This is a genomic window from Streptomyces sp. NPDC102360 (assembly GCF_044766085.1).
Classification (GTDB): domain Bacteria; phylum Actinomycetota; class Actinomycetes; order Streptomycetales; family Streptomycetaceae; genus Streptomyces.
In genome coordinates, this window is the sequence record NZ_JBIWLG010000014.1 from 57,672 (window position 1) to 98,901 (window position 41,230).

Genomic DNA, 41,230 nt, shown 5'->3' on the forward strand with positions numbered 1-41,230 from the left:
CGTCTACGGCGTCGTCCAGAACAACTACCTCGTCGACTCCGTGAAGCCGCTCGAGGACGCCATCGTCGTGACCCTCGCGAAGTCGACGTCCAAGGAGGCGACGGCCGTCGTACCGAAGTCCACGCGCGCCGTCCCGGCCGCCGAGAGGGACGGCGGCCTGGAGTGCTCGTGGCGCAAGCCGGCCGTGTGCTGACCGGCTGACGACAGATCCGTCAACGGCCGACGCGTACGTAGCCGTACAGCGCGAGCAGCAGCGCGCACGCCGCCGCCGTGACCGGCACCGTGTACGCCGCGGTGGGGCCCCAGTGCTCCACCGCGGCGCCGCCCGTCGCCGAGCCGCACGCGATGCCGCCGAGGATGGCCGTCACCGCGAGCGTCATGCCCTCGTTCAACTGGCCGTCGGGGGTGCGCTGTTGGACGAGCGTCATGCCCGTCACCATCGTCGGGGCCGTCGCCATGCCGGCGATCAGGAGCGCGCCCCCGAGGACGTACAGCGAGCCCGTGAGCGCCGCCGCGAGCAGGGGCAGCGTCATCAGCGCCGCCATCGCCGCGACGCATACCGGGTGGCGGCGGGCCGCAGGACCGGTCGGCTTCACGGCGCCGAAGACCAGGCCCGCCGCGCACGAACCCGCCGCCTGCAACGCCAGGATGCCGCCCGCCCACGCCTTGTGGCCCAGCTCGTCGGCGAAGGCCACCGTGACGACTTCGAGGGAGCCGAAGATCGCGCCCGTCGCGAGGAAGACGACAAGGAGGGACGGCATGCCACGCGCGCGTAGTGGCGTTTTCGTCGCCTTCGTAGGCACGTGGGCGGGCGGTTCCGTCGCGCGTTGAGCGGTGAACACCAGGATGCCCGTGACCATCAGGATCGTGCCGACGAGCGCGCCCGCCTCCGGGAACAGCGCGCTGCACAGGAACGCGGCGACCACCGGGCCGAGCATGTAGCAGAGCTCGTCCGCCGCCTGCTCGAAGGAGTTCGCGGTGTGCAGCGCTCCCGGATCGCCGTCGAGCAGGTGCGACCAGCGGGCCCGTGACATGCCGCCCGTGTTGGGCTGCGCCGACGTCGGCAGATACGCCGCGAAGAGCACCCAGTCGGGGACGTCGAGCCGTACGCACACCAGGAGTGCGAGTGCGCCGGTCGCCGCCACCAGTGTCGCGGGCACGGCGATCCTGGCCTGTCCGTACCGGTCCACCATGCGCGCGAGCCACGGCCCGATGAACGCGCTCGCGACCAGGGCCGACGCGGTGACCGCCCCGGCGAGCCCGTACGAGCCGCGGACGCCGGAGATCAGCATCACCGCGCTGATGCTGAACATCCCTTGCGGGAAGCGGGCGATGAGGTTGCCGAGGGTGAAGGCGCGGGCGCCGGGGATGGTGAAGAGGCGGGTGTAGGCGGCGACAGAGGTGGCTGTGGGCATGCGAAGAGAGTCGCCGCAGGTCACGTGCGCGGTCCAACACCTACTCGGCGCCAATTCACGCCCCTGTGTTGTTAATTTTCACGCGCCTGCGTTGTAAGTTCGCCCGATGCCCCCAGCGAACGTCGAACCCCGCCTGCTGCGCGCCTTCCTCGCCGTCGCCGACGAGCTGCACTTCACCCGCGCCGCCGCCCGGCTGTACGTCGCCCAGCAGGCGCTCAGCCGCGACATCCGGCGCCTGGAACGGGAGTTGGGCGTCGGCCTCTTCGGCCGCACCACCCGGCAGGTGACGCTCACCACGGACGGGGCCCGGCTGCTGCCGCACGCGCGGCGCGTGATCGCGGCGCAGGACGAACTGCTCGCGGCGTTCACCGGGCCCGCTGCCGCCGACCGGCCGCTGCTCGTCGACGTCAACAGCCCGGGTCTCGTGCACGAGCGGGTGCTCGCGCGGGCCCGCGAACTCGCCCCGGGCCACGAGCTGATGGCCCGCTACGAGAGCGGTCTGACCTGGGCCGCCGCCGAACTCCTCGCGGGGCGCCTCGACGTGTCCTTCGGCCGGTTCGGCGGACTCGACCCCGCCGTGCGCGCCCGGCTCTCCCAGCAGCCCGTGCGCTACGAGCCGATGGCGATCATGCTGCCCGAGGACCATCCGCTGGTGGCGCTCGACGCCGTGCCCCTGGGCCGGCTCGCCGGTGAGACGGTCTACGCGGGCGCCGGAAACCCCCGCACGCCCGAATGGACCGATCTCGCCCGGCTGTTGTTCGAGGGCCAGGGCATCCAGGTCGCGCCGCCCGCGCCGCTCGCCGTCGGCAAGGAGGAGTTCCGCCGGATCATGACGAAGTATCGGAATCCGGTCCTCACGGGCGTGGATTTTCCGGCCATGCCGGGGTCGGTGCTGCGACCGCTCGTCGATCCGGTGCCGCTGTCGCCCGTGTCACTCGTGTGGCGAAAGGGGCGTAGGCATCCGGGGATCGAGGCGCTGCGGTCCGCTGCAGAGACGATGGCGCGGGAGAGCCGGTGGCTGGAGCGCCCCGAACACGCGTGGCTGCCCGAGCCGGACGAGCGTGTCATGGCGGGTCGTGCCTGATGTGACGGCCCGCCCGATGCTCACAGCTTGTGCGCGCCTGTGAGTACCGCGATGGACCAGCGGACGTCATGGCCTGGTGAGCGAATGGAAAGGTATTGCTTCTCCTTGTCCGCGTAGACGCGGCCGACGGTCACCGGGCCGCCGCAGGTGATCTTCGTCTTCTCGGGATTTCCCCGGTACTTGATCGCGATCTCGTCTTGACCCGTGCACGTCACGTGCACCGTGTAGACGCCTCCCTCCGCCGTGAAGGGCTTCAGGGCCGAACTCTTCGTACCCGACGTGACCGGTAGGAGATACACGGCCTTCTTCGGCAGCTTGAGATCCAGCGGAGATGAAGTGACGGAGGGTGTCGCGGAAGCGGAGGACGTTGCGGAGGACCGGGCGCCGGTGTTCGTGCCGTGGTCCGGCTTGTCGGCAGCAGAGCACGCGGGGAGAAAGAGAGCGAGCAGCGAAATGACGACGATGCGTTTTCGCATGAGGCCTCCTTGAAGAGGGGCGCCCTGGATTCGATGAACGATCCAGGGCGCACGATCAGTGCCTTTTAACTGAGGCTGCCACTCAGCTGAGGACCCAGCCCTCCTTGTACGGAGCCCAGACAGTCATGTACCGCTTGTTCCCGACGGTGCAGTTGCTGTAGGCAGTGGCGGTGTAGCCGTACACCTTCTCTTTCTTGATCCCGTACTTTCCGTTCACCGTCGAGTGTGCCTTCACCTTGCCGCCGACCTCGACGCCCAGTTCAGATGTCCAGGAGCGCTGGGCCGATGCCGTGATGTCCGCCCTGACCTTGGCCAGCCACATGGCCTTGAACTCGGTGCCGATGGTGACCGAGGCGCCCAGGGTGGTGCTGCCGGACTTCTTGGACGTGAACTTGAAGTCCTTTGACGAGGACGTGTTGTTGGTGACGAAGGTGCGGTACTTCACGGACATCGTGTTCTTCTTGTTCTTGCTGATGTGTACGAAGTTGAACGGGGACCCGCAGTACTGACCGGTGGGCGAGGAAAGGTCGTCAGAGCCGGTGAAAACCGGGTCCGGGGCACCGTCCGTCTCCACCTCGCCGGGGATCTCGGCGTCCTCTTCCATGAACTCGTCGGCGACGTCGGTCCCTTCCAGCGCGCCGTCGACCGAGGGCGGTGTGTCGGTCACGGAACCGGGCTCGACCGCCGCTCCGTCGGCGACCACCGAGCCGTCCACCACCTGGGTGTCCGAGGTGCCGCTCGGCAGGTCGTCGGCGAGTGCCGGGGCGGCCGAGCCCAGCAGAATGATTCCGGCGGCGCCGGCGACGAATCTGGTACGTACGGACATGTGATCCCCCTGTTTTCTTTTTTCGCCGCGGTATCTCCATCGAATCCGCGTCACAGGAGAAGTGAACCATGGGTGTTTCCGCTCCGGACGGGAATCTGGTTTATTTGAGCTACTTCTGAGGCGGAATGCTTATCTCCGTCGCCCAGCCGCAAATAATCCCGGCCAACGGTCCGTCGGTCGGGATTATTCATGGAAATACCGGAAGGCATCAGAAAGTGAGAGCCCAACCGTCCAGGGTTCCGGTGCCGCCGGTGGACGTGTCCTCGACTTGGAGTTTCCAGGTTCCGTTGGCTGGGGATGCGGCGGCGTCGACGGTGTAGGTCTTGTTGAGGGTGCCGCCGGGGTCGGTGCCGTTCGTTGGCTTGAGGACGTAGGTGTTGCCGTTCGGGGCGGCCAGGACAAGCCGTACCTCGCCGAGCCAGTCGTGCGTCGCGTCCACGGACACCCGCAGCGCCTTCGAGGCATTGCCCGAGACGCCGGTCACGGTGATCGGCGACTGGACGGAACCAGCGTCGGGCACGGCGTAAGTAGTCTGGTTGTGGAGCGAGGGGAAGGTCATGGACCAGCTGTTCAGGGTTCCGGTGCCGCCGGTGGATTTGTCCTGGACTTGGAGTTTCCAGGTTCCGTTGGCTGGGGATGCGGCGGCGTCGACGGTGTAGGTCTTGTTGAGGGTGCCGCCGGGGTCGGTGCCGTTGGTGGCTTTGAGGGCGTAGGTGTTGCCGTTGGGGGCGACGAGGTCGATCTTCACCTCGCCGAGCCAGTCGTGCGTGACGTTCACGGACACCTGCAGTGTTCCGGACGCGTTGCCGCTCATTCCGTCCACGGCGATCGCGGAGCTCAGCGTTCCCGCGTCGGGAACGGCGGCGGCGCCACTCTTCACGAAGGGCGAGGGGAAGGTCATGGACCAGCTGTTCAGGGTTCCGGTGCCGCCGGTGGATTTGTCCTGGACTTGGAGTTTCCAGGTTCCGTTGGCTGGGGATGCGGCGGCGTCGACGGTGTAGGTCTTGTTGAGGGTGCCGCCGGGGTCGGTGCCGTTGGTGGCTTTGAGGGCGTAGGTGTTGCCGTTGGGGGCGACGAGGTCGATCTTCACCTCGCCGAGCCAGTCGTGCGTGACGTTCACGGACACCTGCAGCGCCTTCGGGGCGTTGCCAGGCGTCGAGGTCACTGTGATCGGCGACTGGACCGTCCCCGTGTCCGGAACGGCATGGTCAGTGTCGTTGATGATCTTGGTGGGGCGGGGCTTGTCAGCGGGGACCCGCACGGCATCGGCGATCGCGGCGCGCACGTCGACGCGGGCGGTGGTGGCCTCTTCGTAGGCGATGGGTTTTCCGGTGGCCTTGAGCAGGGATTCGAGAGAGTCGAGGCTCTTGGTGGGGTACGCCTGTCGGAGCACGGCGAGGGCGCCAGCTACGTGCGGGGCTGCCATGGAGGTGCCGTCCTTCGAGGCGTAGCCACCACCCGGGACGGAGGAGACGATGTCGGTGCCGGGGGCGAGGAGGTCGAGCATCGGCCCGCGGTTGGTGAAGTCGGACAGCTCGTCCTCGTCGGTGATGGAGCCCACTGCGATGGCCGAGGCGACGCAGGCGGGGGAGCTGACGCCTTCGAGGCCGTTGTTCCCGGCAGCGGCGACCGTGGCGACCCCGGCTCCCAACAGGCTGTCGATGACCGGCTTGCGCGCGTCCGTGTCGCAGGAGGCGGTGTGCGAGCCGCCGCCGAGGCTGAGGTTCGCCGCGACGATCGGGGTTCCGGCCTGCTTGAGGGCCCAGACTTTCTCCAGGCCCGCCACCTGCGCGCTGGTGAAGCTGAGCACGCACGGGGACGCGCCGGATCCGCAGTATGCGTCGTTGTCGAACCTGCTGAACACCTGGACGGCGACGAGGCTGGCGCCGGGGGCGACACCGGAAGCGGGGGCGCCCGCGACGCCCGTCCCGTCGCCCGCCGCGATGCCCGCGACATGCGTTCCGTGGTCGCAGCTGGTGAGGCTCGCGCACGGTCCGCTTTCGGAATCGGCCGCGCCGACGCCCACCTGCTCCTCGGCGCCGTTGGGGCACAGGCTTGTGGACCCGTAGTCGGGGTCGGTGGGGGAGAAACACGCCTCGGCCGTGACCCGGCCCTTCAGGAACGGGTGGTGAGTCGCGACGCCGGTGTCCAGGACAGCGATCGCGCTGCCCTTGCCGGTGAAGCCCGCCTTGATCGCCGCGTCGCCGCCGATCAGGGGCACGCTCTGGTCCAGGGATGGCGGGACGGGCTTGTCCTCCGTGACACTGACGACGCCCGCCTTCACGGTCAGCGCGTCCAGGCCGGCACGGTCGACTTTGAGGGTCACCATCGGCAGATGCGTGAAGGACTGCACCGTCTCACCGGACTTCGCCACACCGCTCAGCTCGGCGCGATTCTCGGTGATGACGTTGACGCGGACCTTGTCGCCGCCGGAGGTCGCTGCGTACAGCGACGGGGCGACCGGGCCGCTCGCCGCGGTCGTGGTGTCTTCCGGCGCTGTCGCATGGGCCTGGGCCGGCAGCGCGCCGAGAGCCGCGGTCGTCATCGCGATGACGACCGTCGTCCATATCGGTCTCTTCATATCGCTCTCGATAGAAAGCGGGCATGGCTCGGCCGGCCCGCGCACGGGTGGGGAAAGGAAGTTCCACGGCAGATCAACCGGCGGCATTGCCGTTCTCGAGGCGCCCGTAAAGAAACGGGAGGAATGAGAAAGAACGCGTGCCGCCGGGATTCGGGCGCTTCAGCGGACCAATGATGACGTTCGGTGATCCTGTGCGCAAGCCTCATATTCGGAACACACTGTTCCTGTAGGCCCGGCCTTCACCGCCGCCCTCCGGCTCGGGTGAGAGCGGAGTTTCCCAGTGGTCGCTTCCGGTCACGAACCGAAAATCTCGCCTCCCTGTCTCCGGGAACGTCAGTCGCGAACCGTGATGTGTGGGGGGGGGGGGGAGATGCCTGGCACGTCGGGTTCTCTATCTGGACCCTGTGGTCGGTGATGGACCCGTCCATGAGCCCCGAGTACGGGATCGACCCTGCGGAGAAGTTCTTCCTCGTGTCGATGGCGACGCTGTGCGCCCCGCTCGCCCTCACGGCCGTGATCGGCACGGGCCTGGTGGAGATCCCCGGCCGTACCGGCGAAGCCGTCACCGACTTCGCCGTGTACGGCAGTTGCTGGGTCCTCGGCTTCGCGCACCAGGAGGGCGTGCTGCAGAAGGTGCCGCGCTACGCCGCCGTGTCCTGCGCGGCGCTGCTCATGGGCTTCGGCCTGTGGTGGGCCTCGGGCCACCTCTCCGAGGAGGGCTGGGACCTCAACGAGATCCCCCTCGCCCAGGCGGCCTGGTCCCTCGGGTTCGTCGTCATCCTGCTCCAGTACGCGCCGTCCTGGCAGCAGTTGCCCGGCCGGCTCGCGCGCTGGGACCGTCTGGTGACGCTGGCCAACAACCGGGCCGTCACGATCTATCTGTGGCACAACCTGCTCATCATGGCGACGTTCCCGCTGATCGACCTGCTCTACCAACTGCCCTTCATGGACGACCGGTTGAGCTCCGCGCTGGACTCGACGTACATGCTCTGGGCCTTCGTCCTCGTCTGGCCGCTCATCGGCCTCGCGATCGTCTCCACCGGGTGGGTCGAGGACCTGGCGGCGAAGCGCGGGCCACGCCTGTGGCCGGACGGGTCGCGCAAGGGCCGGAAGAAGGCTCGGCACTCCTGACGGACTGTCTCCTGACGAGCCGTCTCCTGGCGGGCCATCGGGTCACGATGTGATGGCGATGTGGAGATTTGGCGTTCAAGTGGCGGACGGGCTCGATACCGTTGTCCGGCGGTGCTCGCGACGGATGAGCGTCGGTGGGGCGACCGGGGCGAAGGTGTGGCGTGCAGGCGACGGTTGACGGTTTCGGCTATGGGGCGGTGACCCCGGTGGCAGCGTTCTTAGTGGCCAGCCTGGGAGGCGGGATCGGGCTGCGCTGCACGGTGCGGGCGCGGCACCTCGACTCGGGGCGGCCCAAGTGGCTGGCGTACAGCGCGCTTTCGCTGGGCGTCGGCATCTGGTCCATGCACTTCATCGCGATGATGGGCTTTCAGGTGCACGGCGCGCACATCGACTACGACGCGCGGCTCACCTTCCTCAGCCTCGCCGTCGCGGTGCTCGTGGTCGGCGTGGGCGTCTTCGCCGCCGGTTACGGCGGGCAGCGCACGCCGGTCCTGCTCGGCGCGGGCCTCTTCATGGGGCTCGGCGTCGCGGCCATGCACTACCTGGGCATGGCCGCCATGGAGTTCTCCGGGACCCTGCACTACAGCGCGCCCATCGTGACCGCCTCGGTGGCCGTGGCCGTGGTGGCGGCCACCGCCGCCCTGTGGCTGATCATGAACGTACGCGGGATCCTCATCAGCCTCGGCGCCAGTCTGCTCATGGGCGTAGCCGTCTGCGCCATGCACTACCTGGGCATGGAGGCGCTCACCGTCGAGCTGATGGCGCCGGCCGGCGGCACGGGCTCCGCGGTGTTCACGGTCCTGGTCCCGTACCTCATCGGCCCGTTCCTCACGCTGTTCTTCGCCGGCGCCGTACTGCTCTTCGACCCGCAGACGCTGGAGGGCCCGGCGGCGCGCTCATGAAGCTCCGCCCGAGCCTCACCAACTGCCCACCGGTCAGGTGAGAGCAAAGTTCCCCGCCGGTCACTCCACGCCACAAACCGGAAATCAGGCCTCCCTACCTTCGGTCACATCAGCTGCGAACCGTGACCTGGAGGCGTGAGATGCCTGGCCCCAAGGAACAGACCCGGAGCCGGAACTGGATCGAGCGGTGGGATCCCGAGGACGAAGTGTTCTGGGAGGAGACGGGTGCCAAGGTCGCCCGGCGCAACCTCGTCTTCTCCATCCTCTCCGAGCACATCGGGTTCTCCATCTGGACCCTGTGGTCGGTGATGGTCCTGTTCATGGGGCCCGAGTACGGGATCGACCCGGCGGGGAAGTTCTTCCTCGTGTCGATGGCGACGCTGGTGGGGGCCTTCGCGCGCGTGCCCTACACGTTCGCCGTCGCGGTCTTCGGCGGCCGCAACTGGACGATCATCTCGGCGAGCATGCTGCTCGTGCCGTCCGTCGCCGCGTTCGCGGTCATGGAGCCGGGCACCTCGTACACCACCTTCATGTGGTGCGCGGCGCTCACCGGCGTCGGCGGCGGCAACTTCGCCTCCTCCATGACGAACATCAACTCGTTCTTCCCCCTTCGTAAGAAGGGGTGGGCGCTCGGCCTGAACGCGGGCGGCGGCAACATCGGCGTCCCCGTCATCCAGCTCGTCGCGCTCGCCGTGATCGGCGCGAGCGGCGGCCCGCGCGTGCTGCTCGGGATCTACATCCCGCTGATCGTCGTCGCGACCGTCTGCTCCGCGCTGTTCATGGACAACCTGGCGACCGTGAAGAACGACACCGGCGCCGCGAAGGACTCGGCGCGCGACCCCCACACCTGGATCATGTCGTTCCTCTACGTGGGCACGTTCGGCTCCTTCATCGGCTACTCCTTCGCCTTCGGCCTCGTCCTGCAGACCCAGTTCGGCCGTACGCCGCTCCAGGCGGCCGGCGTCACCTTCATCGGCCCGCTGCTCGGCTCGCTCATCCGGCCCGTCGGCGGCAAGCTCGCCGACACGTACGGCGGCGCGCGCATCACGCTGTGGAACTTCGTCGGCATGGCCCTCGCCACGGCCGTCGTGACCCTGGCCTCGGTCGAGAAGTCGCTCACCCTGTTCACCGTCGCGTTCATCGCCCTGTTCGTCCTGAGCGGGCTCGGCAACGGGTCGACGTACAAGATGATCCCCGGCATCTTCCAGACGAAGGCGCTGGCCAAGGGGCTCACGGGCGAGGAAGCGGCCGCGTACGGGCGGCGGCTCTCCGGCGCCTCCATGGGGCTGATCGGCGCCGTCGGCGCGCTCGGCGGGCTCGGCATCAACCTGGCGTTCCGGCAGTCCTTCCAGACGGCGGGCACCGGCACCGGCGCCTTCGTCGCCTTCCTCGCCTTCTACGCCGTGTGCTTCGCGGTGACCTGGGCCGTATACCTTCGCCGCTCGGCCTCGCGCACCGTCGCCGGCTCCACGGCGGAGGCGAAGCCGCAGCTCAGCTACGCCGAGGTGTGACATTGGCCCCCGTAACACGGACGCAATAACGTTGATCCGGGTCCGACACGGAGCGTTGACAGGCTCGGACGACGCATCGGTGGACCCGGTGCACGCACATACGTCGAGCGGGGCGAGAACCAGCATGGACGAGGAACAGCAGGCCACGAGGCCGGAGCAGGCCCACGGGCCGCTCGAGGGCTTCACCGTGGGCGTGACCGCGGCGCGCCGCGCCGACGAACTGGGCGCGCTGCTCCAGCGGCGCGGCGCCTCGGTGCTGCACGCGCCCGCCCTGCGGATCGTGCCGCTCGCGGACGACAGTGAACTCCTCGTCGCCACCAAGGAGTTGATCGACCACGCGCCGGACGTGGTGATCGCCACCACCGCCATCGGATTCCGCGGCTGGGTCGAGGCCGCCGACGGCTGGGGCCTGGGCGAGGACCTGATCGGGCGCCTGCGCGGCGTCGAGCTCCTCGCGCGCGGCCCGAAGGTGAAGGGCGCGGTGCGCGCCGCGGGTCTTACGGAGGAGTGGTCGCCCTCGTCCGAGTCCATGGCCGAGGTCCTGGAGCGGCTGCTCGACGAGGGAGTCCAGGGGCGGCGCGTCGCCGTGCAGCTGCACGGCGAGCCGCTCCCCGGCTTCGTCGAGGCGCTGCGCGAGGCGGGCGCCGAAGTGGTCGGCGTCCCCGTCTACCGCTGGCTCCCGCCGCAGGACATCGGCCCGGTCGACCGCCTCCTCGACGCCACGGTGTCGCGCGGCGTGGACGCGCTGACGTTCACCTCGGCCCCCGCCGCGACGGCGCTGCTGCGCCGGGCGGAGGAGCGGGGCCTCATGCCGGAGCTGCTCGCGGCCCTCCACCACGACGTGCTCGCGGTGTGCGTAGGACCGGTCACGGCGGTGCCGCTGCAGGCGCACGGAGTGGACACGGTGCAGCCGGAGCGCTTCCGACTCGGGCCCCTGGTGCAGCTGCTGTGCAAGGAACTGCCCGCACGCGCGCGTACGTTGCCGATCGCGGGCCACCAGATGCAGATCCGCGGGCAGGCCGTGGTGGTGGACGACGAGCTGCGCCCGGTGCCGCCCGCGGGCATGTCGCTGCTGCGGACGCTGGCGCGGCGCCCCGGGTGGGTGGTGTCCCGCGCGGACCTGCTGCGGGCGTTGCCGGGGGCGGGGCGTGACGAGCATGCGGTGGAGACGGCGATGGCGCGGCTCAGGTCGTCCCTGGGGGCGCCGAAGCTGATTCAGACCGTGGTCAAGCGGGGGTATCGGCTGGCGTTGGATCCGGCGGCGGACGCGAAGTACGCGGACGCGTGACCCCATTTAAGCCCCTGCGGCGGGTGAGCAGCGGGGTCCGGGGCGGAGCCCCGGGGTTCGGCCCGGGAAGCCGCCTGCTCAATCGCCGCAGGGGCTGGAAGTGGTTACCGTACGACGATGCTGATCAGTTCCGACATAGAACTTCGCCGCGCCGTCCCCCAGGACGCCCCCGCGCTCGCCGATGCCGTCGTCCGCAACCGGGAGTTCATGAAGACCTGGGAGCCGTACCGCTCCGAGGAGTACTACACGGCGCGGGGGCAGGCCGAGCGGATCGCAGAGCCCGGCGGGGCGACGTGGCTGCTGTTCGACCGGGCCGCCGGTGGGCGCGTGGTCGGCCGTGCGGCGCTCAGTGGCATCCACCTCGGCCCCCTGTGCAGCGCCAACCTCGGGTACTGGGTCGACGCCGACTACCGGGGCCGCGGCCTGGTCCCCGCCGCCGTCGAGGAGATCTGCCGCGCCGCCCGCGACGAACTGGGCCTGCACCGCGTCGAGGCGGGCACGCTCACGGACAACGAGGCGTCCCAGCGCGTGCTCGCCAAGTGCGGCTTCGTCCGGATCGGGCTCGCGCCCAAGTTCCTCCACATCAACGGAGATTGGCGCGACCACGTCCTCTTCCAGCGGATCCTGCACGACAACCCACCGGCGTACGGGCGCTCCTGACCCGTCAACCCCGTTCCGGCAGCAGGGGTTCCGGCCGCGCCCGCGGGCGGGCACTGTAGAGGGCATGGCAGCAGTACCCACAGGGCCCCACCCGCCTGCCCCCGCCCCCTACGAGTTGCGCTTCGACTCCGGGCGTCTCTGCCTGGACCTCCTCGCGACCGCGCACCCCGACGAACGCCTCACGAGCCCCGACCTGCTGCGCGCCTGGCTGGTCGGGGCGGGGCTCGTCCCGGCCGCCGTCGCACTGGCGGACCGCTCGCCCGCCTGGCTCGCCGCCTTCCGTGAACTGCGCGGTCACGTAGGCCAATTGGTGCGCGGGGAACTCTCCGGCCGCCCGTCCTCCGCCGCCCTGGAACGGGTCAACCTGCTCGCCCGCGCGGCCCCGCCCGCACCCCGCGCCGTACGCGCCGCCGACGGCACCCTCGTCCGCTCCCTGCACATCGAACCCGGCTGCCCGGCCCTGCTCGCGGCCGTCGCACGCGACGCCGTCGACCTCCTCACCGACCCGGCCGTACGCGGCGCCCTGCGCCAGTGCGAGGGCGACACCTGCCCCATCATCTACTTGGACATGTCCCGTGGCCGCAGGCGCCGTTGGTGCTCCAGCGAGGTGTGCGGCAACCGCGAGCGGGTGGCCCGGCACCGGCGTAGGGCGGCGGCGCTGGCGAGGGCTTGAGTGCTGGGAGCGCGGTCTGTCGTGGCTGCCCGGGGCCCGGTGTGGTGGCTTTTGCGGCTGGGGGTCCGGGGGTTACTCCCCGGGGGATGCAGCCTGGACATGTCCCGTGGCCGCAGGCGCCGTTGGTGCTCCAGCGAGGTGTGCGGCAACCGTGAGCGGGTGGCCCGGCACCGGCGTAGGGCGGCGGCGCTGGCGAGGGCTTGAGGTGTGTTCCGCAAGTCCCGTTGAACATCCGTGAGTTCGTCTGCGTATCCCTCCCGTGAGCCCAGCCGAGAGACATGGCCGAACAGGGGACACCGGAGGTAGGCGTGCGCAAGGATTCCGCCGTGGCCGATGAACGCCCGCCCCGGGCCCGACATCGCGCTCCCCGGCCCCCCGAGCCGGACGAGGAGCTGATGCGCGCGCTCTACGCCGAGCACGCACGGCCGCTTCTGGCCTATGTGCTCCGCTTGGTGGCGGGCGACCGGCAGCGCGCGGAGGATGTCGTACAGGAGACGCTCATCCGTGCCTGGAAGAACGCCGGCCAGCTCAACCGAGCGACCGGTTCGGTACGCCCCTGGCTGGTGACGGTCGCACGGCGCATCGTCATCGACGGCCACCGCAGTCGGCAGGCCCGGCCGCAGGAGGTCGATCCGTCGCCGCTGGAGGTCATCCCCGCGGAGGACGAGATCGACAAGGCGCTGTGGCTGATGACCCTTTCCGACGCCCTGGAGGACTTGACCCCGGCCCACCGGGAAGTACTCGTGGAGACGTACTTCAAAGGACGTACGGTCAGCGAGGCTGCCGAGACACTCGGCATCCCCAGCGGCACGGTGCGCTCGCGGGTCTTCTACGCGCTGCGTTCGATGAAGCTGGCGTTGGAGGAGCGGGGGGTGACGGCATGACGACGGGGCACGGAACGTACGGACCCTTCGGGCACGAGCCGGCGGGCGACGTGCACGAGACCGTCGGCGCCTACGCGCTGGGCATCCTCGACGACATCGAGGCGAGCGCGTTCGAGGCGCACCTGGCGACGTGCGAGCAGTGCGCGCGGAACCTGGAGGAGTTCGCGGGCATGGAGCCGATGCTCGCCGCCCTCGCCGACCTGCCGGCCGAGCGCGGCGCCCCGCGCGAGCCGACCCCGGGAATCGGCGACTCCCTCGCGGCCCGCCCGAGCCCCCACCTCGCGGAGTCCCTCGCCGACGAACTGGGGCGCCGCCGCAGGCACAAGCGCAAGCGCGGCCTCTTCCTGGTCGCGGCCGCCGCGGCACTGATCATCGGCGGCCCGCTGACGGTGCTGGCCGTGACGGACGGCGACGGCGGCAACGTCGCGCAGGCGCACCCCACCAGTCCCGCCAAGGACGCCTTCTTCAACCACATGCCCGACAAGGTGAAGGCCACCGACGCCACGACGAACGTCACCGCGACGATCGGCATGGAGAAGAAGGCCTGGGGCACCCACACCGTCCTGGAACTGAAGAACGTCAAGGGCCCGCTGAAGTGCTCCCTCGTCGCGGTCGGCAAGAACGGCGAGCGCGAGACCGTCACTACCTGGGCCGTCCCCAAATGGGGCTATGGCATCGACAACAGTACGAACACGGACGCGAAGGCCCCCCTGTACGTGCACGGGGGCGCGGCCTTCGACCGGGGCCAGATCGACCACTTCGAGGTCGAGACGCTCGACGGAAAACGGCTCGTGGAGGTGAACGCCTGACCGCGCGGGCGCGCACGTAGCCCTACGGGGCCCCTTTCGCGTACCTTTGACGGCTGCCCAGCACGTCAGAAGGGGGCCCGGTGGCCGCTCAGGCTCCGCACGATTCAGCGGTGAAATCGGATACGGACGCAGCGGAGGACGCGAACGCGGACTCGGTGCGCGACCGTGAGCTCGGCGTCGAACAGAATCATCTCGACGCCGTCTACCGACGCCTCGAAGAGAAGATCCACGAGGCCGAGTTCCTGATGGAGGACGCCACCAAGCGAGGCCAGGTCGGCACGCCCGGCGCGCTGGCCGAGCGCGACGCGCAGGTCTTCCGCGCGGGCATCCACCTCAACCGTCTCAACAACGAGTTCGAGGACTTCCTCTTCGGCCGCATCGACCTGCTTCAGGGCAAGGACGGCAAGAAGGGCCCGGACGGCGCGTACACGGCGCTCGAACCCGCCGACGGCGCCGTCCGCGAGGACAACACGGCCGACATCGCCGAGACGCTGCACATCGGCCGCATCGGCGTGCTCGACGCGGACTACTCGCCGCTCGTCATCGACTGGCGCGCCCCGGCCGCCGCGCCCTTCTACCGCTCCACGCCGGTCGACCCGGGCCGCGTGGTGCGCCGCCGCGTCATCCGCTCCAAGGGCCGCAAGGTGCTCGGCGTGGAAGACGACCTGATGCGTCCGGAGCTGACCGCGTACCTGGACGGCGAGCGGCTGCCCGCCATCGGCGACGGCGCGCTGATGGCCGCGCTCGGCCAGGCCCGCAGCCACTCGATGCGCGACATCGTCGCCTCCATCCAGGCCGAACAGGACCAGGTCATCCGGGCCCCCGCCGCGTCCGTGACCTACGTCGAGGGCGGTCCGGGCACCGGCAAGACGGCGGTGGCGCTGCACCGCGCCGCGTACCTCCTGTACCAGGACCGCCGCCGGTATTCGGGCGGCATCCTGATCGTCTCGCCGACGCCGCTCCTGGTCGCCTACACCGAGGGCGTGCTGCCCTCGCTCGGCGAGGAGGGCCAGGTCGCGATCCGCGCGGTCGGCTCGCTGGTCGACGGGGCGGAGGCCACGGTCTACGACTCCCCGGCGGTGGCCCGGATCAAGGGCTCGTCGCGGATGCCGCGGCTGCTGCGGAAGGCGGCGCGCGGCGCCCTGGAGTCGGGGCGCCCGCAGCGGCCCGCCGTCCAGGAACAGCTCGCGTTCGGCGACGACGACGAACCCGAGGCCGGTCCCGCGCAGACCCCGACGCGCCTGCGCGTCGTCGCCTTCGGCCGCCGCCTGGAGCTGGACGCGGACCGTCTCGACCGGATCCGGCAGTCCGCCCTCGGCGGCACCGCCCCCGTCAACCACCTGCGCCCGCGCGCCCGCAAGCTCCTCCTCGACGCGCTCTGGGACCGGTCGGGCGCCGGCAGCCGGCACTCCGACCCCGAACTCGCGGCCGAACTGCGCTCCTCCTTCGACGAGGACGTGAGCAGTGAGGACGAGTTCATCCAGTTCCTCGACGCGTGGTGGCCGGAGCTGACGCCCCGCTCGGTCCTGTCCGCCATGTCCGACGAGCGGCGCCTGGGCCGCTGGGCCCGCCGGATCCTCAACCCCGGCGAGATCCGCAGGCTCGCCAGATCGCTGAGGCGCGACGCCCTCTCGGTCCACGACGTCGCCCTCCTCGACGAGCTGACCGCAGTCCTCGGCGCCCCGGCCCGCCCGAAGAAGAAGCGCGAGTACGACCCGCTCGACCAGCTCACCGGCCTCGAGGAGCTGATGCCGCAGCGCGAGGAGTCCCAGCGCGAGCGCGCCGAGCGCCTCGCCCAGGAACGCACCGAGTACGCGCACGTCATCGTCGACGAGGCGCAGGACCTCACGCCGATGCAGTGGCGGATGGTCGGCCGCCGCGGCCGGCACGCGACGTGGACGATCGTCGGCGACCCCGCCCAGTCCTCCTGGTCCGACCCGGAGGAGGCGGGCGCCGCCCGCGACGAGGCCCTCGGCTCCCGGCCCCGCCGCCGCTTCACGCTGACCGTGAACTATCGCAACCCGTCCGAGATCGCCGAGCTGGCCGCGAAGGTCCTGGCGCTCGCGATGCCCGGCTCCGAGTCCCCTTCGGCGGTCCGCTCGACGGGCGTGGAGCCGCGCTTCGTAGCCGTACGCGCCAAGCTCGGCGACACGGTTCGCGAAGAGGCCGCCCGACTCCTGGAGCAGGTCGACGGCACCGTCGGCGTCGTCGTGGCGATGAACCGGCGGGACGAGGCGGCCCGCTGGCTGTCCGGGCTCGGCGAGCGCGTCGTGGCGCTCGGCTCCCTGGAGGCCAAGGGCCTGGAGTACGACGCCACGATCGTGGTCTCCCCGGCCGATATCGCCGACGAGTCCCCGGCGGGCCTGCGCGTCCTGTACGTCGCCCTGACCCGCGCCACGCAGCAGCTCACGGTGGTCTCCGGCGAACGCGACGAACCGGACGCGAACGGGGTGCCGGACCTGCTCCGCGACTGACCCTTGCCCCTGCTGTCTCCGGTGTTACCGTTGATGACGGCACCGGCTCGATCCAAGCCCCCGGGCCCAACCATCGTCCCTTAGAGGGACCACTTGCCGCGAGGCGAGCATGGCGGGTCGGTGTCATGAATGTGAGGCGAGGCCCACGTCATTTCCGTGACGTGGGCCTCGTTCTGTTCCCTCTTCCCGTTTCCCCCGACTTCTCGTATGGTGGAAACTACTTTCCAAAAGATGAATGAACGTTAGCTTCAAAACCCGATGCGACTACCACGTACTCACCGGTAGGTGGGACCATCGGACGGCAACAGCTACACGGTGCTGCCTTCTCCCGGGGGGTAACCCCCGGACCCCCAGCCGGACAAGCGGGTCAACCGGTGCGGCCGGGGCGGACACCACGTGGCGAACTGAGTGAAAGCAGAGGAAGTCGGCCATGGCAACGGCGCCCAGCGTCTCCTACTCGATGACGGTCCGGTTGGAGGTCCCCGCGGGCGGTAACGCCGTCTCGCAGCTGACCACCGCCGTTGAGTCCTCCGGCGGCTCGGTGACCGGCCTCGACGTCACCGCTTCCGGTCACGAGAAGCTCCGGATCGACGTCACGATCGCGGCCACGTCGACGTCCCACGCGGACGAGATCGTCGAAGAGCTCCGCAAGATCGAGGGCGTGACGCTCGGGAAGGTCTCCGACCGTACGTTCCTGATGCACCTCGGCGGCAAGATCGAGATGCAGTCCAAGCACCCCATCCGCAACCGTGACGACCTCTCGATGGTCTACACGCCGGGTGTGGCCCGCGTTTGCATGGCGATCGCCGAGAACCCCGAGGACGCCCGGCGCCTGACCATCAAGCGCAACACCGTCGCGGTCGTCACCGACGGCTCCGCGGTGCTCGGCCTCGGCAACATCGGCCCGATGGCCGCCATGCCGGTCATGGAGGGCAAGGCGGCCCTCTTCAAGCGCTTCGCCGACATCGACGCCTGGCCGATCTGCCTGGACACCCAGGACACCGACGCCATCGTCGAGATCGTCAAGGCGATCGCCCCCGGCTTCGCGGGCATCAACCTCGAGGACATCTCGGCGCCCCGCTGCTTCGAGATCGAGGCCCGGCTTCGCGAGGCCCTCGACATCCCCGTCTTCCACGACGACCAGCACGGCACCGCGATCGTCGTGCTCGCCGCGCTGACCAACGCGCTGCGCGTGGCGGGCAAGGACATGGGCGACATCCGCGTCGTCATGTCGGGCGCCGGCGCCGCCGGTACGGCCATCCTGAAGCTGCTGCTCGCGGCGGGCGTCAAGAACGCGGTCGTGGCCGACATCCACGGTGTCGTGCACGCGGGCCGCGAGGACCTGAAGGACGCCGACAGCGACTCGCCGCTGCGCTGGATCGCCGACAACACCAACCCCGAGGGCCTGACCGGCACGCTGAAGGAAGCGGTCGTCGACGCGGACGTGTTCATCGGCGTCTCGGCCCCGAACGTGCTGAACGGCGAGGACGTGGCCGCGATGGCCGAAGGCGCCATCGTGTTCGCGCTCGCGAACCCGGACCCGGAGGTCGACCCGGCGATCGCCCGTCAGACGGCGGCGGTCGTGGCCACGGGCCGCTCCGACTTCCCGAACCAGATCAACAACGTGCTGGTCTTCCCCGGTGTCTTCCGCGGCCTGCTCGACGCCCAGTCGCGCACGGTCAACACGGAAATGATGCTGGCGGCCGCGACGGCCTTGGCCGACGTGGTCACCGAGGACGAGCTCAACCCGAACTACATCATTCCGAGCGTCTTCAACGACAAGGTGGCCGGAGCGGTCGCCGGAGCCGTCCGGGACGCCGCGAAGGCCGCCGGAGTGGCTGTGACGGGAGCCACGACCGCCTGATTACCGGCGCGTCGCGGTTTACGGGGCCCGCGGGCCCCATAGGCTGGCCGGGAAACAGGCCCCCGGGCCCGCCTCTCACCGGCGCGGTGGCGCTTTCCGTGTGACCCCAAGGGGTGCCGGATTGGCTTTACCGCCGTGGGTAGGGGCAGGATGCCTCTTCAGGCGCAAGGGTCTGGAAGACGGACCCGGGTCCTGGGCCTGACCGAGACCCTGGCAGCATCAACTTTGCTGTTGCCCAACACGCGGCCTGGTCGCGTGGCACGCCTCAACGGCAAGAAGAACACGGGAGTACAAACATGAACCGCAGTGAGCTGGTGGCCGCGCTGGCCGACCGCGCCGAGGTGACTCGCAAGGACGCCGACGCCGTGCTGGCCGCGTTCGCCGAGACCGTCGGCGAGATCGTTGCCAAGGGCGACGAGAAGGTCACCATCCCCGGCTTCCTGACCTTCGAGCGCACCCACCGTGCCGCTCGCACCGCCCGTAACCCGCAGACCGGCGAGCCGATCAACATCCCGGCCGGCTACAGCGTCAAGGTTTCGGCGGGCTCCAAGCTCAAGGAAGCCGCCAAGGGCAAGTAGGTCCTCGGCGTAGGAGCGGCCCCCCGGATTCTTCCGGGGGGCCGCTCCTTTTTGCTTTTAGGGGCGCGGAGCCGCATATGGACACAGCCCCGCGCCCCTAAAAAACAGCACATCGGGCCTCCCCGGAAGGTTCCGGGGAGGCCCGATGCGGTGGTGCGAGCGGGAACGGCTAGCCGAGGGCCTTGCCCGGGAGTTCGACCTTCGCGCCGAGTTCGACGAGCTTCTCCATGAAGTTCTCGTAGCCGCGGTTGATCAGGTCGATCCCGTGGACACGGGACGTTCCCTGGGCCGCCAGCGCCGCGATCAGGTACGAGAAGCCACCGCGGAGGTCGGGGATGACCAGGTCGGCGCCCTCCAGCTTCGTCGGGCCCGACACGACCGCGGAGTGCAGGAAGTTGCGCTGCCCGAAGCGGCAGTTGGAACCGCCGAGGCACTCGCGGTAGAGCTGGATGTGCGCGCCCATCTGGTTCAGGGCGGACGTGAAGCCCAGGCGCGACTCGTAGACCGTCTCGTGGACGATCGAGAGGCCCGTGGCCTGCGTCAGGGCCACGACGAGCGGCTGCTGCCAGTCCGTCTGGAAGCCGGGGTGGACGTCCGTCTCCAGCGCGATCGACTTCAGCTGGCCGCCGGGGTGCCAGAAGCGGATGCCCTCGTCGTCGATCTCGAAGGCGCCGCCGACCTTCCGGTACGTGTTCAGGAACGTCATCATCGAGCGCTGCTGGGCGCCGCGGACGTAGACGTCGCCGTGCGTGGCGAGCGCCGCCGACGCCCAGGAGGCCGCCTCCAGGCGGTCCGAGAGGGCGCGGTGCGTGTAGCCGCCGAGCTTGTCGACGCCGGTGACGCGGATGGTGCGGTCGGTGTCCATCGCGATGATCGCGCCCATTTTCTGCAGGACGCAGATCAGGTCCTCGATCTCCGGCTCCACGGCCGCGTTCGAGAGCTCCGTGACGCCCTCGGCGAGGACGGCCGTGAGCAGGACCTGCTCGGTGGCGCCCACGGAGGGGTAGGGGAGGCGGATCTTCGTGCCGCGCAGGCGCTGCGGGGCCTCCAGGTACTGGCCGTCCGCGCGCTTCTCGATGGTCGCGCCGAACTGGCGGAGCACCTCGAAGTGGAAGTCGACCGGCCGGCCGCCGATGTCGCAGCCGCCGAGACCCGGGATGAAGGCGTGGCCGATGCGGTGCAGCAGCGGGCCGCACAGCAGGATCGGGATGCGGGAGGAGCCCGCGTGCGCGTCGATGTCGGCCACGTTCGCCGACTCCACGTGCGAGGGGTCCATCACCAGCTCGCCCGGCTCCTCTCCGGGGCCGACCGTCACGCCGTGCAGCTGCAGCAGGCCGCGTACGACGCGCACGTCGCGGATGTCCGGGACATTGCGCAGCCGACTCGGCGCGCTGCCGAGGATCGCGGCGACCATGGCCTTGGGCACGAGGTTCTTCGCGCCGCGTACACGGATCTCGCCCTCGAGCGGGGTTCCGCCGTGGACAAGGAGGACATCGTCGGTGACGGTCATGAATCTCGCGTTCCGAAGAGAAGGGCTGGGCCAGGCTCAAGGGTAAGGGGGGCACGCCCCTTATTCGTAGGCCTGTGGGTGCCAGGGAGCGTCATGAGTTCGCTACAACACGAAGCGCGCAGGGGAAAGCACAAAGCGTGACGGTTTTGTGAAGTGCCGGCCTTCCGCTTCCCCGCGCGCTGAGCTGCGTTCACGCGGTTGTTGCGCTTGGCTCCCCCTACAGCGGCCGGATGCGGGATCATGTCATGCATGACCGAGGTGTCCTCGCTCACAGGGCGGCTGCTCGTGGCCACACCCGCCCTCGCGGACCCGAATTTCGACCGGGCGGTCGTGCTGCTCCTCGACCACGACGAGGAGGGCTCGCTGGGCGTCGTGCTGAACCGGCCGACGCCGGTGGACGTCGGGGACATCCTGGAGGGCTGGGCCGATCTGGCCGGTGAGCCGGGGGTCGTGTTCCAGGGCGGCCCGGTCTCGCTCGACTCGGCGCTCGGTGTCGCGGTCATCCCCGGGGACGACGAGCGGGAGGCGCCCCTCGGCTGGCGCCGGGTGCACGGCGCGATCGGCCTCGTCGACCTGGAGGCCCCGCCGGAGCTGCTCGCGGCGGCGCTCGGCTCCCTGCGGATCTTCGCCGGCTACTCGGGCTGGGGGCCGGGGCAGCTGGAGGGCGAACTGACCGAGGGCGCCTGGTACGTCGTCGAGTCGGAGCCCGGTGATGTCTCCGCCACCCGCCCCGAGGGGCTGTGGCGGGCGGTCCTGCGGCGCCAGCGCGGCGAACTGGCGATGGTGGCCACGTATCCGGACGATCCCTCGCTCAACTGACCTCGTTCCGGCACGGGGCGGGCTTAAGTACCCTTGGCGGTTATGAGCACTCTTGAGCCCGAGCGCGGGACAGGTACGGGGACCCTCGTAGAGCCGACGCCGCAGACGTCGAGCGGCGATGGCGATCACGAGCGCTACGCCCACTATGTCCAGAAGGACAAGATCATGGCGAGCGCGCTGGACGGCACGCCCGTCGTCGCGCTCTGCGGCAAGGTGTGGGTGCCGGGCCGTGACCCGAAGAAGTACCCCGTGTGTCCCATGTGCAAGGAGATCTACGAGTCCATGGGCGCCGGCGGCGACAAGGACAAGGGCGGCAAGGACGGCGGCGGCAAGGACAAGTAGGCGCCCCTCCTTTCGCGATGGGCCCGGTCCTTTCGCGATGGGTCCGGGCGAGTCCCGGTGAGTCCCTGTGAACCCCGGTCGTGCGGTGACGCATGCCCGGGGTTTCGCGCGTCCGCCGCACCATTGCGGGAATTGGTCCAGTCCTCTTAGCCTCCGATCATGGATCTCATCCCCGCACCCCGTCGCTGCGCGCACGCGGGCGACGCCCGCCGCGCGCTCGGCGAACACACCGGCATCGCTGCGGGGGAGGGGACCCAGGGCACCGCGCGATGGCTGCGCGCGACACTCGGCGCGGCGACCGGTCTCGCCCTGCCGCCCAAGGGCGCGGACGAGGGCGACGTCATCGTCCTGCGCGTCGACCCCACCCTCGCCCTCGAACCGGAGGGCTACCGGCTGCGCGTGACGGACGCGGGCGTCACGATCGAGAGCGGCTCCGCATCAGGCGTCTTCTGGGGCGCCCAGACGCTGCGTCAACTCCTGGGCCCCGACGCGTACCGCCGGGCCCCGCTCCCCGGACGCACCTGGTCCGTTCCGTACGTCACCGTCGACGACGCGCCCCGGTTCCGCTGGCGCGGCATGATGCTCGACGTCGCCCGGCACTTCACGCCGAAGGCCGGGGTGCTGCGCCAACTCGACCTGATGGCCGCCCACAAGCTCAACGTCCTGCACTTCCACCTCACCGACGATCAGGGCTGGCGCGTCGAGATCAAGCGCCACCCGAAGCTGACGCAGGACGCCTCCTGGCGGTCACGGACGAAATTCGGCCACCGCGCCTCGGAGTTGTGGGAGGACAAGCCGCACGGCGGCTTCTACACCCAGGACGACATCCGCGAAATCGTCGCCTACGCCGACGCGCTGCATATCGCGGTCGTCCCCGAGATCGACCTGCCGGGCCACTCGCAGGCGGCCATCCACGCGTATCCGGAACTCGGCAACAGCGATGTCGTCGACACGGCTTCCCTCCCCGTCTGGGACACCTGGGGCGTCAATCCGAACGTACTCGCCCCCACTGACAACACCCTCCGCTTCTACGAGGGCGTCTTCGAGGAACTCCTCGACCTGTTCCCATCCACCTTCATCCACGTAGGGGGCGACGAGTGCCCCAAGGACCAGTGGAAGCAGTCGCCCACGGCCCAGGCCCGCATCAAGGAACTGGGGTTGGCCGACGAGGACGAGCTCCAGTCCTGGTTCATCCGGCACTTCGACACCTGGCTCGGCGCGCGTGGACGGCGCCTCATCGGCTGGGACGAGATCCTCGAAGGCGGCCTCGCGCCCGGCGCCACGGTCTCCTCCTGGCGCGGCTACGAAGGCGGCATCACCGCGGCGAGGGCGGGCCACGACGTCGTCATGTGCCCCGAGCAGCAGGTCTACTTGAACTACCGCCAGGCCCCCGGCGACGAGGAACCGGTCCCCATCGGCTACGTACGCACCCTGGAGGACGTCTACCGCTTCGAACCGGTTCCTCCGCAGCTGAGCGAGGAGGAGGCGCGGCACGTCCTCGGTACGCAGGCCAACGTGTGGACCGAGGTGACGGAGGACGAGCGGCGCCTCGACTACCAGGTGTATCCGCGGCTTTCCGCCTTCAGCGAGGTCGCGTGGAGCGAGCTGCCCGAACCCGGTGCGCGTGACTTCGCGGACTTCGAGCGCCGAATGGCCGCGCACTACCGGCGACTTGACGCCCTGGGCGTCGGCTACCGGCCGCCCGGCGGCCCGTTGCCGTGGCAGCGGCGCCCGGGTGTACTCGGACGTCCCTTCGAAGGGGAACCCCCGAACGTGTGAGCTTGCGCGGCGGCGAGGACCTCGCGTCCCCGCTCACCTCACCTCATACGTGGGCGCAGAGTGCCAATTCGCTCCCACAGGTGATCTGGTGCGATATCGGTCATCCGTGAGGTGGAAGGGGCGAATGCCTCCTACCGGACCCCCGCTCCGGGCCGGACGGAAGATGTGCCAGAGTTGCCACGTCCGGCCTGTCAGCACGTACCGTACGGCGGAACAGGCGTAACGGCGGGAACGGCGGTCACGCGCGGACCACGCGGGGACCGGCGCCGTTGCCAGGCACGCGGCCGGACTTCGGGAAGGGGCAGCCGGTTTGACCACGCACGCACCGCAGGCGACGACACAGGCCGCGGTACTTCCGGGTTCGCTGGACGAGGCCGTCGCGGCGCTCGCCGCCATGCCCGCCGCCGTACCGGTGGCCGGAGGCACGGACCTCATGGCCCAGGTCAACGCGGGGGGACTGCGCCCCGCCGCCCTCGTCGGGCTCGGCCGGATCAGCGAGATCCGCGGCTGGCAGTACCAGGACGGGAACGCGCTGCTCGGCGCGGGCCTCACCCACGCGCGCATCGGCCGCCCCGACTTCGCCGCGCTGATCCCCGGCCTCGCCGCCGCCGCGCGGGCCGCGGGACCGCCCCAGATCCGCAACGCGGCCACGCTCGGCGGCAACATCGCCTCCGGCGCGCCCGCCAATGACACGCTGCCCGTGCTGGCCGCGCTCGAAGCCACGTTGATCATCGCGGGGCGGGGCGGGGCGAGACGCGAAGTGCCGGTCTCGCACCTGCTGGCCGGCATGGAGATGCTCGCCCCCGGCGAGCTGATCGGCTTCGTGCGCGTGCCCCTGCTGCACGCCCCGCAGGTCTTCCTGAAGGCGACCGGGCGTACGGGCCCGGGGCGCGCCATGGCCTCCGTGGCGCTCGTCCTCGACCCGGCGCGGCGCGGGGTGCGCTGCGCGGTCGGGGCCATCGCGCCGATGCCGCTGCGGCCCCTTGAGGCCGAGCAGTGGGTGGCCTCGCTCATCGACTGGGACGGCGATCGCGGCGCCCTCGTACCGGAGGCCGTCCACGCCTTCGGCGAGTACGTCGCCGCGGCCTGCGTCCCCGACCCGGAGCCCGCTCCGGACGGCACGCAGCAACAGCTGCCGCCCGCCGTACTGCATTTGCGGCGCACCGTCGCCGTGCTGGCCCGACGTGCACTTGGGAGGGCGCTGTCGTGACGAACGAGTACCCCGGCCCCGACGGCTGGGAGCCGGTGCCCCAGGGCGAGTACGACTCCGACGCCACGGCCTTCGTGCAGCTGCCCCCCGAGGGCTTCCCGGACGCGGCGCCGCTCGCCGCGCCGGGGCACGGCTACGTGCCGCCGCCGATAACGGTGGGTCCGGCCACGGGTGCGGCCGCGACGGATCCCGCGGCGACCGGGGTGTGGGTGCTGCCGGAGAACCTGGTCGGTCCCGGTGCGGGTGCCTCCGGCGGTGGGGCGGAGTCGGTGGCGGCCGAGTCGGTGGCGGCCGAGTCCGTGGCGGCCGAGCCCATGGGGCAGGTGCCGCACCACGGGCAGACCGGGCAGTGGTCCGTTCCGCTGGCCGGTGGTGAACTCCCGGAGGAGTCGGGTGAGTTCACGGCGTCGTCGATGGCGAAGCAGTGGGGTGGGCATGTGCCGCCGGCGACGTTGCCGGGGGGTGCGCCTGCGCCGTGGGCCGCGCAGCCGGAGGCCCCGGAGCGGTCGGCCGAGCCTGCGTCGCGGGGCTCTGCCCCGGACCCCGCGCCTCAATCGCCGGCGGGGCTTGAATTGCCGGGCTCTGCGCCGGAGCCCGCGCCTCAATCGCCGGCGGGGCTTGAATTGCCGGGCTCTGCCCCGGAGCCCGTACCGGCCGATGAACCCGTGGCCGAGGTTGACGCCGCCCCGGAGGAGCCGGAAGACGAGGCCGCCGCTCGGCCTCCGCTTCACGACGATCACCCCCTGGCCAGCTACGTGCTGCGGGTCAATGGGGCGGACCGGCCCGTCACGGACGCGTGGATCGGGGAGTCGCTGCTGTACGTGCTGCGCGAGCGGCTCGGGCTCGCGGGGGCCAAGGACGGCTGCTCGCAGGGCGAGTGCGGCGCGTGCAACGTGCAGGTGGACGGCCGCCTCGTGGCCTCCTGCCTGGTGCCTGCGGCGACCACCGCGGGCAGCGAGGTTCGTACGGTCGAGGGCCTCGCCACCGACGGCCGCCCCTCGGACGTGCAGCGGGCGCTGGCCGCGTGCGGTTCGGTGCAGTGCGGCTTCTGTGTCCCCGGCATGGCGATGACGGCGCACGACCTCCTTGAGGGCAACCCGAACCCGACCGCCCTGGAGACCCGCCAGGCGCTGTGCGGCAACCTGTGCCGCTGTTCCGGCTACCGGGGTGTCGTGGACGCGGTGCGCCAGGTGGCCGAGGAGCGGCGTGCGGCGGCGGACACCGCGGCCGAGGCCCCGTCGGCCGAGAGCGGCACGGAAGAGCCGCTGATCCCGCGCCAGGCGGGCCCGCTGACGACCGAGGACCTCCAGACCGACACACCCCCGCAGAACCCGCAGAACCCGCAGGACTTCCAGGACTTTCCGGACGGAGGCCAGGCATGACGAACGAGACGGCCACGACCTCCGTGGCCCCCGCTGCCCCCGAAGCGGAGAGCTTCCCGCACGGCCTCGGCACGTCGCTCCCCTCGGAGGAGGCGCACGCCAAGGCCGAGGGCACGTTCCCGTACGCCGCCGACCTGTGGGCCGAGGGCCTGCTCTGGGCGTCGATCCTGCGCTCACCGCACGCGCACGCGCGCGTGGTGAGCATCGACACCAGCCACGCGCGCGAGATGCCCGGCGTCCTCGCGGTCGTCACGCACGAGGACGTCCCCGGCGGCCCGTTGTCAGGGCACCGCGCGTCGGACCGCCCGATGTTCGCCTCCGAAGTGGTGCGCCACCACGGAGAGGCGCTCGCGGCCGTGGCGGCCGACCACCCGGACACGGCGCGGATGGCCGCCGCCGCGATCGTCGTCGAGTACGAGGTCCTCGACCCGGTCACGGACCCCGAGCAGTCCTTCGGGGCGGAGCCGCTGCACCCCGACGGCAACCTGATCCGCCACATCCCGCTCCAGCACGGTGACGCCGAGGCGACCGGCGAGGTCATCGTCGAGGGCCTCTACCGCATCGGCCGCCAGGACCCCGCGCCGATCGGCGCGGAGGCGGGCCTCGCCGTGCCCCGCCCCGACGGCGGCGTCGAGCTCTACATCGCCTCCACCGACCCGCACGGCGACCGCGACCTCGCGGCGGCCCGCTACGGCCTGGACCGCGAGCGCGTGAAGGTCGTCGTCACCGGCGTGCCCGGCGCGACGGCCGACCGGGAGGACTCCGGCTTCCACCTCCCGCTCGGCCTGCTCGCCCTGCACACCGGCTGCCCGGTCAAGCTGGCGGCGTCCCGCGAGGAGTCCTTCCTCGGCCACCCGCACCGCCACCCCACCCTGCTCCGCTACCGCCACCACGCCGACGCGGACGGCCGGTTGGTCAAGGTCGAGGCCCAGATCCTGCTGGACGCGGGCGCGTACGCGGACACGTCGTCCGACGCGCTCGCGGCGGCCGTGTCCTTCGCCTGCGGCCCGTACGTGGTGCCGCACGCCTTCATCGAGGGCTGGGCGGTACGGACGAACAACCCGCCCTCCGGCCACGTACGGGGAGAGGGCGCGCTGCAGGTCTGTGCCGCGTACGAGGCGCAGATGGACAAGCTCGCGAAGAAGCTGGGCGTCGACCCGGCCGAGCTGCGCCTGCGCAACGTACTGGCGACCGGCGACATCCTCCCGACGGGGCAGACGGTGACGTGCCCGGCGCCCGTGGCCGAACTGCTCACCTCCGTCAGGGACTTCCCGCTGCCGCCGCTCCCCATGGACACGGCGGAGGAGGACTGGCTGCTCCCCGGCGGGCCCGAGGGCGTCGGCGACCCGGCCGCGATCCGCCGCGGCGTCGGCTACGGCATCGGCATGGTGCACATGCTGGGCGCGGAGGGCGCGGACGAGGTCTCCACGGCCACCGTGAAGGTCCAGGGCGGCGTCGCGACGGTCATCTGCGCCGCCGTGGAGACGGGACAGGGCTTCGCCACGCTCGCCCGCCAGATCGTCCAGGAGACGCTCGGTATCGAGGAAGTCCACGTGGCGCCGGTCGACACCGATCAGCCGCCGGCCGGACCGGGCTGCCGGGGCCGGCACACATGGGTGTCGGGTGGAGCGGTCGAGCGGGCGGCCAAGATGGTCCGCACCCAGCTTCTGCAACCCCTGGCGCACACGTTCGGCATGTCCACGGAGCTGCTGCAGATCGCGGACGGCAAGATCACGTCCTACGACGGCGTGCTCTCGACGACCGTCGAAGAGGCCATGGACGGCAAGGAGTTGTGGGCCACGGCGCAGTGCCGCCCGCACCCCACGGAGCCGCTCGACGCCGCGGGCCAGGGCGACGCCTTCGTCGGCATGGCCTTCTGCGCGATCCGCGCGGTGGTGGACGTGGACGTGGAGCTCGGCTCGGTGCGCGTGGTCGAACTCGCGGTCGCCCAGGACGTCGGCCGCATCCTCAACCCCGCCCAGCTCGCGGCCCGTATCGAAGCGGGCGTCACCCAGGGCGTGGGCGCGGCCCTCACGGAGAACCTCCGCACCTCGAAGGGCATCGTCCGCCGCCCCGACCTGACCGGCTACGCCCTGCCCACCTCGCTCGACGCCCCCGAGATCCACATCGTCAACCTGGTCGAGGAGCGCGACGTGGTCGCCCCCTTCGGCGCCAAGTCCGCGAGCGCGGCACCGGTGGTCGCGTCCCCGGCGGCGGTCGCCTCCGCGGTCCGCGCGGCGACCGGCCGCCCCGTCAACCGGCTGCCGATCAGGCCGCAGGCGGCGGTGGCGGAGCCGACCGGCTGAGCGACACCTCGCCGTACGACGAAGGGGCGCCCCGCGGAAAGCGGGACGCCCCTTCGTCGTGCACAGAGGCCGTGACCGGAATCGAACCGGTGTGCTTCGCTTTGCAGGCGAATCCCTAAGCCACTCGGGCACACGGCCAAGCTGCCGCTCACGCTACGGGTCCGCTCCGCCACCCCTCAAGGCTTCCGCCACCGCCGCAACGTGACTGCCACACGCCGTTCATGCAACCCCCCACCCCGCCCCTTCCCGAAAGTCCTGCCGGACGGGCCTGCTCAATCGCCGCAGGGGCTTGAAATCTCAAGCCCCGCCGGACGGGCCTGCTCAAGCCCCGCCGGCGATTGAGGCGCGCATTTCAAGCCCGGCCGGCGATTGAGGCCATCTTTCAAGCCCCGCCCTTCGGACGAGAGCCAGCGGGGTCCGGGGCGGAGCCCCGTGGCCTACGACCAAGGGACCACCCCGGCCCCGCCTCCCGACAGGGGTCAGCGCCGGAATCACCCCTTACTCTGAACCGCATGGCCACCCTCGAAAACGACACCATCGTCGCCGCGTCGGAGACCGAAGGTGTCCTCGGCCGCACCCATCGCGCACTCAGCATCGGCATCGTCACCGTCGTGCTGCTCATCGCCTTCGAGGCGACCGCCGTGGGGACCGCGATGCCCGTCGCGGCGCGGGAGTTGGACGGGGTGTCGCTGTACGCCTTCGCGTTCTCCGGCTTCTTCACGACCAGCCTGTTCGGGATGGTGCTCGCCGGGCAGTGGGCCGACCGGAGCGGGCCCCTCGGACCCGTCACCGCCGGGATCGGGTCCTTCGCCGCGGGGCTGGTGCTCGCCGGGACCGCGGGCACCATGTGGATGTTCATCGCCGGGCGGGCCGTGCAGGGGCTCGGCGGCGGCCTGGTGATCGTCGGTCTCTACGTGGTGGTCAGCCGGGCCTACCCGGAGCGGCTGCGGCCCGCGATCATGGCGGCGTTCGCGGCGAGCTGGGTCGTGCCGTCGATCGTCGGACCGCTGGCGTCCGGGGCCGTGACCGAGCACCTCGGCTGGCGCTGGGTCTTCCTCGGGATCCCGATCCTCGTCGTGCCGCCGCTCGCGCTCGCGCTTCCCGAGGTGCGGCGGCGGGCCGGCGGGCCACCCGAGGGGACGGCGCCCGCGCGCTTCGACCGACGGCGCATCCGCCTCGCCCTCGGGATCTCGATCGGCGCCGGGCTGCTCCAGTACGCCGCCCAGGACCTGCGGCCGCTGTCCCTGCTGCCCGCCGCCGTCGGCGTCGCCCTGCTCGTGCCGTCCGTGCTCGGGCTGCTGCCCCGCGGCACGTACCGGGCGGCGCGCGGCCTTCCGTCCGTGGTGCTGCTGCGCGGGATCTCGGCCGGGTCGTTCATCGCGGCCGAGTCCTTCGTGCCGCTGATGCTGGTGACGCAGCGGGGCCTCAGCCCCACCCTCGCCGGCCTCTCGCTCGCCGCGGGCGGTGGCACCTGGGCGTTCGGCTCGTGGTTGCAGTCCCGTCCGCGGGTCGAGCCGTACCGGGAGCGGCTCGTCGCCGGGGGCATGGTGCTGGTCGCCGCGGCCGTCGCCGTGGCGCCGAGCGTGCTGATCCAGGCCGTTCCCGTGTGGACCGTGGCCGTCGCCTGGGCCTTCGGCTGCCTCGGGATGGGGCTCGTGATCTCGTCCACGTCCGTGTTGCTGTTGCAGCTGTCCGCGCCCGAGGAGGCCGGGACGAACTCCGCCGCGCTCCAGATCTCCGACGGCCTCTCCAACGCGCTGCTGCTCGCCGCGGGCGGCGCCGCCTTCGCGGCGCTCGGCGGGGGAGCGGTGGGGCACGGTGTCGTGCAGGGGGCCGGGGGCTCGCACCCGGCCGCGTTCGCCGCCGTGTTCCTGCCGATGTCGGCCGTCGCGCTCGTGGGCGTATGGGTGGCCTCGCGGCTGCGCGCTCCGGTGACGTCCCCCTGACTGCCCGTAGGGGTCGGCGAGTTGATCTGTGACGCGCGTCCCAACCGGGCCCCGTCCGGCCTCGCCCAGCGCGCCCGTCAACCTCGGCACCGGTAGGGTGGCCCGGTTGTCATACGTAGCCGTGCCGTCCAGCTTTGAGTAACCGGAGACCGTGACTACTACATCCACCACTCCTTCTGCCTCGTCCGCCCATCTGTCACCCGCGTTCCCCGGCCGCGCCCCTTGGGGCACGGCCAACAAGCTGCGTGCCTGGCAGCAGGGTGCGATGGACAGGTACATCCAGGAGCAGCCGCGCGACTTCCTCGCGGTCGCGACCCCGGGCGCAGGCAAGACCACGTTCGCGCTCACCCTCGCGTCCTGGATGCTGCACCACCACGTCGTGCAGCAGGTCACCGTGGTCGCGCCGACCGAGCACCTGAAGAAGCAGTGGGCCGAGGCCGCCGCCCGCATAGGGATCAAGCTGGACCCCGAGTACAGCGCCGGTCCGCTCAGCAAGGAGTACCAGGGCGTCGCCGTCACGTACGCGGGTGTGGGCGTGCGGCCGATGCTGCACCGCAACCGCAGCGAGCAGCGCAAGACGCTCGTGATCCTCGACGAGATCCACCACGCCGGTGACTCGAAGTCGTGGGGCGAGGCCTGCCTGGAGGCCTTCGAGCCGGCCACCCGCCGTCTCGCGCTCACCGGTACGCCGTTCCGCTCCGACACCAACCCGATCCCCTTCGTCCAGTACGAGGAGGGGCGGGACGGTATCCGGCGCTCGGCCGCCGACTACACGTACGGCTACGGCCAGGCGCTCGCCGACAGCGTGGTGCGGCCCGTCATCTTCCTCTCGTACAGCGGCAACATGCGCTGGCGCACGAAGGCCGGTGACGAGATCGCGGCCCGGCTCGGCGAGCCGATGACCAAGGACGCCATCAGCCAGGCCTGGCGCACCGCCCTCGACCCGCGCGGCGAGTGGATGCCGAGCGTGCTGCGCGCCGCCGACGCCCGCCTCACCGAGGTCAGGAAGGGCATCCCGGACGCGGGCGGCCTCGTCATCGCCGCCGACCAGGACTCCGCGCGCGCGTACGCGAAGCTGATCCGGGAGATCACGGGCAGCAAGGCGACCGTCGTGCTCTCCGACGACACCGGTTCCTCGAAGCGGATCGACGACTTCGCGGCGGGCGACGACCGGTGGATGGTCGCCGTCCGCATGGTGTCCGAGGGCGTCGACGTCCCGCGCCTCGCGGTCGGCGTGTACGCCACGACGATCTCCACCCCGCTCTTCTTCGCGCAGGCCGTGGGCCGTTTCGTGCGATCGCGGCGCCGCGGCGAGACGGCCTCCGTCTTCCTGCCCACCGTCCCCGACCTGCTCGGCTTCGCCAACGAGATGGAGGTCGAGCGCGACCACGTCCTCGACAAGCCGAAGAAGGACCAGGAGGAGGACCCCTACGCCGAGTCCGAGAAGGAGATGGACGAGGCGAACAAGGAGCAGGACGAGGACACCGGGGAGCAGGAGCAGTTCTCCTTCGAGGCCCTCGAGTCCGAGGCCACCTTCGACCGGGTCACGTACAACGGCGCCGACTTCGGCATGCAGGCGCACCCCGGCAGCGAGGAGGAGCAGGACTACCTCGGCATCCCCGGGCTCCTCGAACCCGACCAGGTGCAGCAGCTCCTCCAGAAGCGGCAGGCGCGGCAGATCGCGCACAGCAAGAAGAAGCCGGACAGCGAGGCCGACCTCCTCGAACTGCCCGCGGAACGCCGCCCCGTCGTCTCCCACAAGGAGCTGATGGAGCTGCGCAAGAAGCTGAACACCATCGTCGGCGCGTACGTGCATCAGAGCGGGAAGCCGCACGGTGTCGTCCACACCGAGCTGCGCCGGGTGTGCGGGGGGCCGCCGAGCGCGGAGGCGACCGGCGGACAGCTGCGCCAGCGCATCGCCAAGGTGCAGGAATGGGCCACCCGCATGAAGTGACATGGGGATCAAGTGCGGGCAATCGGGCACAACCCCGACGGCTTACTGCCCGGATTCTGGACGGAGTCTTCCGCTCAGCGGGACGACCTCGCTACATTCCGGGCAACGCACACGCCCCGTGGCAGAGCCGCCGCGGAGCGCAGCCGGTGCGTACAAGACAGCCGTAAGCAGCCCAGCGCCTGATCACCGACCGGCGGCCTCTGACGCGCGTCGCCCACGGGACAGGTGACGCGACCCCCGCGCAGGAGGCCGTCGTCCCTCACCACTAAGGAGTGGGCGTCGTGACCGCGGAGACCTCCCAGACGCTCGACCGGGGACTGCGCGTCCTCAAACTGCTCGCAGACACCGACCACGGCCTGACCGTCACCGAGCTCTCCAACAAGCTCGGCGTCAACCGGACGGTCGTCTACCGTCTACTCGCCACGCTTGAGCAGCACGCCCTCGTCCGCCGCGACCTGGGCGGCCGCGCCCGCGTGGGCCTCGGCGTCCTCCGCCTCGGCCGCCAGGTGCACCCCCTGGTCCGCGAAGCCGCCCTCCCGGCGCTGCGTGCGCTCGCCGAGGACATCGGAGCGACGGCCCACCTCACTCTGGTGGACGGCACGGAGGCCCTCGCCGTGGCCGTCGTCGAGCCGACCTGGACCGACTACCACGTGGCGTACCGCACGGGCTTCCGCCACCCGCTCGACCGGGGCGCCGCGGGCCGCGCCATCCTCGGGGCCCGCCAGGGCGTGCTCCCCGAGTCCGGCTACACCCTCACGCACGGGGAGCTGGAAGCCGGCGCGAGCGGTGCGGCTGCGCCGCTGCTCGGGGTGACCGGTCTGGAGGGCAGCGTGGGCGTGGTGATGCTCTCGGACTCCGTCCCGGAACGCGTCGGCACCCGAGTCCTCGACGCGGCCCGCGAAGTGGCGGACGCCCTCCGCTAACCCCTTCAAGCCCCACCCCACCCCTTCCCGAAAGTCCTGCCGGACGGGCCTGCTCAATCGCCGCAGGGGCTATAAATAGCCCCGCCGGCGATTGAGGCGCGGGGTCCGGGGCGGCGCCCCGCGACCGCAACACCGTCGCCGGTGGAACAACAACGCCACGTTAGAGTCAACCCGTGCTCAATCGCCTCAGCCGCCCCGCCGCCCTGGCCGTCTGCGCCGCCCCCGTGATCGCGCTCCTCGCGGCAGCGGGTTTCGCGCCGCTCCCGTTCTCCGTGGCCCAGCCAGGCCCCACGACGAACGTCCTGGGGAAGTCGGACGGCAAACCCGTCATCGACATCAGCGGCGCCCCCACCCGCCCCACGGAGGGCAAACTCCGCGCGGTGACCATCGTGGCGACGGGCCCCGACGCCTCCGTGCACCTCGGCGACGTACTCGACGGCTGGTTCGCCGAGGACCGGGCCGTCATGCCGCGCGACGCCGTGTACCCGTCGGGCGACTCGACCAAGGAGGTCGAGCAGCACAACCAGCAGGAGATGAAGGGCTCGCAGGACGCCGCGACCGAGGCCGCCCTGTCCTACCTCGGCAAGCCCTCGAAGGACATCAAGGTCGATCTCCAGCTCGGCGACGTGGGCGGCCCGAGCGCGGGCCTGCTCTTCTCCCTCGGCATCATCGACATGCTGGACGGCGACGGCAGCGGCGGCGACCTCACCGGCGGGAAGTCCATCGCGGGTACCGGCACCATCGACGACAAGGGCAAGGTCGGCCCGGTCGGCGGCGTATCGCTGAAGGTGCAGGCCGCCGACCGGGACGGCGCCACGGTCTTCCTCGTACCGAAGGCCGAGTGCTCGGACGCGAAGGCCTCGGCGCCGAAGTCGATGAAGCTGATCTCGGTGAGCACGCTCAAGGGCACGATGACCGCGCTGACGAACATGGAGAAGGGCTCGGGCACGGTCCCGGAATGCTGACCCCTCAAGAGGTCACTTGACGAAGCCCTCCTTCACCAGCCAGTCCTTCGCCACGTCGTGCGGGTCCTGCCCGTCGACGTCCACCTTCGCGTTGAGGTCCTGGGCGACGGTGTTGTCGAGCTTCTTCGTGATCGGCTCCAGGATGTCGGCCATCGCCGGGTACTTCTTGAGCGCCTTGCTGTTGATCGAGGGCGCCGCGTTGTAGTTCGGGAAGAACTTCTTGTCGTCCTCCATGACGTTCAGGTTCATCGCCTTGATCCGGCCGTCGGTCGTGTAGACCTCGCCGTAGGTGCAACTGCCCTTGGACGCCTGGGTGTAGATGATGCCGCTGTCCATCTGCGTGATGTTGGCGGCCGGTACGTTCATCCCGTACGCCTTCTGCATGCCGGGCAGACCGTCGGCCCGGTTGGCGAACTCGCTCTCCACGCAGAGCGTGACGGCCTTCGGGTCCTTCTTGGCGAGCGCGGCGACGTCGGAGAGCGTCTTGGTGCCGTACTTCTTGAAGTTGGCGTCGTTCATGGCGAGCGCGTACGTGTTGTTGAGCGCGGCCTGCGGCAGCCAGGTGATGCCGTTCTTCTTGTCGGCCTTGGCCACCGCCTCGTACTGCTTCTGCGGATCGGCGATCGGGTCCGAGTTGCCGAGGTACGTGATCCAGGCCGTGCCCGTGTACTCGTACATCGCGTCGGCGTCACCGGACTTGATGGCCTCGCGGGCGCCGATGGAGCCCTGGATGCCGGTCCGGTCGAGGACGTCCGCACCGGCCGCCTTGAACGCGATGCCCATGATCGCGCCGAGCACCAGCTGCTCGGTGAACTCCTTGGACGTGACGGTGATGTCAGCGCCCTGAAGCGGCTTGTCCTTGCCGATGGAACCGGGCTGCACGTCGTCGACGAGCGGACTGCCACTGGTCAGTCCGCAGCCGCTCGCGAGGAGCGCGATCCCGCAGCTCGCCGCAACGGCCACCCGTACGCGGTACTTCATGTGCTTCACGGGCTTCACGGGCTTCATGAGCGCACCTCCAACCCGCGCGGGCGCAGCAGCAGTTCGGCCAGCGACGCCAGCCAGTCGACGAGCAGGGCCAGCGCGATCGTCAGGATCGAGCCGAGCATCAGGACCGGCATCCGCTGGTTGGTGATTCCGGTGGTGATGAGGACGCCGAGGCCGCCGCCACCGCCGAAGGTGGCCAGCGTCGCCGTACCGACGTTGAGGACGAGCGCCGTGCGCACGCCCGCGAGGATCAGCGGGACGGCGAGGGGGAGTTCGACCTTGCGGAGCACCCCCATCGGCGACATGCCGATGCCCTTCGCCGCTTCGAGGAGCGTCGGATCGTTCGCCTTCAGGCCCGCGATGGTGTTGGAGAGCACCGGCAGGATCGCGTAGATGATGATGCCGATCAGGGCCGACCGCTCGCCGATGCCCAGCCAGATGACGAGCAGGGCGAGCAGGCCGATGGCCGGGGTCGCCTGGCCCATGTTGGCGAGCGCCAGGGCGAACGGGGTCGCCTTGCGGAACATCTTGCGGGTCAGCAGGATCCCCAGCGGGATCGCGATGATCAGCACGAAGAACGTCGAGATCACCGTCAGGCTGATGTGCTGGCGCAGCGCCTTGCCCACCGCGCCGCCCGAGATGGCGTTCTCGGAGATCGTGTCGAGGTCCGCGTTGCGGAACCAGAGCCACGTGATCAGCAGGACGAGGATCAGGAACACCGGAAGGAACGTCAGCTTCTTCCAGGTGATGCGGGACGGTTCCTTCCGGGCGGGCGTGGCGGGCGCCTCCTGCTCGCCCTGGCCCTCGTCGCGGAACGCGAGGCCCTTGACCTCGTGCTCGCCCTCGGGGCGCGCGCCCTTCGGAGGCGTTTTTCGGGACGGTGTGCTCACGCCTTCACCTCCCCGTCGGTGCCCTGGGAGCCCTCCTGCTCCTGATGCGTCTGCTCGGCGCGCTTCTCCTCCAGCTCGTGCTGGTGCTCGACCGCTTCGAGGCGGTCGGCCTCCAGGAGTTCGTGCACGGAGTTCATCAGCGTCTCCATGTCGACGACGCCCTCGTACGCGCCGCGCCGCCCGGTCACCGCGACGCGGCCCGCGTTGTCCGTGAGGACCGCTTCGAGGGCGTCGCGCAGCGTCGCGTCGTACGTCACGGTGTCGTGCACGAGGGTGCCCGCGCGGGCGAGGGAGCCCTTGGCACGCATCAGGTCGCCGCGGCGCAGCCACTTGTAGGGCCGGCCGCGCTTGTCGAGCAGCAGCAGCTCGTTCGTGCCGGCCGCCCGCAGCTTGTTGAAGATGTCCTGGAGCGGGTCGTCGACGCCCACCGTCGGATAGTCGGTGACCTCCACGTCGCGTACGCGGGTGAGGTTGAGGCGCTTCAGGGCGGCGCCCGCGCCCACGAACCCGGAGACGAAGTCGTCCGCCGGGTTGGTGAGGATCGCCTCCGGGGTGTCGAACTGCGCGATGTGCGACTTCTCGCGGAGCACCACGATCCGGTCGCCGAGCTTGATCGCCTCGTCGAAGTCGTGCGTGACGAACACGATCGTCTTGTGCAGCTCGTGCTGGAGCCGGATCAGCTCGTCCTGGAGATGGTCGCGGGTGATCGGGTCGACGGCGCCGAACGGCTCGTCCATCAGGAGCACGGGCGGGTCGGCCGCCAACGCCCTGGCCACGCCGACGCGTTGCTGCTGGCCGCCGGAGAGCTGGCGCGGATAGCGGTTGTGGTACTCGGCGGGGTCGAGCCCGACCAGGTCGAGCATCTCCTCCACCCGCGCCTTGATCTTCGACTTGGACCAGCCGATCATCTTCGGCACGAGCGCGATGTTCTGGGCGACCGTCATGTGCGGGAAGAGCCCGGAGGACTGGATCGCGTAGCCGACCTTCCGGCGCAGCTTCACCGGGTCCATGTCGGTGACGTCCTCGCCGCCGATGCGGATGCGCCCGCCGGTCGGCTCGATCAGGCGGTTGATCATCTTCAGCGTCGTGGACTTTCCGCAGCCGGACGGGCCGACGAAGATGATCAGCTCTCCCGGCTTGATCTCCATGTTGACGTTGTCCACGGCGGGGTCGCTGGAGCCGGGGTAGCGCTTGGTGAGGTTCTCCAGCTCGATACTGGCGCCGGAGGGCTGCGGGGTCCCGGACGCCTCGGGGGCTTCGGTCGTCGTGGTGTCAGGCACGGATCCCCCTCGGGATGGTCAGCCGTCCGATGAGGACGTACGCGGCGTCGAAGAGCAGGGCGAGGATGATGATGCCGAGCGTTCCGGCGAGCACCTGGTTGAGCGCGTTGGCGCTGCCCAGGGAGGCGATGCCGCGGAAGATCTCGTTGCCGAGTCCGGGGCCCGAGGCGAACGCGGCGATGGCGGCGATGCCCATCAGCATCTGCGTGGAGACCCGGATCCCGGTGAGGATCGGCGGCCAGGCGAGCGGCAGTTCCACCTTGAACAGGCGGGCGGTCCGGGACATCCCGATGCCCTTCGCCGCGTCGATCAGCGCGGGGTCGACGCCGCGCAGGCCCACGATCGCGTTCCGCACGATCGGCAGCAGCCCGTACAGGGTCAGCGCGATGACGGTCGGCGCGACGCCCAGGCCCACGATCGGGATCAGCAGACCGATCATGGCGAGGGAGGGGATGGTCAGAATGGTCGAGGTGGCGGTCGTCGCCAGGTTCCCGGCCCATTCGCTGCGGTACGAGACGATGCCGATGACGATGCCGATCAAGGTCGCGAGGACCATGCACTGGAAGACGGCGCTCGCGTGTTGATAAGCGTCGGCGAGCAGCTGCTGGTGCCGGGCGCCCAGGTAGTCCCAGAAGTTCATCGCACCTCACTCCCGGGCGGTGCTCGGATAGCCGTCAGGAATCTCCTGACGCCTGCTCCACGAGCGGGATGATCCGCAGCGGAACAGGATTTTCCATGACAATCGCCGTGGAAGCCCGGACGATGCCATCAAAACCGACAACCCGGTCGATCACACGTTGGAGATCCGCGTTCGAGCGGGCCACGAGCCGGCACAGCATGTCCCCGCTGCCGGTCGTCGTGTGCAGCTCCAGGACCTCGGGGACGCCGCCCAAATGGGTCCTGACGTCGGCTCCTTGCCCCTGCCTGATCTGCAGCGTCGCGAACGCGGTGACCGGGTAGCCGAGCGCCGCCGGGTCCACCTGGGGGCCGAACCCGCGGATGACTCCGTTCGAGGTAAGCCGGTCGAGGCGGGCCTGTACGGTGCCGCGCGCGACGCCGAGCCGGCGGGACATCTCGAGCACCCCGATCCGCGGTTCGCGCGCGAGCAGCACGATGAGCCGCCCGTCCAGATCGTCGATCGCCATGTGCGTCTCCCGTCTCGGGCCCCGTCTCCGGGTGGTCACCCTGTACAAGCAGTCCGCAGAAACGGACCGTGCACTGGTCACATTGCCCAGCGAAAACGCAAACTATTGCGCACCTTGCGAACCGGCGGGAGTCTCACGGTATGACGCAGACCACACACCACACCCCCGACACCGCACGGCAGGCCGACCCCTTCCCGGTCAAGGGGATGGACGCGGTCGTCTTCGCCGTGGGCAACGCCAAGCAGGCCGCGCACTACTACTCGACCGCCTTCGGCATGAAGCTCGTCGCCTACTCCGGACCGGAGAACGGCAGCCGCGAGACGGCCTCCTACGTCCTCACCAACGGCTCGGCCCGCTTCGTCTTCACGTCCGTCATCAAGGCCTCCACCGAGTGGGGCCGCTTCCTCGAGGCGCACGTGGCGGCGCACGGCGACGGCGTCGTCGACCTCGCGATCGAGGTCCCCGACGCGCGCGCCGCGTACGCCTACGCGACGCAGCACGGCGCCCGCGGCCTCGTGGAGCCGTACGAGGCGAAGGACGAGCACGGCACCGTCGTGCGCGCCGCCATCGCCACATACGGCAAGACCCGCCACACGCTGGTGGAGCGCTCCGGCTACGACGGCCCGTACCTGCCCGGCTTCGCCGCGGCCGCCCCGATCGTCGAGCCGCCGGAGAAGCGCACCTTCCAGGCCATCGACCACTGCGTCGGCAACGTCGAACTCGGCAAGATGAACGAGTGGGTCGGGTTCTACAACAAGGTCATGGGCTTCACGAACATGAAGGAGTTCGTGGGCGACGACATCGCGACCGAGTACAGCGCGCTGATGTCGAAGGTGGTGGCCGATGGGACGTTGAAGGTCAAGTTCCCCATCAACGAACCCGCCATCGCCAAGAAGAAGTCCCAGATCGACGAGTACCTGGAGTTCTACGGCGGCGCGGGCGTCCAGCACATCGCGCTCGCCACGAACGACATCGTCGCCTCGGTGAAGGCCATGCGCGCGGCCGGAGTCCAGTTCCTTGACACCCCGGACTCGTACTACGACACCCTCGGCGAGTGGGCGGGCGAGACCCGGGTGCCCGTCGAGACGCTGCGCGAGCAGAAGATCCTCGTCGACCGCGACGAGGACGGCTACCTGCTGCAGATCTTCACCAAGCCGGTCCAGGACAAGCCGACCGTCTTCTTCGAGATGATCGAGCGGCACGGCTCCATGGGCTTCGGCAAGGGCAACTTCAAGGCGCTCTTCGAGGCGATCGAGCGGGAGCAGGAGAAGCGCGGAAATCTGTAGTTCTTCCAGGGAGCGCGCTTAGTCTGGCCCGTATGGCCAGGATGAACGATGTAGGCGGAACGACAGGGTTCGGCGCCATCGACACCACCGATGACGCCGAACCCTTCCACGCGGACTGGGAGGCGCGGGTCTTCGCGCTCCAGCGCGCGCTGCTCGTCCAGAAGGTCTTCAACCTCGACGAGTTCCGGGACACCATCGAGACGATGCCGCCCCAGGAGTACCTGGCGGCCTCGTACTACGAGCGCTGGTTCCACGCGATCCGGACGCTCCTCGAACGCAAGGGCGTGATCGAGGAGGGGGTGCTCGACCGTGTCTGAGTCCGAGCAACCCGCCTACGTACCCGGCGACTTGGTCCGTACGTACCGGCACGACCCGCCGCACCACACCCGTCTGCCGCGCTACGCCCGCGGCAAGCTCGGCGTCGTCGTCGAGCCGGAGGGCCGGGCGCCGCTCGCCGACGTGCGCGCGCAGGGGCGGGACGACGCGCCCGTCGAGATGATCTACGCGGTGCGGTTCGCGGCGCGGGAGTTGTGGGGCGAGGGCGGGCACGACGTCGTCCTCGACCTGTCCGAGAGTTACTTGCGGAAGGCGGGTCCCGGCGATGAGCGGTAACCACGACGATGCGGTGATCTCCCGCCAAGTGCGGGTTCTGGAAAGCCTGTTGGAGGAGAAGGGCATCGTCGGAGGCGAGACGGTCGACGAGGTCATCGACGGCTTCCTCGCGGGCGCCTCGCCGCTCAACGGGGCGAAGGTGGTGGCCCGCGCCTGGACCGACCCGGCGTTCAAGGCGCGGCTGCTCGCGGACGGGTCGACGGCCGTGGCCGAACTGGGCTTCTCCGCCGGTGGAGTTCAGCCCCAGCGGCTGCGGGTCACCGAGAACACGGAGTCCGTGCACAACATGATCGTGTGCACGCTCTGCTCCTGCTATCCGCTGCGGCTCCTCGGTCCGTCTCCCGGCTGGTACAAGAGTGAGGCGTACCGGTCGCGGGTGGTGCGTGAACCCCGGGCCGTACTGGCCGAGTTCGGGGTGACGCTGCCCGACGCCACCAAGGTGACCGTGTGGGACTCCAGCGCCGAGACCCGCTACATGGTCCTCCCCCGGCGTCCCGCCGGAACGGACCCTCTGACCGAGGAGCAACTCGCCGCCCTGATCACCCGCAACGGCCTGATCGGTACGGCGCTGGTCTGACGCCACTTGAGCCCGGCTCTCATGCCCCCAAGCCCGGTGCGGCCATATCAAGCCCCTGCGGCGATTGAGCAGCGGGGTCCGGGGGCGGGGCCCCGGGCGGCCACCCCCGCGCCGCCGGGGGGGGAGGCGCCTCCCGCGGCAACAAACCAGGGGAGGGCCGG

Annotated in this window: 37 protein-coding genes, 1 tRNA gene and 1 pseudogene (1 of these 39 running past the window's edge); 28 read left to right on the forward strand and 11 right to left on the reverse strand. The window is 70.5% G+C overall.

Features of this window, described 5'->3' with window-relative positions; translation table 11 throughout:
* On the forward strand, nucleotides 1–193 hold the end of the coding sequence (dacB, locus tag ACIRHA_RS36760; protein ID WP_403855033.1) for a D-alanyl-D-alanine carboxypeptidase/D-alanyl-D-alanine-endopeptidase. Its footprint begins 1,427 nt before the window's first position; only the last 193 of its 1,620 coding nucleotides appear in the window; its start codon lies off the left edge, out of view; it ends in the stop codon at nucleotides 191–193.
* A gap of 19 nt (nucleotides 194–212) precedes the next feature.
* Here dacB and ACIRHA_RS36765 read toward each other — a convergent pair whose 3' ends face one another.
* Nucleotides 213–1,415, reverse strand: a complete 1,203-nt coding sequence (locus ACIRHA_RS36765) for an MFS transporter (RefSeq protein WP_403855035.1) — start codon at nucleotides 1,413–1,415, stop codon at nucleotides 213–215.
* 106 nt (nucleotides 1,416–1,521) lie between these two features.
* Between ACIRHA_RS36765 and ACIRHA_RS36770 the strand changes: the two genes are divergently transcribed.
* The gene (locus ACIRHA_RS36770; protein ID WP_403855037.1) at nucleotides 1,522–2,499 is read left to right on the forward strand and encodes a LysR family transcriptional regulator; all 978 of its coding nucleotides are present in this window, start codon (nucleotides 1,522–1,524) and stop codon (nucleotides 2,497–2,499) included.
* 20 nt (nucleotides 2,500–2,519) lie between these two features.
* Here ACIRHA_RS36770 and ACIRHA_RS36775 read toward each other — a convergent pair whose 3' ends face one another.
* From ACIRHA_RS36775 to ACIRHA_RS36785, 3 genes are all read right to left on the reverse strand, one after another.
* Nucleotides 2,520–2,975 carry a hypothetical protein gene (locus tag ACIRHA_RS36775; protein ID WP_403855039.1) on the reverse strand — a complete coding sequence of 152 codons (456 nt, stop codon included), beginning with the start codon at nucleotides 2,973–2,975 and terminating at the stop codon, nucleotides 2,520–2,522.
* An 82-nt stretch (nucleotides 2,976–3,057) separates the two neighbouring features.
* A complete protein-coding gene (locus tag ACIRHA_RS36780) occupies nucleotides 3,058–3,801 on the reverse strand; it encodes a hypothetical protein (RefSeq protein WP_403855041.1) in 744 nt (247 codons plus the stop codon).
* 208 nt (nucleotides 3,802–4,009) lie between these two features.
* Nucleotides 4,010–6,382: a proprotein convertase P-domain-containing protein gene (locus tag ACIRHA_RS36785; RefSeq protein WP_403855043.1), complete on the reverse strand. Its 2,373-nt coding sequence runs from the start codon at nucleotides 6,380–6,382 to the stop codon at nucleotides 4,010–4,012.
* Nucleotides 6,383–6,844: 462 nt separating this feature from the next.
* On the opposite strand from ACIRHA_RS36785, the pseudogene ACIRHA_RS36790 reads away from it, so the two are divergent.
* The 12 genes and pseudogenes from ACIRHA_RS36790 to ACIRHA_RS36845 all read left to right on the forward strand — a co-directional run.
* Nucleotides 6,845–7,513 (forward strand): annotated as a pseudogene (locus ACIRHA_RS36790) (acyltransferase); the annotation flags it as partial.
* A 161-nt stretch (nucleotides 7,514–7,674) separates the two neighbouring features.
* Entirely contained in the window at nucleotides 7,675–8,415 is a 741-nt protein-coding gene (locus ACIRHA_RS36795; protein ID WP_403855045.1) for an MHYT domain-containing protein, read from the forward strand.
* A 140-nt stretch (nucleotides 8,416–8,555) separates the two neighbouring features.
* Entirely contained in the window at nucleotides 8,556–9,926 is a 1,371-nt protein-coding gene (locus ACIRHA_RS36800) for a nitrate/nitrite transporter (RefSeq protein ID WP_403855047.1), read from the forward strand.
* A gap of 124 nt (nucleotides 9,927–10,050) precedes the next feature.
* Entirely contained in the window at nucleotides 10,051–11,214 is a 1,164-nt protein-coding gene (locus tag ACIRHA_RS36805) for a uroporphyrinogen-III synthase (RefSeq protein ID WP_403855049.1), read from the forward strand.
* A 117-nt stretch (nucleotides 11,215–11,331) separates the two neighbouring features.
* The gene (locus ACIRHA_RS36810; RefSeq protein ID WP_403855051.1) at nucleotides 11,332–11,874 is read left to right on the forward strand and encodes a GNAT family N-acetyltransferase; all 543 of its coding nucleotides are present in this window, start codon (nucleotides 11,332–11,334) and stop codon (nucleotides 11,872–11,874) included.
* 64 nt (nucleotides 11,875–11,938) lie between these two features.
* Entirely contained in the window at nucleotides 11,939–12,547 is a 609-nt protein-coding gene (locus ACIRHA_RS36815; RefSeq protein WP_403855053.1) for a CGNR zinc finger domain-containing protein, read from the forward strand.
* Between the two features lie 99 nt (nucleotides 12,548–12,646).
* Nucleotides 12,647–12,751 carry a CGNR zinc finger domain-containing protein gene (locus ACIRHA_RS36820; protein WP_403855055.1) on the forward strand — a complete coding sequence of 35 codons (105 nt, stop codon included), beginning with the start codon at nucleotides 12,647–12,649 and terminating at the stop codon, nucleotides 12,749–12,751.
* 74 nt (nucleotides 12,752–12,825) lie between these two features.
* A complete protein-coding gene (locus ACIRHA_RS36825; RefSeq protein WP_351338183.1) occupies nucleotides 12,826–13,431 on the forward strand; it encodes a sigma-70 family RNA polymerase sigma factor in 606 nt (201 codons plus the stop codon).
* On the forward strand, nucleotides 13,428–14,240 hold the full coding sequence (locus ACIRHA_RS36830; RefSeq protein WP_403855057.1) for an anti-sigma factor family protein: 813 nt from the start codon (nucleotides 13,428–13,430) through the stop codon (nucleotides 14,238–14,240). The genes ACIRHA_RS36825 and ACIRHA_RS36830 overlap by 4 nt, the downstream gene beginning before the upstream one ends.
* A 110-nt stretch (nucleotides 14,241–14,350) precedes the next feature.
* Nucleotides 14,351–16,714: a HelD family protein gene (locus ACIRHA_RS36835; RefSeq protein ID WP_403855059.1), complete on the forward strand. Its 2,364-nt coding sequence runs from the start codon at nucleotides 14,351–14,353 to the stop codon at nucleotides 16,712–16,714.
* A gap of 430 nt (nucleotides 16,715–17,144) precedes the next feature.
* A complete protein-coding gene (locus tag ACIRHA_RS36840) occupies nucleotides 17,145–18,578 on the forward strand; it encodes an NAD-dependent malic enzyme (protein ID WP_403855061.1) in 1,434 nt (477 codons plus the stop codon).
* Nucleotides 18,579–18,874: 296 nt separating this feature from the next.
* Complete coding sequence (locus ACIRHA_RS36845; protein WP_016645140.1) at nucleotides 18,875–19,156, forward strand: HU family DNA-binding protein; 282 nt, start codon at nucleotides 18,875–18,877, stop codon at nucleotides 19,154–19,156.
* A 169-nt stretch (nucleotides 19,157–19,325) separates the two neighbouring features.
* Here ACIRHA_RS36845 and murA read toward each other — a convergent pair whose 3' ends face one another.
* On the reverse strand, nucleotides 19,326–20,666 hold the full coding sequence (gene murA, locus ACIRHA_RS36850; RefSeq protein WP_403855063.1) for a UDP-N-acetylglucosamine 1-carboxyvinyltransferase: 1,341 nt from the start codon (nucleotides 20,664–20,666) through the stop codon (nucleotides 19,326–19,328).
* A 249-nt stretch (nucleotides 20,667–20,915) separates the two neighbouring features.
* Between murA and ACIRHA_RS36855 the strand changes: the two genes are divergently transcribed.
* The 6 genes from ACIRHA_RS36855 (at nucleotide 20,916) to ACIRHA_RS36880 (ending at nucleotide 28,504) form a co-directional block, all read left to right on the forward strand.
* Nucleotides 20,916–21,485 (forward strand): YqgE/AlgH family protein, encoded by a 570-nt coding sequence (locus ACIRHA_RS36855; RefSeq protein WP_403855065.1) that lies wholly within the window; start codon nucleotides 20,916–20,918, stop codon nucleotides 21,483–21,485.
* 42 nt (nucleotides 21,486–21,527) lie between these two features.
* Complete coding sequence (locus ACIRHA_RS36860) at nucleotides 21,528–21,827, forward strand: DUF3039 domain-containing protein (protein WP_326015644.1); 300 nt, start codon at nucleotides 21,528–21,530, stop codon at nucleotides 21,825–21,827.
* 159 nt (nucleotides 21,828–21,986) lie between these two features.
* The gene (locus ACIRHA_RS36865; RefSeq protein WP_403855067.1) at nucleotides 21,987–23,606 is read left to right on the forward strand and encodes a beta-N-acetylhexosaminidase; all 1,620 of its coding nucleotides are present in this window, start codon (nucleotides 21,987–21,989) and stop codon (nucleotides 23,604–23,606) included.
* Between the two features lie 310 nt (nucleotides 23,607–23,916).
* Nucleotides 23,917–24,816 carry an FAD binding domain-containing protein gene (locus ACIRHA_RS36870; protein WP_403855069.1) on the forward strand — a complete coding sequence of 300 codons (900 nt, stop codon included), beginning with the start codon at nucleotides 23,917–23,919 and terminating at the stop codon, nucleotides 24,814–24,816.
* Nucleotides 24,813–26,198, forward strand: coding sequence for a 2Fe-2S iron-sulfur cluster-binding protein (locus ACIRHA_RS36875; protein WP_403855071.1), 1,386 nt, complete (start codon nucleotides 24,813–24,815; stop codon nucleotides 26,196–26,198). Before ACIRHA_RS36870 ends, ACIRHA_RS36875 begins: the two co-directional genes overlap by 4 nt.
* The gene (locus ACIRHA_RS36880) at nucleotides 26,195–28,504 is read left to right on the forward strand and encodes a xanthine dehydrogenase family protein molybdopterin-binding subunit (RefSeq protein WP_403855073.1); all 2,310 of its coding nucleotides are present in this window, start codon (nucleotides 26,195–26,197) and stop codon (nucleotides 28,502–28,504) included. The genes ACIRHA_RS36875 and ACIRHA_RS36880 overlap by 4 nt, the downstream gene beginning before the upstream one ends.
* Nucleotides 28,505–28,570: 66 nt before the next feature.
* Here the strand turns inward: ACIRHA_RS36880 and ACIRHA_RS36885 are convergent.
* Nucleotides 28,571–28,642, reverse strand: a tRNA-Cys gene (locus tag ACIRHA_RS36885).
* A gap of 374 nt (nucleotides 28,643–29,016) precedes the next feature.
* Between ACIRHA_RS36885 and ACIRHA_RS36890 the strand changes: the two genes are divergently transcribed.
* The 4 genes from ACIRHA_RS36890 to ACIRHA_RS36905 all read left to right on the forward strand — a co-directional run bounded on the left by ACIRHA_RS36890 (nucleotide 29,017) and on the right by ACIRHA_RS36905 (nucleotide 34,292).
* A complete protein-coding gene (locus ACIRHA_RS36890; protein ID WP_403855075.1) occupies nucleotides 29,017–30,450 on the forward strand; it encodes an MFS transporter in 1,434 nt (477 codons plus the stop codon).
* A gap of 151 nt (nucleotides 30,451–30,601) precedes the next feature.
* Nucleotides 30,602–32,404, forward strand: a complete 1,803-nt coding sequence (locus ACIRHA_RS36895) for a DEAD/DEAH box helicase (RefSeq protein WP_403855077.1) — start codon at nucleotides 30,602–30,604, stop codon at nucleotides 32,402–32,404.
* Nucleotides 32,405–32,685: 281 nt separating this feature from the next.
* Nucleotides 32,686–33,327, forward strand: coding sequence for an IclR family transcriptional regulator (locus ACIRHA_RS36900; RefSeq protein WP_403855079.1), 642 nt, complete (start codon nucleotides 32,686–32,688; stop codon nucleotides 33,325–33,327).
* Between the two features lie 173 nt (nucleotides 33,328–33,500).
* On the forward strand, nucleotides 33,501–34,292 hold the full coding sequence (locus ACIRHA_RS36905) for a PDZ domain-containing protein (protein ID WP_403855081.1): 792 nt from the start codon (nucleotides 33,501–33,503) through the stop codon (nucleotides 34,290–34,292).
* Nucleotides 34,293–34,304: 12 nt separating this feature from the next.
* On the opposite strand, the gene ACIRHA_RS36910 is transcribed toward ACIRHA_RS36905, so the two are convergent.
* Genes ACIRHA_RS36910 through ACIRHA_RS36930 form a run of 5 tightly spaced genes read right to left on the reverse strand, consistent with a single transcriptional unit; the run spans nucleotide 34,305 to nucleotide 38,594 of the window.
* A complete protein-coding gene (locus tag ACIRHA_RS36910; RefSeq protein ID WP_403855340.1) occupies nucleotides 34,305–35,273 on the reverse strand; it encodes a glycine betaine ABC transporter substrate-binding protein in 969 nt (322 codons plus the stop codon).
* Between the two features lie 23 nt (nucleotides 35,274–35,296).
* Entirely contained in the window at nucleotides 35,297–36,169 is an 873-nt protein-coding gene (locus tag ACIRHA_RS36915; RefSeq protein WP_403855083.1) for an ABC transporter permease, read from the reverse strand.
* The gene (locus ACIRHA_RS36920) at nucleotides 36,166–37,449 is read right to left on the reverse strand and encodes a betaine/proline/choline family ABC transporter ATP-binding protein (protein WP_403855085.1); all 1,284 of its coding nucleotides are present in this window, start codon (nucleotides 37,447–37,449) and stop codon (nucleotides 36,166–36,168) included. Before ACIRHA_RS36920 ends, ACIRHA_RS36915 begins: the two co-directional genes overlap by 4 nt.
* Complete coding sequence (locus ACIRHA_RS36925; protein WP_266710829.1) at nucleotides 37,442–38,089, reverse strand: ABC transporter permease; 648 nt, start codon at nucleotides 38,087–38,089, stop codon at nucleotides 37,442–37,444. Before ACIRHA_RS36925 ends, ACIRHA_RS36920 begins: the two co-directional genes overlap by 8 nt.
* Nucleotides 38,090–38,123: 34 nt before the next feature.
* Nucleotides 38,124–38,594, reverse strand: a complete 471-nt coding sequence (locus ACIRHA_RS36930; protein WP_351338227.1) for an Lrp/AsnC family transcriptional regulator — start codon at nucleotides 38,592–38,594, stop codon at nucleotides 38,124–38,126.
* Nucleotides 38,595–38,734: 140 nt separating this feature from the next.
* Between ACIRHA_RS36930 and hppD the strand changes: the two genes are divergently transcribed.
* From hppD to nthA, 4 genes are read left to right on the forward strand one after another with little or no spacing between them, the layout of a single operon-like run.
* Complete coding sequence (gene hppD, locus ACIRHA_RS36935) at nucleotides 38,735–39,880, forward strand: 4-hydroxyphenylpyruvate dioxygenase (protein ID WP_403855087.1); 1,146 nt, start codon at nucleotides 38,735–38,737, stop codon at nucleotides 39,878–39,880.
* Nucleotides 39,881–39,912: 32 nt separating this feature from the next.
* Nucleotides 39,913–40,197, forward strand: coding sequence for a hypothetical protein (locus tag ACIRHA_RS36940; RefSeq protein ID WP_403855089.1), 285 nt, complete (start codon nucleotides 39,913–39,915; stop codon nucleotides 40,195–40,197).
* Nucleotides 40,190–40,492, forward strand: coding sequence for an SH3-like domain-containing protein (locus ACIRHA_RS36945; RefSeq protein WP_403855091.1), 303 nt, complete (start codon nucleotides 40,190–40,192; stop codon nucleotides 40,490–40,492). The genes ACIRHA_RS36940 and ACIRHA_RS36945 overlap by 8 nt, the downstream gene beginning before the upstream one ends.
* Nucleotides 40,482–41,069: a nitrile hydratase subunit alpha gene (gene nthA / locus ACIRHA_RS36950; RefSeq protein ID WP_403855093.1), complete on the forward strand. Its 588-nt coding sequence runs from the start codon at nucleotides 40,482–40,484 to the stop codon at nucleotides 41,067–41,069. The genes ACIRHA_RS36945 and nthA overlap by 11 nt, the downstream gene beginning before the upstream one ends.
* The last annotated feature ends 161 nt before the right edge of the window (nucleotides 41,070–41,230 follow it).

What these genes read in the sequence shown, in the direction of transcription:
- ACIRHA_RS36765 (WP_403855035.1), bottom strand. Translation starts at nt 1,415, where the DNA reads ATGCCCACAGCCACCTCTGTCGCCGCCTACACCCGCCTCTTCACCATC.
- ACIRHA_RS36770 (WP_403855037.1), top strand. Translation starts at nt 1,522, where the DNA reads ATGCCCCCAGCGAACGTCGAACCCCGCCTGCTGCGCGCCTTCCTCGCC.
- ACIRHA_RS36775 (WP_403855039.1), bottom strand. Translation starts at nt 2,975, where the DNA reads ATGCGAAAACGCATCGTCGTCATTTCGCTGCTCGCTCTCTTTCTCCCC.
- ACIRHA_RS36780 (WP_403855041.1), bottom strand. Translation starts at nt 3,801, where the DNA reads ATGTCCGTACGTACCAGATTCGTCGCCGGCGCCGCCGGAATCATTCTG.
- ACIRHA_RS36785 (WP_403855043.1), bottom strand. Translation starts at nt 6,382, where the DNA reads ATGAAGAGACCGATATGGACGACGGTCGTCATCGCGATGACGACCGCG.
- ACIRHA_RS36800 (WP_403855047.1), top strand. Translation starts at nt 8,556, where the DNA reads ATGCCTGGCCCCAAGGAACAGACCCGGAGCCGGAACTGGATCGAGCGG.
- ACIRHA_RS36805 (WP_403855049.1), top strand. Translation starts at nt 10,051, where the DNA reads ATGGACGAGGAACAGCAGGCCACGAGGCCGGAGCAGGCCCACGGGCCG.
- ACIRHA_RS36810 (WP_403855051.1), top strand. Translation starts at nt 11,332, where the DNA reads ATGCTGATCAGTTCCGACATAGAACTTCGCCGCGCCGTCCCCCAGGAC.
- ACIRHA_RS36815 (WP_403855053.1), top strand. Translation starts at nt 11,939, where the DNA reads ATGGCAGCAGTACCCACAGGGCCCCACCCGCCTGCCCCCGCCCCCTAC.
- ACIRHA_RS36820 (WP_403855055.1), top strand. Translation starts at nt 12,647, where the DNA reads ATGTCCCGTGGCCGCAGGCGCCGTTGGTGCTCCAGCGAGGTGTGCGGC.
- ACIRHA_RS36825 (WP_351338183.1), top strand. Translation starts at nt 12,826, where the DNA reads ATGGCCGAACAGGGGACACCGGAGGTAGGCGTGCGCAAGGATTCCGCC.
- ACIRHA_RS36830 (WP_403855057.1), top strand. Translation starts at nt 13,428, where the DNA reads ATGACGACGGGGCACGGAACGTACGGACCCTTCGGGCACGAGCCGGCG.
- ACIRHA_RS36840 (WP_403855061.1), top strand. Translation starts at nt 17,145, where the DNA reads ATGGCAACGGCGCCCAGCGTCTCCTACTCGATGACGGTCCGGTTGGAG.
- ACIRHA_RS36845 (WP_016645140.1), top strand. Translation starts at nt 18,875, where the DNA reads ATGAACCGCAGTGAGCTGGTGGCCGCGCTGGCCGACCGCGCCGAGGTG.
- murA (WP_403855063.1), bottom strand. Translation starts at nt 20,666, where the DNA reads ATGACCGTCACCGACGATGTCCTCCTTGTCCACGGCGGAACCCCGCTC.
- ACIRHA_RS36855 (WP_403855065.1), top strand. Translation starts at nt 20,916, where the DNA reads ATGACCGAGGTGTCCTCGCTCACAGGGCGGCTGCTCGTGGCCACACCC.
- ACIRHA_RS36860 (WP_326015644.1), top strand. Translation starts at nt 21,528, where the DNA reads ATGAGCACTCTTGAGCCCGAGCGCGGGACAGGTACGGGGACCCTCGTA.
- ACIRHA_RS36865 (WP_403855067.1), top strand. Translation starts at nt 21,987, where the DNA reads ATGGATCTCATCCCCGCACCCCGTCGCTGCGCGCACGCGGGCGACGCC.
- ACIRHA_RS36880 (WP_403855073.1), top strand. Translation starts at nt 26,195, where the DNA reads ATGACGAACGAGACGGCCACGACCTCCGTGGCCCCCGCTGCCCCCGAA.
- ACIRHA_RS36890 (WP_403855075.1), top strand. Translation starts at nt 29,017, where the DNA reads ATGGCCACCCTCGAAAACGACACCATCGTCGCCGCGTCGGAGACCGAA.
- ACIRHA_RS36910 (WP_403855340.1), bottom strand. Translation starts at nt 35,273, where the DNA reads ATGAAGTACCGCGTACGGGTGGCCGTTGCGGCGAGCTGCGGGATCGCG.
- ACIRHA_RS36925 (WP_266710829.1), bottom strand. Translation starts at nt 38,089, where the DNA reads ATGAACTTCTGGGACTACCTGGGCGCCCGGCACCAGCAGCTGCTCGCC.
- ACIRHA_RS36930 (WP_351338227.1), bottom strand. Translation starts at nt 38,594, where the DNA reads ATGGCGATCGACGATCTGGACGGGCGGCTCATCGTGCTGCTCGCGCGC.
- hppD (WP_403855087.1), top strand. Translation starts at nt 38,735, where the DNA reads ATGACGCAGACCACACACCACACCCCCGACACCGCACGGCAGGCCGAC.
- ACIRHA_RS36940 (WP_403855089.1), top strand. Translation starts at nt 39,913, where the DNA reads ATGGCCAGGATGAACGATGTAGGCGGAACGACAGGGTTCGGCGCCATC.
- nthA (WP_403855093.1), top strand. Translation starts at nt 40,482, where the DNA reads ATGAGCGGTAACCACGACGATGCGGTGATCTCCCGCCAAGTGCGGGTT.